General features: G+C 39.6%; 48 protein-coding genes and 1 other annotated feature (1 of these 49 only partly in view). Of the genes, 16 read left to right on the forward strand and 32 right to left on the reverse strand.

Going from position 1 to position 57,671, the window contains the following annotated elements:
• Positions 1 to 691, reverse strand: partial view of a DNA (cytosine-5-)-methyltransferase gene (dcm, locus tag IGI73_RS13445; RefSeq protein WP_438759249.1) — the 5' portion only. The gene continues 494 nt to the left of window position 1, outside the view; only the first 691 of its 1,185 coding nucleotides appear in the window; its start codon is at positions 689 to 691; its stop codon lies off the left edge, out of view.
• 108 nt (positions 692 to 799) lie between these two features.
• Here dcm and IGI73_RS13450 point away from each other — a divergent pair, with 108 nt between their 5' ends.
• The gene (locus IGI73_RS13450; protein ID WP_218213329.1) at positions 800 to 1,711 is read left to right on the forward strand and encodes a type II restriction endonuclease; all 912 of its coding nucleotides are present in this window, start codon (positions 800 to 802) and stop codon (positions 1,709 to 1,711) included.
• A gap of 151 nt (positions 1,712 to 1,862) precedes the next feature.
• Here IGI73_RS13450 and IGI73_RS13455 read toward each other — a convergent pair whose 3' ends face one another.
• The 3 genes from IGI73_RS13455 to IGI73_RS13465 form a co-directional block, all read right to left on the reverse strand.
• Positions 1,863 to 2,288: a hypothetical protein gene (locus tag IGI73_RS13455; protein WP_438759250.1), complete on the reverse strand. Its 426-nt coding sequence runs from the start codon at positions 2,286 to 2,288 to the stop codon at positions 1,863 to 1,865.
• On the reverse strand, positions 2,288 to 3,427 hold the full coding sequence (locus tag IGI73_RS13460; RefSeq protein ID WP_438759287.1) for a recombinase family protein: 1,140 nt from the start codon (positions 3,425 to 3,427) through the stop codon (positions 2,288 to 2,290). Before IGI73_RS13460 ends, IGI73_RS13455 begins: the two co-directional genes overlap by 1 nt.
• 360 nt (positions 3,428 to 3,787) lie before the next feature.
• Positions 3,788 to 4,105 (reverse strand): DUF2500 domain-containing protein, encoded by a 318-nt coding sequence (locus IGI73_RS13465; RefSeq protein ID WP_438759251.1) that lies wholly within the window; start codon positions 4,103 to 4,105, stop codon positions 3,788 to 3,790.
• Between the two features lie 1,099 nt (positions 4,106 to 5,204).
• Here IGI73_RS13465 and IGI73_RS13470 point away from each other — a divergent pair.
• Positions 5,205 to 5,501, forward strand: coding sequence for a hypothetical protein (locus IGI73_RS13470; protein ID WP_155853311.1), 297 nt, complete (start codon positions 5,205 to 5,207; stop codon positions 5,499 to 5,501).
• A 1,570-nt stretch (positions 5,502 to 7,071) separates the two neighbouring features.
• Here IGI73_RS13470 and IGI73_RS13475 read toward each other — a convergent pair.
• The 4 genes from IGI73_RS13475 to IGI73_RS13490 form a co-directional block, all read right to left on the reverse strand.
• Positions 7,072 to 8,004 (reverse strand): hypothetical protein, encoded by a 933-nt coding sequence (locus IGI73_RS13475; protein ID WP_438759252.1) that lies wholly within the window; start codon positions 8,002 to 8,004, stop codon positions 7,072 to 7,074.
• Entirely contained in the window at positions 8,001 to 8,264 is a 264-nt protein-coding gene (locus tag IGI73_RS13480) for a hypothetical protein (protein ID WP_231436098.1), read from the reverse strand. Before IGI73_RS13480 ends, IGI73_RS13475 begins: the two co-directional genes overlap by 4 nt.
• Positions 8,265 to 8,483, reverse strand: coding sequence for a hypothetical protein (locus IGI73_RS13485; protein WP_060791508.1), 219 nt, complete (start codon positions 8,481 to 8,483; stop codon positions 8,265 to 8,267).
• A gap of 218 nt (positions 8,484 to 8,701) precedes the next feature.
• Complete coding sequence (locus tag IGI73_RS13490; protein ID WP_438759253.1) at positions 8,702 to 9,268, reverse strand: recombinase family protein; 567 nt, start codon at positions 9,266 to 9,268, stop codon at positions 8,702 to 8,704.
• A gap of 1,109 nt (positions 9,269 to 10,377) precedes the next feature.
• Here IGI73_RS13490 and IGI73_RS13495 point away from each other — a divergent pair.
• Entirely contained in the window at positions 10,378 to 11,292 is a 915-nt protein-coding gene (locus IGI73_RS13495) for a hypothetical protein (protein ID WP_438759254.1), read from the forward strand.
• A 13-nt stretch (positions 11,293 to 11,305) separates the two neighbouring features.
• Here the strand turns inward: IGI73_RS13495 and IGI73_RS13500 are convergent, their stop codons facing one another.
• Entirely contained in the window at positions 11,306 to 11,917 is a 612-nt protein-coding gene (locus IGI73_RS13500) for a PBECR4 domain-containing protein (protein ID WP_438759255.1), read from the reverse strand.
• A gap of 238 nt (positions 11,918 to 12,155) precedes the next feature.
• Positions 12,156 to 12,731 carry a tyrosine-type recombinase/integrase gene (locus IGI73_RS13505; RefSeq protein WP_438759256.1) on the reverse strand — a complete coding sequence of 192 codons (576 nt, stop codon included), beginning with the start codon at positions 12,729 to 12,731 and terminating at the stop codon, positions 12,156 to 12,158.
• A gap of 313 nt (positions 12,732 to 13,044) precedes the next feature.
• Here IGI73_RS13505 and IGI73_RS13510 point away from each other — a divergent pair, with 313 nt between their 5' ends.
• Complete coding sequence (locus IGI73_RS13510) at positions 13,045 to 13,806, forward strand: hypothetical protein (RefSeq protein ID WP_438759257.1); 762 nt, start codon at positions 13,045 to 13,047, stop codon at positions 13,804 to 13,806.
• 32 nt (positions 13,807 to 13,838) lie between these two features.
• On the opposite strand, the gene IGI73_RS13515 is transcribed toward IGI73_RS13510, so the two are convergent.
• Entirely contained in the window at positions 13,839 to 14,993 is a 1,155-nt protein-coding gene (locus tag IGI73_RS13515; protein ID WP_306690276.1) for an AbiH family protein, read from the reverse strand.
• 207 nt (positions 14,994 to 15,200) lie between these two features.
• On the opposite strand from IGI73_RS13515, the gene IGI73_RS13520 reads away from it, so the two are divergent.
• Complete coding sequence (locus IGI73_RS13520; protein ID WP_438759258.1) at positions 15,201 to 16,367, forward strand: tyrosine-type recombinase/integrase; 1,167 nt, start codon at positions 15,201 to 15,203, stop codon at positions 16,365 to 16,367.
• A 61-nt stretch (positions 16,368 to 16,428) separates the two neighbouring features.
• On the opposite strand, the gene rplT is transcribed toward IGI73_RS13520, so the two are convergent.
• The 4 genes from rplT to nox all read right to left on the reverse strand — a co-directional run bounded on the left by rplT (position 16,429) and on the right by nox (position 19,242).
• A complete protein-coding gene (gene rplT / locus IGI73_RS13525; RefSeq protein ID WP_121260741.1) occupies positions 16,429 to 16,791 on the reverse strand; it encodes a 50S ribosomal protein L20 in 363 nt (120 codons plus the stop codon).
• Between the two features lie 63 nt (positions 16,792 to 16,854).
• Positions 16,855 to 17,055, reverse strand: coding sequence for a 50S ribosomal protein L35 (gene rpmI / locus IGI73_RS13530; protein WP_003128650.1), 201 nt, complete (start codon positions 17,053 to 17,055; stop codon positions 16,855 to 16,857).
• 60 nt (positions 17,056 to 17,115) lie between these two features.
• Entirely contained in the window at positions 17,116 to 17,637 is a 522-nt protein-coding gene (gene infC / locus IGI73_RS13535) for a translation initiation factor IF-3 (RefSeq protein ID WP_005228103.1), read from the reverse strand.
• Between the two features lie 47 nt (positions 17,638 to 17,684).
• Positions 17,685 to 17,808: a sequence feature (ribosomal protein L20 leader region), on the reverse strand.
• Positions 17,809 to 17,907: 99 nt separating this feature from the next.
• Positions 17,908 to 19,242, reverse strand: coding sequence for a H2O-forming NADH oxidase (nox, locus tag IGI73_RS13540; RefSeq protein ID WP_428206748.1), 1,335 nt, complete (start codon positions 19,240 to 19,242; stop codon positions 17,908 to 17,910).
• 333 nt (positions 19,243 to 19,575) lie between these two features.
• Between nox and IGI73_RS13545 the strand changes: the two genes are divergently transcribed.
• Entirely contained in the window at positions 19,576 to 20,211 is a 636-nt protein-coding gene (locus tag IGI73_RS13545; RefSeq protein WP_010749132.1) for a pentapeptide repeat-containing protein, read from the forward strand.
• On the opposite strand, the gene IGI73_RS13550 is transcribed toward IGI73_RS13545, so the two are convergent.
• Together IGI73_RS13550 and IGI73_RS13555 are read right to left on the reverse strand one after the other, a co-directional pair.
• Positions 20,208 to 21,113 (reverse strand): magnesium transporter CorA family protein, encoded by a 906-nt coding sequence (locus tag IGI73_RS13550; protein WP_428206749.1) that lies wholly within the window; start codon positions 21,111 to 21,113, stop codon positions 20,208 to 20,210. The genes IGI73_RS13545 and IGI73_RS13550 overlap by 4 nt on opposite strands.
• A gap of 89 nt (positions 21,114 to 21,202) precedes the next feature.
• Complete coding sequence (locus tag IGI73_RS13555; RefSeq protein WP_010749130.1) at positions 21,203 to 21,847, reverse strand: deoxynucleoside kinase; 645 nt, start codon at positions 21,845 to 21,847, stop codon at positions 21,203 to 21,205.
• A 305-nt stretch (positions 21,848 to 22,152) separates the two neighbouring features.
• On the opposite strand from IGI73_RS13555, the gene mvk reads away from it, so the two are divergent.
• From mvk to IGI73_RS13580, 5 genes are all read left to right on the forward strand, one after another.
• On the forward strand, positions 22,153 to 23,085 hold the full coding sequence (gene mvk / locus IGI73_RS13560; RefSeq protein ID WP_194195201.1) for a mevalonate kinase: 933 nt from the start codon (positions 22,153 to 22,155) through the stop codon (positions 23,083 to 23,085).
• Complete coding sequence (gene mvaD, locus IGI73_RS13565; RefSeq protein WP_060791519.1) at positions 23,078 to 24,076, forward strand: diphosphomevalonate decarboxylase; 999 nt, start codon at positions 23,078 to 23,080, stop codon at positions 24,074 to 24,076. The genes mvk and mvaD overlap by 8 nt, the downstream gene beginning before the upstream one ends.
• 36 nt (positions 24,077 to 24,112) lie before the next feature.
• Positions 24,113 to 25,195: a phosphomevalonate kinase gene (locus IGI73_RS13570; protein WP_016609860.1), complete on the forward strand. Its 1,083-nt coding sequence runs from the start codon at positions 24,113 to 24,115 to the stop codon at positions 25,193 to 25,195.
• Complete coding sequence (gene fni / locus IGI73_RS13575) at positions 25,192 to 26,232, forward strand: type 2 isopentenyl-diphosphate Delta-isomerase (protein ID WP_142967430.1); 1,041 nt, start codon at positions 25,192 to 25,194, stop codon at positions 26,230 to 26,232. Before IGI73_RS13570 ends, fni begins: the two co-directional genes overlap by 4 nt.
• 293 nt (positions 26,233 to 26,525) lie before the next feature.
• Positions 26,526 to 28,448 carry a heavy metal translocating P-type ATPase gene (locus IGI73_RS13580; protein WP_010749126.1) on the forward strand — a complete coding sequence of 641 codons (1,923 nt, stop codon included), beginning with the start codon at positions 26,526 to 26,528 and terminating at the stop codon, positions 28,446 to 28,448.
• 81 nt (positions 28,449 to 28,529) lie between these two features.
• On the opposite strand, the gene celB is transcribed toward IGI73_RS13580, so the two are convergent.
• From celB to rpsO, 4 genes are all read right to left on the reverse strand, one after another.
• Positions 28,530 to 29,870 carry a PTS cellobiose transporter subunit IIC gene (gene celB, locus IGI73_RS13585; protein ID WP_005228080.1) on the reverse strand — a complete coding sequence of 447 codons (1,341 nt, stop codon included), beginning with the start codon at positions 29,868 to 29,870 and terminating at the stop codon, positions 28,530 to 28,532.
• 2 nt (positions 29,871 to 29,872) lie between these two features.
• Positions 29,873 to 31,273 (reverse strand): glycoside hydrolase family 1 protein, encoded by a 1,401-nt coding sequence (locus tag IGI73_RS13590; RefSeq protein ID WP_428206751.1) that lies wholly within the window; start codon positions 31,271 to 31,273, stop codon positions 29,873 to 29,875.
• Positions 31,274 to 31,484: 211 nt separating this feature from the next.
• The gene (gene pnp / locus IGI73_RS13595; protein WP_005231801.1) at positions 31,485 to 33,602 is read right to left on the reverse strand and encodes a polyribonucleotide nucleotidyltransferase; all 2,118 of its coding nucleotides are present in this window, start codon (positions 33,600 to 33,602) and stop codon (positions 31,485 to 31,487) included.
• A gap of 470 nt (positions 33,603 to 34,072) precedes the next feature.
• Complete coding sequence (rpsO, locus tag IGI73_RS13600; protein WP_005228072.1) at positions 34,073 to 34,342, reverse strand: 30S ribosomal protein S15; 270 nt, start codon at positions 34,340 to 34,342, stop codon at positions 34,073 to 34,075.
• 216 nt (positions 34,343 to 34,558) lie between these two features.
• Here rpsO and IGI73_RS13605 point away from each other — a divergent pair, with 216 nt between their 5' ends.
• On the forward strand, positions 34,559 to 35,419 hold the full coding sequence (locus IGI73_RS13605; protein WP_005228070.1) for a MurR/RpiR family transcriptional regulator: 861 nt from the start codon (positions 34,559 to 34,561) through the stop codon (positions 35,417 to 35,419).
• A 72-nt stretch (positions 35,420 to 35,491) separates the two neighbouring features.
• Here IGI73_RS13605 and IGI73_RS13610 read toward each other — a convergent pair whose 3' ends face one another.
• The 7 genes from IGI73_RS13610 to IGI73_RS13640 all read right to left on the reverse strand — a co-directional run bounded on the left by IGI73_RS13610 (position 35,492) and on the right by IGI73_RS13640 (position 47,239).
• Positions 35,492 to 36,877 carry a glycoside hydrolase family 1 protein gene (locus IGI73_RS13610; protein ID WP_428206752.1) on the reverse strand — a complete coding sequence of 462 codons (1,386 nt, stop codon included), beginning with the start codon at positions 36,875 to 36,877 and terminating at the stop codon, positions 35,492 to 35,494.
• Positions 36,874 to 39,117: a glycoside hydrolase family 3 N-terminal domain-containing protein gene (locus IGI73_RS13615; RefSeq protein ID WP_428206753.1), complete on the reverse strand. Its 2,244-nt coding sequence runs from the start codon at positions 39,115 to 39,117 to the stop codon at positions 36,874 to 36,876. The genes IGI73_RS13610 and IGI73_RS13615 overlap by 4 nt, the downstream gene beginning before the upstream one ends.
• 18 nt (positions 39,118 to 39,135) lie before the next feature.
• Entirely contained in the window at positions 39,136 to 42,183 is a 3,048-nt protein-coding gene (locus IGI73_RS13620) for an alpha-mannosidase (RefSeq protein WP_428206754.1), read from the reverse strand.
• 84 nt (positions 42,184 to 42,267) lie between these two features.
• A complete protein-coding gene (locus tag IGI73_RS13625) occupies positions 42,268 to 43,920 on the reverse strand; it encodes an extracellular solute-binding protein (protein WP_015510400.1) in 1,653 nt (550 codons plus the stop codon).
• Between the two features lie 21 nt (positions 43,921 to 43,941).
• Positions 43,942 to 44,856, reverse strand: a complete 915-nt coding sequence (locus IGI73_RS13630) for a carbohydrate ABC transporter permease (RefSeq protein WP_015510401.1) — start codon at positions 44,854 to 44,856, stop codon at positions 43,942 to 43,944.
• Positions 44,857 to 44,871: 15 nt separating this feature from the next.
• Positions 44,872 to 45,825: an ABC transporter permease gene (locus IGI73_RS13635; protein ID WP_438759259.1), complete on the reverse strand. Its 954-nt coding sequence runs from the start codon at positions 45,823 to 45,825 to the stop codon at positions 44,872 to 44,874.
• Between the two features lie 55 nt (positions 45,826 to 45,880).
• Complete coding sequence (locus tag IGI73_RS13640) at positions 45,881 to 47,239, reverse strand: alpha-L-fucosidase (RefSeq protein ID WP_428206757.1); 1,359 nt, start codon at positions 47,237 to 47,239, stop codon at positions 45,881 to 45,883.
• A 300-nt stretch (positions 47,240 to 47,539) separates the two neighbouring features.
• On the opposite strand from IGI73_RS13640, the gene IGI73_RS13645 reads away from it, so the two are divergent.
• From IGI73_RS13645 to IGI73_RS13660, 4 genes are read left to right on the forward strand one after another with little or no spacing between them, the layout of a single operon-like run.
• Positions 47,540 to 48,172: a DUF624 domain-containing protein gene (locus IGI73_RS13645; RefSeq protein WP_015510403.1), complete on the forward strand. Its 633-nt coding sequence runs from the start codon at positions 47,540 to 47,542 to the stop codon at positions 48,170 to 48,172.
• Positions 48,172 to 50,043, forward strand: a complete 1,872-nt coding sequence (locus IGI73_RS13650) for a beta-N-acetylhexosaminidase (protein WP_438759260.1) — start codon at positions 48,172 to 48,174, stop codon at positions 50,041 to 50,043. The genes IGI73_RS13645 and IGI73_RS13650 overlap by 1 nt, the downstream gene beginning before the upstream one ends.
• An 18-nt stretch (positions 50,044 to 50,061) precedes the next feature.
• Complete coding sequence (locus tag IGI73_RS13655; RefSeq protein WP_015510405.1) at positions 50,062 to 50,559, forward strand: hypothetical protein; 498 nt, start codon at positions 50,062 to 50,064, stop codon at positions 50,557 to 50,559.
• A 25-nt stretch (positions 50,560 to 50,584) separates the two neighbouring features.
• Entirely contained in the window at positions 50,585 to 51,889 is a 1,305-nt protein-coding gene (locus IGI73_RS13660) for an alpha-L-fucosidase (RefSeq protein ID WP_074536702.1), read from the forward strand.
• 239 nt (positions 51,890 to 52,128) lie between these two features.
• Here the strand turns inward: IGI73_RS13660 and IGI73_RS13665 are convergent, their stop codons facing one another.
• The 4 genes from IGI73_RS13665 to IGI73_RS13680 form a co-directional block, all read right to left on the reverse strand.
• Positions 52,129 to 52,629 carry a GNAT family N-acetyltransferase gene (locus tag IGI73_RS13665; RefSeq protein ID WP_195961323.1) on the reverse strand — a complete coding sequence of 167 codons (501 nt, stop codon included), beginning with the start codon at positions 52,627 to 52,629 and terminating at the stop codon, positions 52,129 to 52,131.
• 151 nt (positions 52,630 to 52,780) lie between these two features.
• The gene (locus IGI73_RS13670; protein ID WP_015510408.1) at positions 52,781 to 54,082 is read right to left on the reverse strand and encodes a family 20 glycosylhydrolase; all 1,302 of its coding nucleotides are present in this window, start codon (positions 54,080 to 54,082) and stop codon (positions 52,781 to 52,783) included.
• A 33-nt stretch (positions 54,083 to 54,115) separates the two neighbouring features.
• Entirely contained in the window at positions 54,116 to 56,383 is a 2,268-nt protein-coding gene (locus tag IGI73_RS13675; protein ID WP_438759261.1) for a helix-turn-helix domain-containing protein, read from the reverse strand.
• Between the two features lie 129 nt (positions 56,384 to 56,512).
• A complete protein-coding gene (locus tag IGI73_RS13680) occupies positions 56,513 to 57,439 on the reverse strand; it encodes an ROK family protein (RefSeq protein WP_060791536.1) in 927 nt (308 codons plus the stop codon).
• Positions 57,440 to 57,671: the final 232 nt, after the last annotated feature.

Here is a 57,671-nt window from a genome sequence, read left to right on the forward strand (position 1 = left end):
CTTTAGCTTTATAAAGCAAAGGATACACCACATAGTCCAAATCTTTTAATGTTTTTTCTATAGTGGCAAAAGTTCGTCCTTTATCATGAGTCTTTAAATTTTTAACGTTTTCTAAGAGAAATGCCTTGGGTCTCTTTTCTTTTAGTATTCTTGCAATATCAAAGAATAAAGTGCCTCTAGTATCTTCGAAACCTCTTTTCAAACCAGCTTGAGAAAATGCTTGACATGGAAAACCACCTACTAATATATCATGGTCTGGAATATCTTTTTCATTTATTTGGGTAATATCACCAAACGGAGTCTCTCCAAAATTAGCTTTATATGTTTTTTGAGAAAACTTATCCCATTCACTTGAAAAAACAGATTTCACATCTCCACATAGTTGAAATCCCAAACGAGTACCACCAATTCCAGCAAATAAATCAATCATCTTATATTTAGCTTTTTGAGGATTTGAAAAAGGTACTTCCTCTGGAAACGATAAAATTGTATTTAATTCAGCGTTGGATGGCTTTGTTTCATTATTCTCCCATCTACGTATAGTTCTATCACCATTTTTTGAAAGTCCGATTGCGTCCGCTAATTCTTTTTGTGTCATATTAAGACGTAATCTCTTTTCTTTTATTAAAATAGAATAATCATAATTTTCTCTAGTATTATTTATTCTATTTGATACAATTAAATTAGACATATAACTACACCTACTCCTCGTGTTAATTAAAGGACACTATGTCCTGTAAATGACACTTTACCATCTAGTTTTACTTAAGTCAACTATTAATAAACGGAGGTATCCTAATTGGATATAGAAAAATTTAAAATGTTAATAAAAGAAGAACGAATAGCTAGAATGCCTAGTCCATATGGACTAACATTAGAAAATTTTGAAAAATTGGATTTTAATAAGCAAAATGAAGAGTTTTTTCTGTCAAATGCTAGTTACATTATGCAGAGTTTAAGAAATTCCAATTGGGAAAGCTTTCTAAAAATCGAAGAAAAGTTTTCGAGTTTTATGTATGAATCTCTTATTGATAAAAATGCTATTTCTAATTTAAGTAACGAAGATTCTATTAAATGGTTTGTTAACAAATTTCCAGAACACATCTATGCACTATCTCTATCTAATACACAAAGTAGAAGAAGTCGTGCAGGTAAAGAATTCGAAACAATAATTGAATTAATTCTAATGGGTGCTAATATTCCTTTCGATACTCAAGGTTCAATTGGCAGTGGTGTTTTTGAAACTGCAGAATTAGCTAAACTCGTTGACTGTGTTTCACCAGGTGCTTTGGAATATAAAATGGATAAACGTAATACATCTTTAATAAGTGCAAAGACTACTTTAAGGGAACGTTGGCAAGAGGTGGGCGATGAGATGTCAAGGACTAAAGCCAGAGAAATGTACTTAGTAACGCTAGATACCAGTATTTCTAAAAATACAATTAACTTAATCAATGCTAATAATATAGTAATTGTAACTACTGAATCTGTAAAAGAAACGAATTACCCAAATGAAAACTACATTATGTCTATAGAAGATATGCTCCAAGAACTCAAAACAAAATCTATTGTTTGGAATCACTCTAAGTATACATTAGAAGCTAAAAAGGAAAAAATTAATTTTCTAGAACAACAACGAGATAATAACACGATACCATTCATAAAACAGTATTATCAAAACCAATTAGAATTATTTATCTCAGATAATTAACACCTCCAACAGAAATTATTCACTATATAATTTAAAGTTGCCTATATAATGTTAAAAAGAGAACAGATTATTTCCACTGCTCTCTTTTTAACACTATATTAAAGAAATACAAAAATTTTCAATAGTAAAATTGATAGTATGTTACATTTAACTAAACATTTTTGATAGCTTTAAAAGGTAACAATTCTTCAAATTTTTCTAATTCAAAAATCATTGCTTTTTTGTCAGGTATTAAATCTCCTTTAAATTGATACCTCATTTCTTCTTTCCATTGGTCACCCATGAGCGACCTAAGAATATTTCTAATAGCACCATATTGAATCTTGATACTTCCTTTTTGTTGGCTTGCAGGCTTTGAAAACGAAACTGATTTTAAAGAATTCGCTTTACAAGCCTGAATAGCAAACACTTTATTTTCTCTATCTAAAAGTGGTTTTACGTGACTTGTATAACCTAGTGCTTCTGCGATTGATTTATCAAACGTCAACGAATTTTTATTGAGAGTCAACAAATAACTACCAGTCGTTTCTACACTAATTACTTCAAAATTATAATCGTCAAAATTTATTTTACTCATTATTGGTGTTCTCCTTTCGACAATACTTCAGCGACTTCCTCTTTTGTCCATTTCGTATCAATCACAATAAATCCTTTAAATACACCTGACTTAATAGTAGAAACAAAATTCCTAGGTTTTTCAATATTTTTGACAGTTTTCTTTTTGAATCCTTTTCTTGGATTTATCAATAATTCTTGAACCAAGTTCCAATCTTCTTCGGACACAATAGCAGGCAAACCATTTTCCATTTTGTATCTAGGTTTTTCACCACGATTAATTCTTGTTTTATGCGAAAAACAATCAACAGTATATGTTTTTTGCATAATGACTAGACCATAGTATTTTTCATTTCTCAATATTCTATAGACAGCAGACGTCTTCCATTTATTTCCTGACACCGTAAGAATATTGGACTCATTTAAAAGACTTGCTATATCAATGGCTCGAACGCCATTAATGAAGTTCTTATAAATGAATCGAACAACTTCAGCTTCTGATTCCTCAATGATAATCTTACCGAATTTGTCTTTCGTATATCCTAATAGATTATGAGTTGGTATAATCGCTAGACCTTTTTTAAAGCGTTCAGCAATAGACCACAATATAGCTTCACTTTTCTGTTCACTTTCTGCCTGTGCCCATACCGCTAATGTAATTACATATGATTCAGTTCTTGCATCCAAAGTATTCATATTAAAGTCTTCTATAAAAATCCCTACAGGATTAGGTAGCGCTTTCAATTCTCTGAAAATTGATATAAAATCGAGAACATTTCTGGAAATTCTTTGAGTACTTTTCACCAAAATCATATCTATTTTATTCAATCGACAATCATCTAGCATTCTGAGAAGCTCATGTCTATTTTTCATAGATGTGGCAGACACGCCTTCATCCGCATAAATATCTACAAAATCCCAACTAGGATTACTCTTTATTCTTTCTTTATACGTCTGTATCTGTAATTCAAAGCTTCCTAATTGAGATTCTTCTTTAGTACTAACTCGACAATATGCAGCTACTCGTTTGTTCTTTATACAGGAATCAGATATTTTTGCAGGAATAACTTCTACTTCACGTTTATTATTAAACGCATCTTGTATTTTCTTTTGTTGCTTAGTTAATTTCTGCTCCTCTCTAAAATCATTTTTTTTCACAATTTTCACTCCTAAGTTGAAAAACCTTCACCTTAATTATACAAATATCCTTATCAACTTTCCATTTAAATCACGAATAAGTAAAATCATTTTTAATTGAAATACCAGCTTATTCTATTTACAAACAATTCAATTATTGATATTTACAAGTTTTGTTCTAAAAACTCTTTAAACTTTAACACGTTTTACTCAATTTCCGGGTTTTGATACTAACGTTCATTTCAGAAACGTCTTTGATGAATATTTGTTTTTTATACACTCTTCATATTAAGCATTGACTTATGGAATAAACTTTCTGCCTTAAAACAAGAAATTGTAATCTTTACTTCAATATTAATTAGAAAGAATAAAATATTAAAACTTCTACCTGTCTAAAGAATTAAATCTTTTCCGTTGATACTTCAAAATTCCAGTATCTCCAATTACATATAATTTATATTTACCGTGCCCTACCATAAATTCTAATCTTTCTCCATTCTCAAGTTCAAATAAAAGATAGTAAGTAATTGATTGATTAGAAATCCCATTTGCATCTACACTACTGCTACTTCTCATGCTTTTATCCACCAATGTGGCAGGAACAGAAATTTTTGGTGCTGATTCATTCTTTAAGAACTCCATAATTTGATATAAGATTATTGCTATAAAAATTAAGGCAAACAAAGTAAATAGAAAATCCATATAGTCACGCTCCTTTTCATTTATTCGAAATTAAGAAAACACAAAATTTATATAATAGCAGGATAATAAATTGATTATACAATAAATCAATTCATTAGACATCAATACATAAAAATAAATTTTCTAACTCAAAAAATATGAAAATTCACACTAAAAAAATGACCTATAAAAAAGACAATAAAATCAAAGGTTTTCTACTTATTGACAATAATACACGATTATTGTAATACCGACGATATTACAATTAATTATTGAAAAAACCTCTCTCAAATGAAACGAAGAAATAATTGTGGGGAATTAACCACTAACTTTCATTTGAGAGATGTTTTTTGCATTTACAATTTACATAAATACTGATTGAACACTGATATATCAATGTTTATGTATAAATTCTCAAAGTCTAAATCTAGCACAACCAAAATATATTAATTTCCCATTTGACCATGAATAACAATAATTTTAGTATTTAAAAGCTCCGAAGTATTTGCTCTATAATTAGAACCAATTTTATGGTGCCTAAAATGCGTTCTACGAGTTTCTAATCTTTTGTGTATAATTTATCGAAAAGGGTGCCCAAGGCTCCAAGGAACAATATCAGACCTTTTTAAAATAAATTTCGAGTTATTTTAATACAATACTAATAGTTTAGAAAAATTATATACTTTATGATATATTCTTATTTTGATGATGTTTATGGTTGATTTCCTCAAAATATATTCAAACTAGAATCCATGATTAATTATCACTATTTTGTTATATTTAAAACTATAAATAGCAAACTTTAGTTACATCACTAAACATAAGGATAGCTATAAGTAAGTATGATTTCATCTTGCTGGAACTGAAAAGTACAAATACTGATGTATCAACGTTTGATAATAGTATTTTTGCCACACTATTATCAAACGTAAATAAACTTTTACGAAAAGATATGTGTGAAAACAGATAGTTTCCCCTTAGTTTTATTGACTTTTATTATCCTACCATTTTTATCAGTGTTTCTAGAGATAAACTATAAATATTTTCTTATCTCGCACTTTTTCTCTTTTTAAGTTACTATTATATTTACAAAAAAACAAATAGAGAGTTGGAACATATAATGAATACTAACAAGATGCAATTTGGATGGATTATCGAAGCTCCTAAGTATTTGTCGATACTAACAAATAAAGATGGCTTAGTTGCTATTGTTTCTGAATATGCTACTTTTGGAGACAATCAATCATTATTAATTACGTTATCAGAAACATCTGCTGAAGTGGCAGTAACTCCTCACTATATTTCATCTTTAACGATTTCAACAGATAAAAAGATTAAAATAGCTATCTCGCCGTTTTATGAACAACAAATGGTTGAAATTGAAAAAATGAATTCTGATGGTCAAATCACAGATTAATACTTCTCAAATCTTATTGACTATTAAAATCATTAGTAATTTCTTTGCTAAAAATTCAAAATCAATTTTATGCTGCTTAAATTGCGTTCTAGGCGATTATAAATTTTTAAGTATAATTCATCGAAAATCATTTTCAAGACACTAAGGGATGAAGGTAGACTGCTCAAAATGCATTGAACGTTATTTAAGCGATTGGACATTTAATAAAAAATAAAATATATCATTAAAGATATATTATTGGTATGATGATGTTTATGGTTGATTCCCTCAAAAGATATTCAAACTAGAACCCATGATAAATTATCACTATTTTGTTATATTTAAAACTATAAAGAGCAAACTTTAGTTACATCACTAAACATGAGGATACCTATAAGTAAGCATGATTTCATCTTGCTGGAACTTGAAAGTACAAATACTGACGTATCAATATTTTATAGCTGTTTTATCACACAATTATTTAGTGTAAATAGGTTTTTGCGTAAATAATAGTGTGAAAACAGGCAGATTGCCCTAGAATTTATTGGTTTTTTTCAACTAATTTGTTTTACACTAATAGAATTAGTATGTAAAAATGGAACAAATCCTTTGAAAATACCTATGAAAAACCCTTGATTTTATTGACTTTTTTAAATCAAATCGTTTTACACTAATAGAGTTAGTATATATTAATTATATTAGTGTAAAATGAATTAGCTGAAAAAAGACAGTATTTATGGGAACTTTCTATACATATTCACACTATTATTTACACTATAACCTATTTACAATAAAGATATGTCTGATAATAGCTATACAAAACATAGAAAAAACAGGTATATAATTCTACCTGTTTAATAGCTTACTTTTTATAAAGAACAACTTTAGATGAATATTTCTCTTTTATACCCAATTCATAATATAATTACTTCGTCAATCGTTCTCTTTTAATTCCATAATTATTATAAATATCAGCTCTAATTTTCTGAAAGTTATTTTTAATAATCCAGTTCTTTGGTTTTCTCGTTCAAGAAAACTTTTATATAAAATTCTAGGCAGCAAACTTTCGCTATTTGACTAAACCTATAATTCTCTGTTTAATACGGTGGTAAAACCACCGATTTATCAATGCTTAATAGTAAAAATTCAAAAAATGAAAATAAAGTTGCTCAAAAGTCGCTTTCTTCTAGGTAAAAATTGCAGTTCATTTTAGCGGTATATAATATTATAGAAAAAAATAGAATTTTTTAAAAAAAGACCTTTAAAAACATCCCCTTTTTCTAGGAGAAAATCGAGATTCATTTTAGGGGTATAAAATAGAATATACTAATATATACCCCTAAAATGAATTGATAAAAACCTATTGATTTTATTGACTTTTATTAACCTCTTTTTCCCAAAAATGAAAAAAATTAGATGAAATTCAAGAGAATATTATTCCTAATTCTCTTAAAAATCATCCAAAAATTAATTCATTTAGATTCTAAAATACCTTAATAATAATTAGAGCATTTAGAAATCTATCCTTACTGATGATAAATAATTACTTTAGAACTAAATTTACCTTTTATTTCTAGAAGGTTATTAGTTTCTATATTGTTCCTATAGAATCTCCAGTTACATAAACATCTTCACTTGCAGGTGATACTAACTCATATCCTTCAACTGTATCAGCAGTTAGTGTATGCATAGTATCTGAATCTAATTCTTGAACAGTAGACCATAGCATTTCTCCACTATCTCTATCCATACCCATTACAGTTACTGCAGTTTTAGCAGTTACAGGCATAAATGTAGCCCAAGTTTTATCTGATTCTACTTGTGTATCAGGGTTAATAGATACAACATAAATTTGTTCACCTTTAGTTAGTGGACGAACTAGGTCTAATTGAGCTTGACCTTCTGTTTGCATATACATTGAACCATCATCAAGTTTATTTCCATTTGCATCATAGACAGAAGTTGAAGTATTTGCTCCTACCCAAGCAGTAACAAAATCACCTGCATCGTTAAATGTGATATTACTTGGTGCTTGTGGTTTATCTGGTGTTGGTGTAGGGTCTTCTCCATCTGAAAAAGTAACTGCAACGGTTACTGTGCCTGATAAGATATCTCCTGAACCAGTATCAGATAAATCGATTGTTGCGTATTGTGTAGTTCCTGCAACAACAGGAATATTTGCCATTGGAGCTGCCATATAGTCGTTTCCATACTGTGCTTCTCCTGCTGCAACTGTTAAAACACCATCTTGTTGGGAATAGATGCCAATTTTAGCATTACCAATAATCACAGTTTTAGCATCCATTAAATTACCATGAGTCCATTTATCAGTTTTATCATTCCATGTGAAATTAGCTGATTCATTGGCATATTGAACGATTTTATCTCCATCCAATTCATTTAAACCATTTGTAGCGGCTAAAACGGTTGGTGCAATCAAAACAGTTGCCAACGTAGCTACAACCGCCGATTTTCTGAACACCTTGCTTTGTATCTTTTTCTTTCTTTTCTGTATTCGATTCATTCTTCTTCTCCTTCAAAATTAATTATCTGAAATTCTCGCTCCATCCTCTCCACATGCTTCTGGGTTAAAACGAGCAATAATTCATCACTAAATAAAAGATTATTTTGTTCATCCTCTGATAGTTCTTGAAATTCTTTGTATAACGCATTAGCCATTCCATTAATCACTTTTTTAGGAATTGTTACATGTGCTTTTACGTAGGTTCTTTTCGCTTTGTTGATTACATATTTCTTTATTGCCAACTGATTCGTTTTTATCATTTACTTTCCAAATTTTGTCACAACAAAAACAAATCCCACTACCAAAATAAAGAATAATAATAAGTGATTCATAATAAATTTAAAAAGCAAAATCAATAACCCAATGATTACAACCATTGCAATAATAAAACTTCCTATTTTTGTTAAACACCCTTCTTTTTCTGGCTCAGGTTCTACTACATCTTGAATAATTATTTTTATCCCATCTTTTAAAGCCACAGAATCAGTCCTTTTAATAAATTTGTATAAGGTAATAAATCAACGTTTTTGACACAACAAAATAAGACCACTGAATCAACTTCTAAAATGTTGATACAATCGTCTTTTTCATGTTAAATATTTTATTATTTAATATCGGTAAAAAACGTTGATTTCTTACCGGTCATAATCTTGCTTCCCTCTTATATGTTACCTTCAGTTTAATAATTAATCAAGGATTATTTTCTCGATAAACCTTCATTTTTCGCTACATTATAAACAGTTTTCACGCTAACATTACATTTCATAGCAATTTCATTTAGTGATAGTTCTTTTTTATCATACAATTTGATAATTTTCCTCTTAACGTTATTTTTTATTGATGGTCTACCTAGTCGTTTCTCAGAATTGGCTAGAGCTTCTTTTGTCCGTATACTTATGTTCTCCGCCTCAAATTCTGCTATTGCTGCTAAAACAGTGTAAAATAGTCTGCCAGTCGCTGTTCTAGTATCAATTGATTCTTGAATGCTTTTCAGATAAATTTCTTTCTCATTCAGTTCAGACATCAAGTTCACTAATTGTCGAGATGACCTGCTTAGCCTTGCCAAATTGTAAATAAGTAAAGTATCTCCTTTTTCTAAACGTTTTAATGCTTTATCGAGTTCTGTTCGATTCTCTTTCCTACCACTAATCTGTTCAGAAAATAATTCATCTGGTTCATAGTTTTCTAGAGCCTTCCTTTGCACTTCTAATCCTAAATCTTGTGTGTTTTTACTTGTTCGTATATAGCCAATAGTTCTTGTCATACAAAGCTCCTCCTTCCCTTCATATTAGTGTAACGATTTGTTTGTAGTATTAAAAATACCCTGACTTCTAAGAGAAGTCAGGGTAAATAAACAATACACAGAGATGATTTAAAATACTTCTCTTTAAGGTAATTTAATTATCACATCAAATATAACGATTGTCCAGTAAATAACTTATTCCTTCACTTTTCTATTATTTACCTTTAAAGTCAGTATAAAACACTATTATAATAATGTTTTATAACCAATAAGAGACGCTAGGATTTGTAAAACAGTTTGAAATAGGTATAATTTTGGAAAACAATAAAATAACTAATAAAGGAGACTGTTTTATGACAAACGGAACAAGTCTTGGATTTTCAGTAGTCGTTGTAATCGTAACTAATCGGTTGTAATACCTCAATTGCTGTAAATCTTTTATTAAGTGTATCCCTAAGGACCATTTCTTTCATACTTTCACCTAGATTCTTTTTGATACCAATATTATACTATTTCTATTTCCAAATAAAATATTTTTGTGTATGTAAATAATAAGTGTAACAGAATCAGAACACACTAAAATTCTAAATAGCACTAATTTATTAATCACACATCACTTTTATAGACAAGTAGACTTACACACAACACTCAAATTTCCAGTACTAAGAAACGGATGGTATAATGAAGGGGTAATGTAGGGGTGGGATAATTTTTAAAGGGATACTTATGAGATGGATATTTTTGTGAATCAGAGATACTTTATTAAATTATGAACCCCTACCTAATCCTTACATCTATTGATTTTCATACCCTACCTAATCCCTACATCAACCCTAAAAAAGAGGTTTTTTCAAAAAATCAAATGATAACAAAATGATAACTTTTGTGATAACTTTTTGAAAACTATGTCATTTATGAGGTGAATTCGGAGAAATTACAATGGAAACCTCCGTGAATTTTCCAAAACAGCTGTATAAGCAAAAAATGGAAAAATTTTCTATCTAAATACCATCACCAAATGATAGATAGAAATGAGAATGGATAATTATGAGTGTAGAGTTACTTATGGATAATTACGAGAATGGATACTTTTAAAAATAAAACAGATAAAACTATAGGAGGGAGTGTATATGACCACACTTTTTGTAAACAATCGGGCAATTGATTCTGAGGAATTAATAGACATCATAACCCAATCAAACGGAATATATGAGAACACACTAATTAAGTTGTTACAATGCAATCGTATCAGCCTAGAGGCACGGCTGAAGACCTTAAAAAAGAATAAAATAATATCTAGAGGAAAAGTAAATAAGCATTTCTATTATGTTGAGAAATATGACTTCAAACATATGAAGGATTTAGACTTGCAGTCAATGGTCGTTCAATATTTGGTTTCAATTGGCTTATATACCAATAAAATTCAAGTGATTGATTCCCTAAATAAGAACAAACAGCTCTATCTTTCAGTATTTGCTTCAGGTAAATATAACTATAAAAATGATAAATCTATAAAAAGACTTGCAAATAAACGGTACAATCAATTAACTTCTGAAGAAAATAGAAAGTATTTTAGTCAGTTTATCATCAACGAATTGACTAACTTCCCAATTAAAGTAGCTTCTTTTTCAGATATGCTACAAGAAAAATATTATACAACCTCTTTAGAAACTGTTGATATATTAGCTATTCCAACTAAAGAATTTATCCCTGCCATACAATCTAACTTAGCAGATGTATCATTTAGAAATTTGGAAAATAATACCACGCTTATTAGGAATGATATTTTAGTCTATCTGAATGATTCTAATGAACTTTGTTACTTTACGAAAGAAAAGAATCAATATAAATTACAAGTAATCTATTCTGTAGTTGACTTCTTCTATTATTTAACCTTGCACCAAAACTCTAAAGATGCCATTTATCTCTCTAATGACAAAACAGAGTATGATAATGCAGATGACTTGTATTTTCAAAGCTATTTAAATAAGGAAAAGTATAATACTGTTCAATTAAAACAAGGCAAGAAAAAACCACAACCTTAATGGATTGTGGTTTTTATAATAAAATCACTTTCTTTTTTTCAAGAAGATGAATAGATTCTTGATTATTAATAAGTCCTTTGTCATTTACAGACGTAATCAAAAACGTGGAAGGAACATAAATATTTTTTTCTTCGTTATAATCAATGCCTAGATGTAGGTTTTTATTTGTAATTGAATCATGATAAAGTAAAATCTCGCAATCTGCATTTGTAGATAAAGTAGAATTATCAAACAAAACTGCTTTAGGTGAACTTAATAAACTAGGTATGAAATTAAAATAAACATACTTGAATTTATTAGAGTTAAACCCTCTCCTATTATTTTGTTGTAGGTTTCGAACTGTAATGTTTCTATTTATTACATTTTGCCATCCTGGCATTCCTTTATAGGTACTACTAGTCCTAGGACTATAGCCTCTTACAATTTTTTCAAGACTAATCAAATGACAAAAATTCTCAGGATTAAAAAAAAGTGAAATATCTTTATAATTGGGATTAGATGTAGTAAATCTGTAATTAAACGGAATTAAGTAATATTGATAAAACTCCGCTAAAATATCTAAATCAATATTATTCACGTTAGGCTTTTGATTTAATTGTGCTAGTTCATGGCAAGAATATTTCATATTTTCTCCAAAAAAAAACTAGCTTTGAGCTAGTATAATGAATGAGCATTAAAAGGAATCGTCATTTCTTTTAGAGTCCCCGACGTAGGGAATGCAACTTGCTCTGTCACATAGCTATTTAAGTAGCTCGAATGATTTTTTATAGGTTCATATATATATTACCATGAACCTATGATTACTGCAAGTAGTTGGACTGTAAAAATAGTTGCCTACTTACACATTCACATTAGCCAGACACTTAATTAAATGGGTCAAAGTCTTCAAGCTTAGCTTTTATATCCTCTTCTTCAATTCCTGCATATCTAAGCGTAACTGCTTGGCTACTATGATTTAAAATCTTCATCAGAGTAACAATATCTCCTTTGTTTTGCTTTAAAAAGAAGTAGGAAAATGTTTTTCTAAGTGTATGTGTGCCAATATAATCTAAACCTAAATTATCTGCAATTTTCTGTAGGATTTTATAATATTGCTGACTGGCTAGATGTCTACTACTATCTGTCGGGCTTGGAAATAGCCACTCAGATTCACCATCATGCTCTGTAGTAAGATAGTCAATAATGTTTGATGTTAGAGATTTTAGATGCACGGTTCTTTTTTTACCAGTCTTTATTTCATTAATTTCTGTTTGCGTCTTATTTTTCACGTCAGATACCTTTAAGTTCAATATATCTGAAATCCGTAACCCTGTCTTTATTCCAATTGCCATAATCAAAAAATCTCTTTTTCCGTGTTTGCCCTTTTTTAATTCTTTTCCAAATTGAATTAACGTTTCTTTATTTTTTATCGGTTTGACATTAATCATTTTTTGTCCCATAAATTACCTCCCTAAGATGCATTATTTATGGATACTTTTCTATTGAAACAGACTATAAGTATCCATCTCCCTATAAATCAAAAATAAAACATTGATAAAATAGGATTCATGATGGATACTAATTACAAAAGTATCCCTTGCAAGGACCTTTATAGCATCATATTTTGGAGGTTGCAAATTTTTAGAACACTCTTTATCTTTAAATTTTTATCAGTTACAATTTTACTATAAAATCTGATTAAAGATACCAACTTATAGTGTCTCTTCTAAACATTTGTTATAGTATTTATAAAATTTAAGGAGTAATAAACCATTGAGCAAATTATATTCCAATCACTCTTATCTATCTAAGGTTTATAAACATAATACTTTACCCATACTGATAACTGAAGAATTCGACTTTTTTAGATGTGTTGAATTTAATTCAAGTTTTTACGGAAAAACTGTCAGTGAACTATTTCATGGTAATTTAAGAAGTAGTAATATTTCAAATAGATATTCTCAATTATTTCCAAACCAAAAATTGTCTTATTGGTCAGACTGTTCAGATACTTCTCGCAAAGAAATCAAGAAACATGGTTCTAGTAAAAATATTTTTACATTCTGGGCATACGATGATTTAACAAGTACTTTTCCAACTCTCGACAATAAAGAACCTTTAATTATTGTTGATGGGGTACGATTCGGTTTTGAAGAAATTTTAGAAAAATGTGATAATAATATTCCATTATCTAATGAAGACAATATCCTAATAAATCAAATAAATCATGAAAAACCTGATTGTATAGCATATAAATCTATGGTAACTGGAACAACTAATTTCTTATTTTTTGAAAAAGGATTTAAAAAACTAGCCCTCAGAGAAGTCACACTTAGAATGGGTGAATTAAAAAGCAACAACACAAATAGCATAATCTGTGCAGGTACATCTGACTATATGCCTTATCTAAAAAATTATGGACAATATTTTTCACCTATAGCTAAAATTGAAATGAATGAAAAATATCTTGATTCCTCAGAATATAGGTCTCGTTCAGAAATAAAAGAATATTCTTTTGTTTTATTCAAAACCTAATCTACCAAACTTATAAAAACCACCTAGTTTTTCTAGGTGGCTGTTTCAGATATTTTGTTATCTTTTGTTTCAAAATCAACGATATTGTCTTTTTTACTCTCGACTTGATTCAAGTATTTTCTTAAATTCGCATTAATAATGTATTGACTATTAGTAACAATATAGATTTGCTTTCTTAATTGAGATTTTTTTTCATCTGATAAGTCTAAATTATCTAAATGAGATAAGAACTCATCTTCTTTTTTCTTTCTTCTTAATCTTACTTTTCTACTAGATAAATAACTAGGTTCTTTTTCATATAGATGAATAATTAGTTTTTTATTTTTAGCTTTTAACAAAACCTCAGCAATCTTTTCCCACCAGTGTTTATCTGTTGAACCAATGGACATTCCAAAAATTACAATAATATCACTATTCTCAATAACGTTTTCAGCGTTCCTACGTCTATACTCTCTAGAATTTGCGAGTGAGTCAGGTTTTAACAAATCATTTAAATCATCTCTTTCAAAAAAATCGGTTGCTAATTGGCTCTCATCATTCAATCCTAATGTTAAAAATCGGTCAATTACTCCATGCACATTGATAATTGCTTTGTTGAACTTTTGATTAAGGCTTGAATTATTGAAACTATTGTTCTTTGTACTCTTACTAGAATTTTGAAGTACTATTTGTAAACTGTTTGTGTAGTTGAAAGATATGAACCGATAATTAAAATGACTATTGGTGTTTTCACTTAGCATAAATTTGATTTCATCATGTTCTTGTTCTAACACACCATAAAAAAATTTATCCATAGTAGTAAATAGTATTTCTGAAAAATCCTCATTAATTTGAACATTATCTTGTATTTGAATACCTTTAAGATATTCATTTAAGTCTTCTCGCAATGTTTCAAAATCGTCTAAAAATCTTTCGGCTATACCCGTTTCCTGATTTTCTTCTTTTAAACGTTTCGTAAATGTCCCCAACTGAAATTCCAAATCAGCCCAAGTTTCGATACTATCTTTACATTTATAAATTTCAGAATAAATTATATTATCAATCTTTGAAACAAACTTTTCATCCATTTCTTGGAACAATTCTAAAGAATACTTTTTCTTTAAAATATATTCATAAAAATTAATATATGAAGTTTGTAACCCACATTGAATATCAAAGCCATTCCCCAGCAAAAAAGTTATATTCATTCAATCACCCTCAATAAGTTATCTATTCTAGTATACAATTAAATTAATAATAAAAAAAGAAGGATAGTACCATTAAATAATCTGCAATAGCAAAAATCCCCCAACTTTACTAACTTTTCTCTTAAAATATAATCTTAATAGAGTTTTCTTTACTGATATCATATAATAGTCTCAACTTTATCCTATGCCATAAAAAGGAGAATTTTTATGGCACAAATTAAACCATACAAAAAACAAGATGGCACTATCAATTATATGTTTGATTTTTATGTAGGCATCAATCCTAAAAGCGGGAAGAAACAGAAAACAACTAGAAGGGGGTTTAAAACAGAGGAAGAAGCTAGTTTAGCATTAGCGGAATTAAGTCTTTTGGTTGCAACTGAACAGTATGTACCTAAGAAACACCGTACCTTTAATGAAATTTTCACACTATGGTATAAGCAATATCGTAACCTAGTCAAGGAAAGCACTGCAGTTACAGCTAAAAGCGAATTCAAATACGCCATATTGCCAAAATTTCAAGAAATGAGAATCCAAGACATCACTCCAATCTATTGTCAGCAAGTAGTAAATGAATGGTATAAAGATAAACCAAAGCGAGCTAGTAGATTTATTTACTATTTTAATAGAGTAATGGAACATGCCTTATTCTTAGAATTAATCTATCAAAACCCAATGGCTAACGTTAAAAAGCCAGTAACCAATCCTAATTTAAATCAGTATGAAGAATTTTCAAATTTTTTTACTAAAGAAGAATTAATCGAATTTCTGAGATTCACTAAAGAAAATTTTGATTCTGAAAGATATGCCTTTTTTAGAACATTGGCATTTACTGGATTACGCAAAGGAGAAGCATTTGCGTTAACTTGGGAGGATATTAATTTTGACGAGAAGTATTTGGAAGTAACTAAAACTGTTGCCAAAGGCGAAAGGAATAAAACCCTAATTCACCCACCAAAAACAAAGGCTGGTTTTAGAAGAATAAGCTTGGACAATACCACATTAGTAGCTCTAAAAATATGGCAGGAAAAACAAGCAATAAAATTTGATTTACCCAAGCTAAACCCTAATCAGATTATTTTTTCTAATTACAAAAATACTTATCTCGAATCAGGTATAACTAAAGAGTGGTTTTCAACAATTCAGAGACTGTATAGGAAAAAGACTGGTAAAGAAATCAAAACAATCACAATACACGGTTTCAGGCATACACATGCAAGTCTATTATACAAAGCAAATATCCCAATTAAAGAAGCTCAAGAAAGACTTGGACATTCTAATGTTAAAACGACACTAAACATCTACACTCACTTATCCAAAGACCAAAGAGACAAAACAGCTAGTCGTTTTGCTGAGTTTATGAATGAAATATAACAAAATGCAAAATAAAAAACCCACTGATTATAGTGGGTTTGGGGTATTCAAAAGTCGCCTATTACTTGTTTTCCAGGGCTTTTGAGGCTTGGTCAGCTAATGCAGTAAATGCTGTTGCATCGTTTACAGCCAAGTCAGCTAACATTTTGCGGTTGATGTCGATTTCAGCTAATTTCAAGCCGTGCATCAATTTTGAGTAGCTTAAGCCATTCATACGAGCCGCTGCGTTGATACGAGCGATCCACAATTTGCGGAAGTCGCGTTTCTTTTGACGACGATCGCGGTATGCGTAGTTGTATGAATTCATTACTTGTTCTTTTGCTGTTTTAAATAGAGTGTGTTTAGAACCGTAGTAACCTTTTGCTAATTTAAGCACTTTTTTACGACGTTTACGAGTTACTGTTCCACCTTTAACACGTGCCATGTATAATTCCTCCTAATATGAAAATCGATAATTGTTTGTATACGTGAAGCTTGGGTTACGCAATTATTTCATGCGTGCTAGTTGTTGACGGATACGTTTGTAATCGCCAGCTGAAACCATTGAAGCTTTACGCAATTGACGACGTTGTTTTTTTGTTTTGCCGTGGAAACGGTGACTGGTAAAGGCACGGAAGCGTTTCAATCCGCCGCCGCCAGTGCGTTTTACGCGTTTTGCTAATCCGCGGTGTGTTTTTTGTTTTGGCATAACTAATTTCCTCCTCAAAATCTTTCGTTATCTGACTTTAAACTGAAACTCAGTGAGTCATTATTTATCGTTTTTTGGTGCTAATACTAAGAACATACTGCGGCCATCCATTTTTGGCTTTTGCTCAACAGTTGCCAAATCAGCAGTTTCTTCCGCCAAACGATCTAACACTTTCTGACCAATTTCTTTATGGGTAATGGCACGGCCTTTGAAACGGATCGAAGCTTTCACTTTGTCCCCTTTTTCAAGGAATTTACGTGCATTACGCAATTTTGTGTTGAAATCATTGACGTCGATCGTTGGACTTAAACGAACCTCTTTAATGTTGATTACTTTTTGTTTCTTACGAGCTTCACGGTCTTTTTTCTGTTGCTCAAAGCGGAATTTCCCGTAATCCATAATTCTTGCTACTGGCGGCTTAGCATTTGGTGCCACCAATACCACATCAAGGTTTGCTCGTTCTGCAATTTGCAATGCTTCAGCTTTACTCTTTACACCAAGTTGTTCGCCGTTTTGATCAATCAAACGCAATTCACGTGCACGAATGCCGTCGTTTACCATCATATCCTTTGCTATGGTCATTCACCTCCGAGTTTTTTGAGAGAAAGAAAAGCTTGTCGATTCGAAATCAGACAATAAAAAAACGAGTTCTTCACGAACCCGCACGTACTCCACACAAATAAATGGTAGGAATCCTATTCTGCCCAGCGATATCTTCACTCAGGCGAGAAGCGGGTGCTTCTGCTTTTATTTCTCAACTTTTATAGTATACTGCTTTTTTCTCTTATTGTCAACAGTTTTCATGATTGTTTCAAAAAAAAGCCGGAGCATACGCTCCGACTTTCGTGTTGCTTATTCTGCTTTCAATGCAGCCATCGTGATGTAGTTGTATGGTTGGTTGAAGTGAGGCAAGAAGAAGATATCTAATAGCTTCATCTTGTCGATCGTTACGCCTTCTTCGATCGCTAGTGAGAACATGTGGATGCCCATTGCGATTTCAGATGTACGTGACGCCATTTGTGCACCAACGATGCGGCGTGTTTCTTCTTCGTAGACGATGCGGATCTTAACTGTCGCATTTTCTTTCATGAAGCCTGGTTTTTGGGTATCTTCGTAATCAGAGTATTTCACTTTCATGCCATTACGTTCGGCAGCTTCGACTGACAAGCCAGTTGAAACCATGTTGTAGCCGAAGATCGAAATCCCGTTTGATCCTTGAACACCTGTTGATTCTAGAGACGTTCCGCCGATATTATGGGCAGCGACGATCCCTGAACGTACGGCATTCGTTGCTAATGCGATATACGTTGTTTGTTGCAAAGCATTTGAGTACACCGTTGCACAGTCACCGACTGCGTAAACATCTGCATCGCTTGTCCGTTGATGGCGGTCCACTAAGTACGCGCCGTTAGCAAACAATTCCAAATGATCTTTGCCTAGCTCGTTGTTTGGTAAGAAACCGATCGCGTTGATCACTAGATCAACTGGGTATTCGCCGTTGTCTGTTACAACTGCTTCTACTTTCTCTGTTCCTTTGTATTCACGTGCTAATTCATCGAAATGCAATTCAATGCCATTGTCAGCTAAGTTTTTGTCCATATCTTCTGTAAACCATTTGTCATAGTAGTTTGGCAATGCCCGTGTCGCTGCATCAAAAAGCAACACATTTTTGCCACGGCGTTTTGCTGCTTCAGCAATTTCAACACCGATGTAACCAGCACCGATAACGGCAACGTTTTTCACGTCTTCTGATGCTAACTCTTTATCAACCGTTTGTCCGTCTTGGAATTTTTTCAAGAAATGGATGTTTTTCAAGTCACGTCCAGGTACTTTTGGTGAAATTGGCACAGAACCAGTTGCGATGACAACTTTATCATAAGATTCAACGATCGTTTCACCGTCATTGGTTACAGCGTGCACTTCTTTTTTCTCAAAATCGATATGGTCAACCACTGTTTCCATATGGATTTTTGCACCTTTTGCTTCAAAATCTTCACGTTTTGTATAGAACAAGCCTTCGTATGAATCGATTTGACGTCCAACCCATAAAGCAGTCCCACAACCTAGGTAGCTTAAGTTTGTATTACGGTCGATCATTACGACCTCTTGGTCTTTGTAGTTATCTAATAGTGTATTGGCAGCAGCAATCCCCGCGTGGTTTGCACCGATAATAACTGTTTTTGTCATGGAAAATTTCCTCCTTTTGTTTACATTGTCATTATAGCTCGCTTGTGAATTTGAAAACTATCAACTTTTTCGCGATTTTAAAAATTTATGACAGTTTTTCGTTGATATACGTCACTTTCAGCGGATCAAGTTTCTATATCAAAATTATTTTCGTCTTGCAAGCAAAAAGATTGTGAAAAATTATGTATTTAAACCTAAGGATTTTCCTTGTTATAAAAGCATTCTGCAAACCAATTGAATAAATTTCACAATATTCTACTGCTTTTTCGTACCTATTGCGGCAGCGATTCGCCGTGTTATACTGAAGAGAAAAACAGATAGGATGGGATCTTGATGAAGAAAAAAATCGTATTGCCACTACCGCCCTTATTGTCGGCATTAGAGCCACAGGATTTTTATTTAGAAGAAGAACTGCTTTTCGAAGGTGCTTTCTTCGAAGGCGGTGACTATAGCTATGATGCTTGCAAAAATCTCATCTTGAAGCAATGTCATTTCAAGAAAGTGACGATGCAAAAAACACGCTTGAGTCAATGGGAATGCCAAAACGTTCTTTTTGAGAATTGCGATTTTTCTAATCTGGAATGTTTTGGCGCCAGCTTCCATCGGGTTCACTTTAAACAATGCAAATTGACTGGCACCAATTTTGCGGAAAGCTATTTCCGTGACTGCACCTTTGAAGATTGCGTGGCGAACTTTGCTTCTTTTAGCAACACCAATTTACGGACGATGCTGTTTCGTCAGTGCCAACTAAACGACAGTGAGTTTTATGAAATGGATTGGAAACACTTGACGCTACAAGAAAACCAGTTGAACAATAGCAACTGGTTTCACACAAAATTAGCAACTTTAGATTTTCGGACCAATCAATTTCAAAAGATCGCGTTGTCCTTTGAACAATTGCGGGGGCTAACGGTCGATCAAGAACAAGCCTTGGTCATCGCCGCCGGTCTAGGTTTGGTGATCGATTAACGAATTCTGCGCCATAAAGCAATCAACATCCAGATGGATAACACTAAACTGATCAATAAGGCAATCCCCCAACCGAAAATACTATTGGTAAAAGGCAGTGGAACATTCATGCCAAAGAAACTGGTGACGATGGAAGGCACAGTCAATAAGAGGGACCAAACGGTCAAAAACTTCATGGTATCATTCAAGTTATTGTTTAACAGATTATTGTAGGTTCCAGATAGTTGCTCTAAAATTTGAAAAGCCAGCAACGTCATTTCCACTGCCTGTTTGGCTTCGATCAGGGCATCATCCAGCTGTTCCCGCTCGTCATCATCCATCAAGCGATAAATGGATAACGCTTTGATCTGCTCCAAGAGGACCGCATTTTGTTTCGTGGCAGACACTAAAAAGACTAAACCGACTTCCAAATCGGACATTTGCAGCAGGTTTTTATTGGTGGTTTTTTCCCGTAGTCGCTGATTCAAGCGAATCCGTTCACTATTGACTTCTTCGACTAGCGGAAAAAACGTGCCTGAAATCAAGAATAAGCTTTGAAACAAAAAGTGCAGCGGTGTTTGCTGCGGCTTTTGCAGGATCAAGCGCTCCATCATCGGAATCACATAACGGGTATTATGGGAGGCAAAAGTAAAGATCTGCTTCTTTTTTAAAATAAACGTCATTGGGCTGGTCTCAAAATGATTGTCCCGCTTTTCTTGCTGAGGTACGTTGAAAACCAGCAGCAATGCTTCTTCTTCGGCATCGTATTCGACTCGTGCGCGTTCGTTTTTATCTAGAGAATACGTAAGCATCTCATCCGACAGATGATATTGTTTTTGTAGTGCCATCACGCTTTTTGCGTCTTGCTGGTCGACTTGAATCCATTCATAGTTTCCATCATAAAAGACATGTTTGTTTTTCACAGTCCATCCTCCACTCTTGCTTTCTTCTATTATAAAAGAAAACAGCCAGAAGCCCAATCAAAGGACTTTTCTGGCTGTATCGGCTATTGCTATTTACGGGCGTCTTTCAAAGCATCTTCCACCATTGTTAAAACGGCCTGTGCCGCTTGCGGGTCTTCGACAAAATTGAATTGATCGCCATCAATCTGGATCTTTGGACTCTCATTGTATTCTTCGTACCATTGATCGTAGCGTTTGTTCAACTCTTTGTAGTAGTCGTATAACGAAGGATCAAAGGTCAATTGTTCGTATTCCCGCCCACGTTTTTCAATACGCTCCAGCATCGTTTCAAAAGAAACGCGAATATGCACCAAAAGATCTGGATGCTTTTTGTGGGCTGCATACGGCAGCTCTTCCAACATATTGGCTAACAATTCATCATAGACTTTGACCTCGGTATCGGTTGCTCGCCCGAGGTCCGCATTTAAATGGAACAACAGTGAATCCTCATAAATGGAACGGTCCAAGACGTTATTGTCGTCTTTCATAGCTTGCTTGATACTTTCAAATCGTTTATTTAAGAAATAGATTTGCAGTAAAAACGCATATTTATTTGGATCTGCATAAAATAATGGTAACACTTCATTGTCATCGATCGATTCATAAAAGGCTTGACTGCCAAAATGATTGGCGATCAATGCGGTCAAACTTGATTTACCGGCACCAATCGTTCCTGCTAATACGATCACGCTCATATCCCCCAACTCACTCATCACTAAATATTGTATGTTGCACTTGCGATATCAACTATACAATACTATATCTTGTGCCGTCAACTGAAACTTTTGAAGCACAGATCAAGAAGTTTTTCAATAAAAGTTTAAAGATTTTTGCTTTTTTTTGAAATCTCATACGGAATGCTTAACGAAAGAGCCTTCTTCTAGTAAAATAGGAAAGGATCTTTAATTAAATTGTGTTTTTGTCAGGAGATAGTTACAATTGACTGACAAACGATAAATGAATCATGTGGGGTAAGCTCCCTAGAGAAATGAGGAAAATAATGTCAATTGGTACTGGCATAGCTACAGGAAAAATCATCTTAATGGGTGAACATTCAGTTGTTTACGGTGAACCAGCAATTGCTTTCCCTTTTGCGGGAGCAAAAGTACAAGTCGAGATCACAGCAAATGAAACAAACACCTTGATTTCAAGTTACTATCACGGTCTGCTTGAAGAAGTCCCCAGCCACTTAAAAAATGTCAAAGACTTGCTGCATCGTCTGCAACAAGATTTCCACACGGGTCCTTTTGCAACCTCCATCGTCAGCACCATCCCTTCTGAACGGGGAATGGGTTCTAGCGCGGCGGTCGCTGTTGCACTGACTCGCGCTTTTTTTGATTGGATCAAAAAAGATTTTACAAAAGAAGAATTGATGACCTATGTCAACTTTTCTGAAAAAATCGCTCACGGCAATCCTAGCGGGATCGATGCTGCAGCAGCTAGCGGGACGGATGCCATTTACTTTATCAAAGGGCATCCCATCACTTCGTTTCCCCTCACGATCGACGGTTATTTGCTCGTCGCTGATACTGGCATCAAAGGGCAAACGAGAGAAGCTGTCAAAAGTGTCGCCCATCTTTTTGAAACCAGCAAGCAGCTGGCCAGTCAAGCGATCCAGCGTTTAGGGATCGAAACCAAAAGAGCCAAAGAGGCAATTATAGCCAATCAATTAGAAATATTAGGCGAAAGCATGAACAATGCCCATCAGGCACTGCAGCAGTTAGGGGTCAGCAATCAGCAACTGGATCAGTTGGTTTCCTCAGCATTGGCACACGGGGCTTATGGGGCGAAGCTGACCGGCGGGGGCCGAGGCGGCTGTATGATCGCACTAACCAAAACGAAGGAACAGGCTGAGAACATCAGCCGTATTTTATTGTCCGATGGCGCTCATGCGGCATGGATACAAGGATTAGGAGTTTATGAACATGTATAAGGGAAAGGCTCGTGCCTACACGAATATCGCATTGATCAAGTATTGGGGAAAACAAGACGAAACCTTCATTTTACCGATGAACAATAGTTTGTCCCTGACCCTCGATGCTTTTTACACAGAAACAACGGTGGCTTTTTCACCCGATTTTACACAGGATCGCTTTACGCTGGATGGCGTGGTGCAAACAGACGCTGCCACCAAAAAAGTTGCGGACTTTTTGGATCTGGTACGAAAAAAAGCGGACTGCCCGTGGTATGCCACGGTGGAAAGTCAAAACTTCGTCCCAACCGCTGCTGGACTTGCCTCTTCTGCCAGCGGATTAGCGGCCTTGGCGGGTGCCTGTAGTGAAGCACTGGACTTAAACTTGTCGGAGCAAGAGCTATCCCGTTTGGCCCGTCGCGGTTCTGGTTCGGCTTGTCGGAGTATCTACGGTGGCTTTGCTGAATGGCATCAAGGCACCGATGAGACTTCTTTTGCCACCCAAGTGCCGTCGAATGGATGGGAAGAAGAATTAAGTATGATCTTTATTTTGATCAACGCACAAGCCAAAGAAGTCTCCAGTCGTGAGGGGATGCGCCGAACCGTTGAAACCTCGAGCTTTTATCCAGGCTGGCTTTCTGCCACTGCGAGCGATCTCGTGAAAATGAAACAAGCGATTGCCGAAAAAGACTTTACTGCTTTAGGTGAAACGACCGAGGCCAACGCCTTGAAAATGCATGGAACGACCTTAGCCGCCGAACCACCTTTTACTTATTGGTCTTCTGAATCTTTACGAGCTATGGAATGTGTCCGAATGCTGCGAAAAAAAGGATTGGCTTGCTATTTCACGATGGATGCTGGTCCCAATGTCAAAGTTTTATGCCAAAAACAAGAAGAACAAACGATTTTACGTGAATTAAGTGCTCACTTTGCCTCAGAACAATTAGTAACTGCTCATGCGGGCAAAGGATTAGCCTTTTTACCGGTGGAAGAATCTTCCCCCATCAACTAAGAAGCCATTAAGAAGCCATCGATTAGGAGTGTCGAAATGATTGAACTATCCGTTCCTGGAAAACTATTTATTGCTGGTGAATACGCCGTTGTCGAACCAGGTCATCCTGCAATCATCGTTGCCGTTGACCAATTTATCACGGTCACTGTTGAAGAGGCCCGTAAAAATGGCAGCATCCAGTCTGCCCAATACAGCGACCTGCCGATTCGCTGGACGCGTCGCAAAGGCGAATTAGTCTTAGACCACCGGGATAACCCGTTCCACTATATTTTGGCAGCCATTCGTCTGACGGAAAAATATGCCCAAGAAAAAGGCATCCCCCTTTCCTTTTACGATTTAAAAGTGACCAGTGAACTGGATAACTCGAATGGTCGCAAATATGGCCTCGGTTCTAGCGGTGCCGTGACTGTTGCCACGGTCAAAGCATTGAATCTGTACTATCAAATGGAAATGGATCGGTTGACCCAATTCAAAATTGCGGCTCTTGCTCATCTTGCTGTTCAAGGTAATGGGTCGTGCGGTGATATTGCGGCCTCTTGCTATGGCGGCTGGATCGCTTTTTCAACCTTCGATCACGACTGGGTCTTAGCCAAACAAAAAGACCATACCTTAACAGAATTGATCGCTTTCGATTGGCCAGGATTATCGATCCGTCCCTTGACGGTTCCGAAATCTCTTCGACTGCTGATTGGCTGGACAGGCTCTCCTGCCTCCACCTCCGATTTAGTGGATCAAGTCTATCAATCCAAAGAAGAAAAAGAAAACGCCTATGCTGCCTTTTTAGCAGCCAGCAAAGACTGCGTCAATCGATTGATCGACGGCTTCTTAAATGAAGACAGTCGCACGATCAAAAAAATGATCACGGAAAATCGAAAGCTCCTGCGGGAGTTGTCCGCACTGACTGGTGTGCCGATTGAAACTCCAGCACTTAAAAAGCTTTGTGATCTAGCAGAAAATTATTGTGGTGCAGCTAAATCTTCCGGTGCCGGCGGCGGCGATTGCGGTATCGTGATCGTTGACCAGAAAACCGGTATTTTACCATTGATGAGTGCGTGGGAAAAAGCCGAGATCACCCCCTTGCCGCTGCACGTTTACCATTACCGGGAGGACCTATCATGAATCGAAAAGATGAACATGTTTCCTTAGCAAAAGCGTTCCATAAAGAACACAGCAACGATTTTGATGCAGTTCGCTTGGTCCACCAGTCCTTTCCGCAAATTGACGTGGCTGATGTGTCAATTGCGACGACTGTCTTTGACCGCTCATTTTCCAGCCCTTTTTTCATCAATGCCATGACCGGCGGCAGTGAAAAAACCTTAAAAATCAATCAAGAGTTAGCAGAGATCGCACAAGCCTGTGAGTTGATGATGGCAACCGGCTCTGTTTCGGCTGCCTTAAAAGATCCAAGTGTCGCCGATTCTTTCCGTATCGTCCGCAAAGCCAATCCTAACGGCTTCTTATTAGCCAATATTGGCGCGGGCAGTCCCGTTGAAAATGCACAGCGGGCAGTGGAACTCTTTGGTGCCGATGCCTTGCAGATCCATCTGAATGCACCGCAAGAATTAGTGATGCCAGAAGGCGATCGTCAATTCAGCCAATGGCTGTCCTTATTGGAAAAAACGATGGCTTCTGTTGCCGTTCCGGTTGTCGTAAAAGAGGTCGGCTTTGGGATGTCCCGTGAAACGATCCAGCAGTTACTGGCGATCGGCGTACAAACGATTGATGTTGCTGGCAGCGGCGGCACAAGTTTTACGCAAATCGAAAATGCTCGTCGAAAAAAACGTGAATTGGCGTATTTAGACACCTTTGGTCAATCCACCGTGATTTCCTTGCTGGAAGCAAATGAGATCCAACAGCCCTTTACCCGCATCGCTTCAGGCGGAGTTCGGGATGCTTACGATATCTTCAAAGCACTTTGCCTTGGTGCCGATAGCGTAGGACTATCCGCCACGATCCTCGTGCTGCTTTTGTCAAAAGGCAAAGAAGAAACTATCGCCACCTTACAATCATGGAAGGAACAGCTGCAGCTGCTCTACACAATGGCAGGACAGACAAGCACCAAAGACCTTACCAAGGTCCAGCTGATTTTTTCTGGTGCTGTCAAAGAGTGGTGTGAAGCACGTCAGATTCCCTTAGCAAAGTATAGTTTGCGTTAAGCAATCCAATCGCTGACTACCACATCAAATAAGTAAAAGCAGTACAATTCGTTTTTTATTGTACTGCTTTTTTTGTGTTCTTTTTTCTATAATAGTAAATTTCCATTTATCATTTGGATAGTAATGTTATTTAATCGCTACTTGATAATCACTTTCATTATCAGGTACGTTGTTTTTTTACCATCTTGTTTTCGAATGTGCTATGCTCAAGTTGAGGGAGGAACAATCGATTATTTCTTGAGAAAAGGATCGGTTTTTCATTCCTAGACTACATTCAAAAGGAGGCGTTTCTTATGAGTAAATCAGAATCGTCGGCTGTTTTTTCAACGATCGCTTGTTTGCTATTGATGGCAACTGGCTTTCTTATGGCATCTTTTTCCATTCCTTATAGCTTTGTCCCTTATCTGTTAGCGATTCTTGCTGGTGGTTGGAAACAAACCTGGGAAGGCACGCAAGAATTGGTGCACGACAAACGGTTGAACGTCGATCTATTGATGGCATTAGCCGCCATTGGTGCCTGTATCATTGGTCATTGGTTTGAAGGGGCGATGTTGACCTTTATCTTTTGTTTGAGCGGTGCCCTTGAGGAATATACGACCAACAAAAGTACGCGAGAAATTAGTTCATTAATGGCACTGCAACCAACGACTGCCTTAAAAATGATTGAAAGTGGCGAGCTCGTCGAAGTACCAGTGGAAGCCCTTCAGTTAAAAGATACGATTATGGTGGCAAAAGGCAGTGCGATCCCGATCGACGGTATCGTGATCCAAGGAAACAGCAGCGTTGATGAGGCGGCCATCAGTGGCGAATCCATTCCTGTCGAGAAACGTTTAGGCAGTGAAGTCTTTGGCGGAACCATCAACCTCGGTCAGCCATTGTACATTGAAGTTACCCAAACGAGTGAAAACACCCGCTTTGCAAAAATCATTCAATTGGTGGAAGAAGCACAGCAAATGCCAAGTCAAACGGCGACCCTGATTGAAAAAATCGAACGGATCTATGTGCCGATCGTCTTGATCGCCGTCCCGCTAATGATCGTTTTGTGTACGTTTTTCACGAATTGGGGGTTCCAAGAAAGCTTTTATCGCGGCATGGTCTTACTGGTGGTGGCATCTCCTTGTGCCTTAGTCGCCTCTGCTACTCCTGCGACCTTAGCAGCCATTTCTCACGCTGCTCGTTTGGGCGTTTTATGCAAAGGCGGACAAGCCTTGGATGCCTTTGCCAATGTCAAAGCGATCGCTTTTGACAAAACCGGAACGCTGACTCGTGGCAAACCTGCTGTCACTGATGTCCATCTGTTGCTGGATGAACCCTTTATTCCCCAACTGATCGTCGGGATGGAAAAACAATCAAATCACCCATTGGCTGAAGCGATCTTGGCGTATTTTCATGATGAAAAGCCGTTGGAACTGGCCGTGGAAGAACAAGCGGGGGTCGGTCTAGCCGCCACTTACCAAGCTGCCCATTGGACGATTGGAAAAGAAGTCGATCTAACCTCTGTTGCTGCCAGTGAGCAAACCCGCATCCACGAATTGAAAGCAGCTGGAAAAACCTTGATTTATATCAATCGTGACCGTGTGTTAGCAGGGTATTTAGCGCTATTGGATCAGCCCCGTCCTGAAGCTCGTGAGAGTCTTGCCTACTTCAATGAGCAGGGGATTCACACGACGATGCTGACGGGTGATCATTTAGGTACTGCTAAAGTGATCGCAGCAGAAATCGGCTTGTCTGACTACGAAAGTGATTGCCTGCCTGATGAGAAAACCACTCGGATCAAAGAAATGAAAGAAACCTACAAAATCAATGCAATGGTCGGTGATGGGATCAATGATGCCCCCGCCTTAGCGACCGCAAGTGTAGGAATCGCGATGGGCGAAGGAACTGACGTCGCAATGGATGTGGCGGACATCGTCTTGATGAAAAATGATTTGCTGCGCTTGGTCGACAGTCACCGTTTGGCTAAAAAATTACAGCGGATCATCAAACAAAACATCGTCTTTTCTATCAGTGTCATCTTGTTGCTGATTGCTTCAAACTTCCTTGAATTTCTCACGCTGCCTCTAGGGGTCGTGGGTCATGAAGGAAGCACGATTTTAGTTATCTTAAACGGGTTGCGTATGCTTTTGCCATTACACAAAGAAACACCCCAGCAAGCCAAACCAACTCGCAAAGATTGTGATGATTGCGTCTTGTATCAACAGTCTTTGCATACGTGATCACTAGTTGCATTAGAAAAACGCCCGTTGTTGGCACTTCACTAGAAGTCCATCAACGGGCGTTTTGCTGTTTTTTCCTATTTATGCGTGATTGGCAAGTTGTTCCGTGTAGAGTTTGCCATCGTACATCTTAAAGAATGGATAATAGCAGAGAATGGAAACCCCTAAGTTGATCAAAGCGATCAGGATGGCTCGGAAATCACCGCCGGTTCCTAAAAACGCCCCAATTCCGACTGGCGAGATCCAGGGAATGCCAGTAATGACTTTATCGACAAAGCCAAATGAGCTAGCAAAGTAAGCAATCGTGACGTTGATCAAAGGGGTTATGATAAAGGGGATGATCAAATACGGATTGTAGACGATCGGTGCCCCGAAGATCACTGGTTCATTGATATTAAAAAGTCCTGGTAAGATCGCTGCTTTTCCTAAGACTTTGAGCTGTTGTGATTTTGCCACAAACAGCATCAATAAAACCAATCCAAGCGTACTTCCTGCGCCGCCCATAAAAATATACATGTTCACGAAATCCCCAGCAAAAATATTATTGGCACCATCGATATTTTCCGTTAGAGCCACCAAAAGGATGGGATTGATGAAACTATTTTTAATAACAGCCGTCCCATGAACCCCCACTGCCCATAAGAGATGGATAAGGAGCATAATCACGATGATTCCTAACCAAGAACCCGTCAACTCTTTCACGAATTCAAATGGTTTGGACAGCAATCCGTGAAGATCCGTGTGGAAAACCGCCAGTACCCCGTTGATCGCCACCATCAAAAAGGCGATCAAAATCGCTGGGATCAATGACGCAAATGCTTTGCTGACTCCATCAGGAACTCCTTCAGGCATCTGGATGGTAATCTTTCTTCTTACACAAAAACGATAGACCGACGTAGCAAGCACTGCGGTGATGATCCCAATAAAGATGCCTACCCCGCTAAAGCGTGTGATCCAACCGCCTATGGCGATCCCATTGTAAACAATGGCAGTTTCGCTTTCTGACTGCAGCAATTGAGCTGCCCCATCGGTAATGTCGACTTGAATGATCGTCATTAAAAAGGCAAACAAACTTAATAACGCCCCTACAAAACTGCTCATAGTCAAATGATCTTCTTTATGATAAATCTCAGTTAAATAATACCCTGTTGCTAAACAATAAAAAACAGCAATCGAGCCGACAGACATCGTGGTCACGACACTATAGAGCGGGGAAAATCGTAAAATCGTTTGTTCGAAAAAGCCAGCCAGTGGTGGAATGATCTGCGGTAAATTATTGATGATCAAAAAGATCGATCCGACGATCGTAAAAGGGACCGTAATGATCCCTGCTTGCATGATTGCGCGAATAAAGCGTAAATTCGCCAACTTATTCAAAGGCGGCATCAAACGCGTTTCTAAAAAGGTAAAAACACTTGTCATCGTTACTCCTCCAACGAAGGGATCGCCCCTTCTTCAATCAGCTTTTGATACCAATAAAAGCTGTCTTTTCTCACTCGTTTTTGTTCTTTTTCCTGTGCATCATTGCGATCCACGTAAATGAAGCCATACCGTTTTCGAATCCCCTCGTGTACACTGATCAAATCAATGGCAGACCACGGACTGTATCCGATCAGATCCACCCCAGCATTGATCGCGGCTAAGCATTGGCTGATATGCTGCGACAAATAATCGATACGGTACAGATCATGAACCGTGCCATCTGCTTCTAGATGATCTTCTGCCCCTAAGCCGTTTTCGGTAATGGTGATCGGCAAGTGATAACGATCATAAAGAGTCTGCAACGTCGTTTTCAGCCCCAAGGGATCGATGGTCCAATTGAAGGCATTTTTCTTCAAGAACGTATTGGTGAACCCTTTGTAAAAACCACGCTCCATAATGTCTTCACTTTGCTGATCGCTGATACCGTTTTTCATATCCCCAGCTTCCGTTGGCTGCTCCACTGTCACTGTGGTGTAGAAGTTCATCGCGACAAAGTCAGGCAGAGCCCGTTTCATCAACGCCTCATCCTCAGGCCCAAAGTCAATCGTGAGCCCGTTTTGGTTCAAATAATCTTGAAAGACCGTGTTGTAACGACCGAAGCAGGCAAAATCAAGGTAAGCCCAGTTCCGGACACTGTTGAAGTACAACGCTGCTTGGTTGTCTTCTGGTCGACTAGTCGCCGCATAGACCAACGAAATATTCGGCACCGGTCCGATTTTGCCATTTGGAACGATTTCATGACACGCTTCGAAGGCATATTTTTCAGCGATCATCAGGTGATGAAATTGCTGGTATTTTTCTGATAATGGAATCTTTTTCCCTAATATTTTTTGATCCACCAGCAGCATGATATTTGGTTCATTGATCGTCAGCCAGTGCGTCACTCGATCCCCATAGGCCGTAAACAGCGTTTTGGCATATGCGGCAAATGCCTCAACGGTGCTGCGTTTTGTCCAGCCGCCTTCGTCTTCCAATGCTTGCGGCAAGTCAAAATGGTTCAACGTCACAAAGGGCTGAATCCCGTGTTTTAGCAATTCATCAATGACATCGCTGTAATGATCCAATCCTTTTTGATTGACGGTACCGCGCCCTTCTGGAAAAATTCGCGACCAAGCGATCGAAAAGCGGAAAATTTTGATCCCCATTTCTGCTAACAAGGCGATATCCGCTTTGTACTGGTGGTAATGGTCGACAGCCACTGTAAAATCAGCAATCTCATGGTTGTCTCTTGGACGAGTATCTTGGACACTCAGCCCCTTGCCGTCGGTTTGATATGCCCCTTCGGTTTGGTGCGCGGAAATCGATGCTCCCCATAAAAAATCGGTTGGAAATGTCTGTTTCATATCGTACTCCTTATCCTAAATAAGATGCGTTTGACATCTTAGAATTATTGCTTGCATGGCAAAGACAATATTCTGAATTATCTCTTATTTTTCGCGGTAACGCAAAAAAAAACTCCTGTCAAGTAAGACCCTCTTGAAGAGCTGCTACTTAGACACAAAAAAAAGCAAAGTCCAGTTTCCTAGACTTTGCTTATGATTTAGAAGTAGCAGCTTATTTTTTCTCTGCTTTGTCTTCGTTCAATAGTGCTTTTCTTGAAAGGTTCACACGACCTTGTTTGTCGATTTCTGTAACCTTCACTAAGATTTCGTCGCCTTCTTTGACAACGTCTTCCACTTTGTTGACCCGTTCGTTCGCAAGTTGTGAAATATGAACTAAGCCGTCTTTGCCTTTGATCAAGTTGACAAACGCACCGAATTTTTCAATACGGACAACTTTCCCAAGGTACACTTCGCCAACTTTTACTTCTTTCGTCAATTCTTCAATGATCTTGATGGCTTTTTGGATCATTTCTGCATCAGCAGAAGCAATCGAAACTTTTCCGTCTTGATCGATATCGATTTTCACGCCAGTTTCATCAATGATGCCATTGATGGTGTCGCCGCCTTTACCGATTACATCTTTGATCTTCGCAGGATCGATTTGGATCATTTCGATCTTCGGTGCGTATTGGCTTAACTCTTCACGAGGAGCAGCCAATGTTGATGTCAATTCATTTAAGATTTCCATCCGCGCTTTTTTCGCTTGATCTAATGCTTCTGTCAAGATTTGTTCAGTGATTCCTTGGATCTTGATATCCATTTGTAACGCAGTGATCCCATCTTTGGTTCCAGCAACTTTAAAGTCCATATCGCCAAGGTGATCTTCTAAGCCTTGGATATCCGTTAAGATCGTGTAGTTTTCACCATCAGATACAAGTCCCATTGCGATACCTGCAACTGGTGCTTTGATTGGCACCCCTGCATCCATCAACGCTAAGGTTCCTGCACAAATACTTGCTTGAGAAGAAGAACCATTTGATTCTAATACTTCTGCAACTAGACGGATTGTGTAAGGGAAGTCTGTTTCATCAGGAATCACTTGTGCTAAAGCACGTTCGCCTAATGCACCATGACCGATTTCACGACGTCCTGGTGAGCCAGCACGACCAGTCGAACCAACAGAAAATTGAGGGAAGTTGTAATGGTGGATGAATCGTTTTGATTCTTCAACCCCTAATCCATCAATGATTTGGTGTTCACCTAAAGGTGCTAACGTACAAGCAGACAAGGCTTGGGTTTGTCCCCGAGTAAATAGACCAGAACCATGAACACGTGGCAATAAGCCAACTTCTGATGCCAATGGACGGATTTCGTCTAATTGACGGCCATCCGGACGAATCTTGTCGATGGTGATCAATTCGCGAACCACATCTTTTTCAAGATCTTCTGCGATTTGTTTCACTTCTTTCAAGAATTGTGCTTCCTCTTCATGTCCAGCAAATTTTTCTGCATACACTTCTTTCACTGTGTCTTTGACTTTATCGATCTCGTCTTCACGAGCCAATTTTTCTTCCGTCATAACAGCAGTTTTCATTGTTTGGTAGTAGCCGTCGAAAATTTCTTTTTTCAAGTCAGCATCTACTTGTAACAATTTGACTTCCATTTTTGGTTTGCCCACAGCTGCGACAACTTCTTCTTGGAAGGCAACCAATTCTTTGATAGCATCAAAACCAAATAATAACGCACCTAACATGTCTTCTTCAGAAACTTCTTTCGCTCCTGATTCAACCATGTTGATGGCTTTTTTCGTTCCAGCTACTGTCAATTCGATATCGGTTTGTTCTGCTTGTTCTACTGTTGGATTCAAGACGTATTCGCCATTGACCCGACCGACATCGACACCAGCGATCGGTCCGTCAAACGGGATATCTGAAATAGATAACGCTAAAGAAGAACCTAACATTGCCGCCATTGCTGGCGTACAATCTTGTTCAACACTCATTACGATGTTTGTAACTTGTACTTCGTTACGGAAGCCTTCCGCAAACATTGGACGGATCGGACGGTCGATCAAACGGGCAGTCAAGGTTGCTTCCGTACTTGGACGTCCTTCACGTTTGATAAAGCCACCAGGTACTTTCCCTACGGCATACATTTTTTCTTCGTAATTGATCGTTAATGGGAAAAAGTCGGTATCTTTTGCTTCCTTAGATGCAACCGCTGCACTTAGGACAACCGTGTCGCCATAACGAACCAATACAGCTCCGTTTGCTTGCTTGGCTAATTGGCCAACTTCTACTTCTAATGGGCGGCCGCCCCAAGTTGTTTTGAATACTTGTTTTTCTGTCATGTTCTGCTCCTTTTCATCGGATCCCAGCAAGTCACTACTAAACAAATGAAAAAATCGGAATGTCGTTCCGCTGCTTTCATTTGGTTAGTAGGATGCTGCTTACAAGGACCCAAAATTCTTTTTGGCTGCGCTTTTTGATTCACCAGTCAAAAGGCCGCTATTTCGGTGTTTCACTTTTTAGATGGCTCAAGCTTACCTGTCAGACTGCATCAGCTGTTTTAGCCGACAATGCAGTCGCAGTGATTCCGCTGCTTGGTCACTACGCTCGTTGCTCTCGCCTAGTACTATTCATCATCTGCTCTGTGCGGCTTGCGCCGCTCAGTCGCAGTGATTCCACTGCTTGGTCACTACGCTCGCTGCTCTCGCCTAGTACTATTCATCATCTGCTCTGTGCGGCTTGCGCCGCCCAGTCGCAGTGATTCATAGCAAAAAAGTGAGATTCGGGTTGAACCTCACTTTTCTTTGTTTGATTAACGACGTAATCCTAAAGCTTGGATTAATTCGCGGTAACGTTGTACGTCTTTTTGACGTAGGTAAGCTAATAAGTTACGACGATGTCCAACTTTTTTCATCAACCCACGGTATGAATGGTGGTCTTTTTTGTGCATACGTGCATGTTCGTTCAAATGGTTGATTTCTTCTGTTAAAACAGCGATTTGAACTTCTGGAGAACCAGTATCTCCTTCATGACGTGCAAATTTGTTGATGATTTCGTTTTTGCGTTCTTTTGAAATTGCCATGTTTTTCACCTCTTTTTCTTTTTCCCCTGCGACTGAGTAAAACGTTGGTGATTCGTTAAACCAAGTAACAGGTACTGTGCTTTTCACACGTAATTACTTTACTTGATTCTAAGTAAAAAAGCAAGTTTATCTACCTATTCTTTTCGTTTCTTTTGAAAGCTCCTCCAAAACTTATGTTATACTTAGGATACTACTCTATCTAAAGGAAGTGTAAGGATGAGCGTTCTTTCCCGAATCGAGAGCATGAAAAATGAATTATCGCTTTCTGAGAAGAAACTCTTCGCATTCATGGAGGCCAATCCTGAAAAAGTGCCGTCGATGACTGCGAGTCAATTAGCAGAAGCCACTGGGATCAGTGCACCAACCGTTGTACGTTTTGCGAAAAAAACCGGCTTTGCTAGTTTGACAGATTTAAAAATACAATTATCTGCCGAATCCGGCTTGCGCCACAATGCCAATGAGCATTTAGGCTATGCCGATGTTGAATTAAACGAGCCCTTTCATGCCATCACCTCAAAATTGAGCCACAATGCCCAGGTGACCATGAATGAGACGGCCCAATTATTAGAAGAACAGCTGATGTTGGCTGCCGCTGAACTGATCGCGACTCGTGAACGCATTTTTGTCTGCGGAATCGGTGCTTCCTCATTGATCGCACAAGATATCCAGCAAAAATGGACTCGTTTAGGCAAGATCGTCGTGTTTGAAAATGACTACAATCTCTTGTTGCCGCAACTTGTCAAAAACGAGAAAAAAAGTCTGGTCTGGGTCATTTCCAACAGTGGACACACGCCTGAGATGGTTCACTTAGCCGAAATCGCTAAAAATCTTGGCGTTCCGATCCTGTCGCTCACCCGCTTTGGTAGCAATCCGTTGACGAAGTTGGCGGATGTTCCCCTGCAAGTGTCCCGTTCCAAAGAAGCCAACCAGCGGAGTGCCGCTACCAATTCAATCATCGCCCACCTATTAGCGGTCGATGTCCTTTTCTATGTCTTTTTAAGTAAAAATGAAAAGCTGGCACGCAATATCTACGCGTCACGCCAAGCCATCGCTGATTTTCGTGAGAAGTATTTGTAAAATGTTCATACCCAAAAGAAATCCGCAGGAATATGTTCCTGCGGTATTTTTGCTTCTAATCGGACACTTTGATCAATCAATGGCATTTCTAGCAGCTACTTCTACCAACCAAAAACTGGACGCTTTAGGATAACGCTCGAAGTTATTCTTCAAATCTACTCGATAAAAACCATAGCGGTTTTTATAAGCGTTCAACCAGCTCCAGCAATCCATAAAGGTCCACATATGGTAGCCGAAACAAGGTGACCCATCTTCGATCGCGCGATGCAGCTGACGCAAATGGTCTTCAACAAAGGTAATCCGATACGTATCATTGACTTGCCCCGTGGCATCCATGAACCGTTCTTCCTCTGACACCCCCATGCCATTTTCGGAAATAAACCATGGCATGTTTTGATAGTCATTCTTCAGACGCATCGCAATATCGTAGATTCCTTCTGGATAGATTTCCCAGCCACGATGAGGATTGATTTTTTTCTCTGGCCAATCGTACCCACGAAACAACTGACGCGGCTCAAAGGGATTGGATGCTCCATTCTGCGGAAGGGGCGCTTGGATCCGCAACGGTTGATAATAATTGCAACCGATAAAATCTACGGTATTTTCACGAAAAATTTCCGCATCTGCTGCCTCATATTCAGGGGTCAATTGATGCTCCTTGAACAAGCTCGTTAGTTTTTCAGGAAATTGTCCATAAACGACACAGTCCAAAAAACTGCGAATATACAAGAGGTCCGCCCATTCAGCGGCTTCTCGATCAGCCGCTTCTTGGCTTTTTGGATAAACAGGTGACAAATTCAAGATGATACAGATTTCTCCATCAGGAAGTGCGAGTTTACGAAACTCAGCAACCGCCTTCGCATGAGCTAGCAAAGTATGATAACCCACTTGGATCGCCCGCTTGAAATCACGCACTTGCGGCCAATGAGCATCTCCGTAATACCCACATTCAATATGCACCAATGGTTCATTAAAGGTCGCCCATTTTTTCACTAAATCGCCGAATTGTTCAAAAGCAGTTTTTGCATAAAATGCAAAATGGTCAACGGATTCCCTGGCTTCCCAGCCTCCTTTCTCCATCAGCCACCAAGGCATGTCAAAATGAAACAAATTAATGATCGGTTCGATGCCTTGATCCAGCATTTCCTGAAAATATGCCCGATAAAACTTTACTGCCGTCTGATTCAATGTTTTTCCGTCTGGTAATAAGCGGGTCCATGCAATCGATGTCCGATAGGAATTTAAGTTCATGGCCTTCATGTTTGCCACGTCTTCACGGTATTGATAGTAGGTATTTGAAGTGTCGCTTGGTCCGACACCATCGTAAAAGCGTGACGGCTCTAACTCAAACCATTTGTCCCATGTAGAGGGACTTTTGCCGTCAACAGCCGCAGCCCCCTCGGTTTGCGGTGCTGACGCGGCCGCTCCCCATAAAAAGTTTTTTGGAAAGTGAATCATTCTTTTGCTCCTTTCTGAGTTACCTGCCACGTACGGTCAGGGTTGGATCGTTGAAATACAAATCGATACTGCTGACCTGTTTTTTCGACTTCCAGACAAAACGATGCAGTATCTTTCAAAGAAATTGCCAGCTGCTGCACTGATGCTTCATCGATCACGAGTTGAAAAGCTACTTGCCCTTGATTAGGCACCCATACTTTTTGAAAGCCACACAGGACTTTTTTCCTCGGCACATATGCTTTTGTGTACTCTTTTAGATAACATTGAATGACTTCTTTGCCAGAAACTGCAGAATGATTTTCGAGTGTGCCGCTAACGATAATGCCTTCACCTGCATATTCAGCCGAAACCGCGCTGCAAGTAAAAGAGGCATAACTAAGACCATAACCAAAAGAATATACTGGTGCGCCGTTTTGATCGAGGTAGTCTTTTTGAAACGCTGTGTTGCGATAATTATAACAGACTGGCAGCTGTCCAACCGTATCAGGAATAGAAACTGCTAATTTCCCACTAGGAACCGTTTCGCCAAAAAGAATCCGAGCAATCGCTTCCCCTCCATATTGGCCGGGATAGCCAGCGTAAAGCAGTCCATCGAATACTTCTTTCAACGGAGCTAAGCAATGCGGTCGTCCAGAAATCACGATCCCAATCAGCGGCTTTTTCCTCTTCTTCAACGCAAACAGTAAATCCAACTGGCATTGCGGCAAATCGAGGGTAGCTAAGTCGATGTTTTCTCCGCTGGTCATTTCCTGAGATCCCCTTAAGGCGGCGCCGTTCTTGTCAAAATCCGTTGTGAAATCACGGGCACTGGAGCCACCAATCGTCACTAAGATGACATCAGCGTCTTCTGCGATCTGACAAGCCCGCCGTCGTTGCGCCGTTGTTCCATTGGCGATTTCGCAGCCTTTTTCGTAGGCGAAATCCACTTGATGCGTATTTAATTTGGTCAACCCTTCCCAAAGAGTCATACACATTGCTTCCTCCATAAATGGGGTATAATCCCCCAGCTGATGATACAGCTGTTTAACGTGAGGACCAATGACAGCAATTTTTTGTCGCGTTTTCTTCAAAGGCAAAATGCCATTGTTTTCTAGTAAGACGACGGATTCTTCTGCTAATTTTAAGGAAGCGTGTCGGGCCTTTTCTTTGTCTGGCAATGAAACGTGGGGCGTTGCTTCTTTAAACAAGCCAAGTTTTTCTTTCAAAAGAAGCACACGCCGGACCGCCTCGTCGATAACCGTTTCCGCAATCAATCCGTCAAGGACAGCTTCTTCCAATACAGGGAAAACTTCGTCCCATAAACTAACATCTACACCGCTGGTCAAGGATTTGGCGGCTGCTTGCGAGCGACTTCCCAGCCAGTCAGCAATCCGATCCAACCCACACCCATCAGCCATAACGATTCCCGCAAAGCCACTTTCTTCTCTTAAAACCTCTTGCAGCAAATACGTATTGGCATGGCAAGGAACGCCATCTAGATCATTGTATGCAGCCATACACCCCAAAGCCCCAGCAGCAATCCCCGCTTTCATTGGTGGCAGATGAATTTCACGGAATTCCCGATCACCGATCGCCACTGGTCCTGCATTGTGCCCCCCCATTCCTGCACCTTGGGCAGCAAAATGCTTCAACACCGCTAAAACGTTCTGTTTTTCTATCGTTGTTTTTGATCCTTGCAATCCTCTGACGGCCGCTTTGGTAAAGCTGCTGGTTAAAAATGGATCTTCACTGAAACATTCTTCAGTTCGTCCCCAACGCGGATCTCTAGCAATGTCCAATGCGGAAACTAAGCCGACATGGGCCCCTTTTGCTCGAATCTCTTGAGCAGTGATAGTTTGGGCCGCTTGATACAGGTCGGGATTCCAACTAGAACCGACACTAAAATTGACCGGAAATGTCGTGGCTTCCAAACCTTGGTGCCCGTGGGGACACTCTTCACTGAGAAAGGCTGGAATCCCCAACCGAGTGTGCTCCTGCAAATAAGTTTGAATCATAAGGGATAGCTCATAGGACTCCGCGGTCGTCAGGCCAGTTTGCTGATTTCTACCTGACCAAGGATCAGCCCGAAACACGCCGTAGATCCAGCCAAGACTGCCAAAACGAGCTACTTCTTTTTTAAAGGTTTCAGTCAACATAATTTTTCCGTTAGTTTTTTCATAGACTTCCCAACCATACAGACGCTGATTCAGCTGGCCGATTTTTTCTTTCAACGTCATTTGCCGTAAAAGTGTCTCAATCATATGCTTCTCCATTTCTATTTAGTCTTCTAAATAAAGCATGATGGTCTGGATTTCAAATGGCTGGAAATGGATTGTGATGCTTTGGGCATCCAGCGGCTCGGTCGGCAGTTCAGCGACGGTTTCTTCCAAAAGATTCGTTAAAACCGCTTTTTTGATTCTTTTTTGGCAACGCAATTGACAGGCGGTGGTTTGATTATGATATTCATACAACCGCACGATCAGTGCCTCTTCATCTTCGGCTTTTTTCACCGTATCCAGCAAGACATTCTTTTGATCGACTGCTAGAAAAGCTTCTGCTGATAGTTGTGGCACACCTGGAACGGTTAGAATGGGAACATTCAATGCCAAAGCTTCTTCCATCGTTTGCGCGTCTTGCCAAGTTCCTTCGTGGGCGTACAAGGAGTAGGTAAACTCATGAAAGCCTTGATCCGCTTCTGGATACGGATCGATCGGCGATTTGATCAAAGAAAGCCCGATCTTTTGATAATCCGTATTGAACCCATATTTCGAATCTGTCAAAATACTAACCCCATAATTTCCTTCTGAGAGATCAACCCATTTTTGACCACAGCTCTCAAAACGCGCTTGGTCCCATGTCGTGTTTTGATGCACAGGTCGTTTTACCTGCCCAAACTGAATATCAAATGTCGCTTCCAATGTGTTGACATCAATCGGCAGCAATGCCTTCAGCAGCAATTGATGTTGCTGCCAATCAACCGCTGTTTCAAAATCGATTCTTCCGGTGCCATGATAAAAATGTAGCCACTGGGTAATAAAAGAATCTTCAAACTGACGTTTGATTTTCAAGGTATCACGAATCTCACCTTGCTCAACGACCTCAGCTGAGAGAACTTGCTTCACAGGATAAGGCTTCTTCTGGTAATAAATATCAATATCCCACGCATCATAATCCATCGGCAGATCTTCATAAGCCACTAACTGATTCAACCGCTCGCCTTTTGGTACGATCTCTCGTTGATGCCGTTTGTCAATTAAAGAGATGATGTCAAAGTGTTCGTCAAAAATCACTTTAAAATCCGCCGTTTCAAACGATTCCTCCAGCCGCATTGCCACTTGCTTTGATTGAGGCACAGCTGAGACAGGGGTCAATGTTTTGCAGCTCAAGCCAGCCATGGCAGGAATTTTGACTAAGAGCCGGTCATCATGGGTCCGCTGAGTCGAGTAAGCTTCTTTGACCCCTGTCTGATCGTCTAAATAGACCAGACCCGTCCGCTCTTGCCCTAGCGGATTAAAGACATGGCAAGTAGTAGCTTTGGGTGCTTGTGTTTCTGGAAGCAAAGCGTGGATCAGTTCGCAGCCTTTATCAAAGAGCTGCCGATACTCTTGATCCGTCTGATCATAGACTTCTTTGATCGAGCTTCCCGGCAGAATATCGTGGAATTGATTAAACAGCAGCTGTTTCCAAAGTTGTTCTAATTCAGCTTGTGGATAGCGATTCATCCCACAGATACTATAAAGTTTTTCGATCGTCTGTAAGAAGAATTCTCCTTGACGATTGGCCTTTTTGTTTTTTCCGATGGAAGTCAGGGTCCCACGATGGTATTCAAAGTACAATTCGCCGTACCAGACCGGTCCTGGTTTTTCAGCAAAAGAATTTGCCAGTCGATCAAAAAAGCCCCTCACATGATTGCCAGTGATCGTCGGCATATCTGGCAATGTCTTTTGCAGCCGTTTTTGAACTTCCAACATCTCTTTCGTCGGGCCTCCGCCACCGTCACCATACCCATAGGCAATCAAAATTTCGTCGTGCTGATCTTTTTGCTGATAACGTTCAAAACTCCCCTTGATCGTATAAGGATCTAGCAATCCATTATACGTCGTATAATAATCTCTTGGACTGTATCCTTCACTGATGGTTGTAATAAAATGCGTCAAAACGCGACTTCCATCAATTCCTTGCCAATAGAAGGAATCATATGGAATTTGATTAAATTGGTTCCATGACAGCTTCGTCGTCATAAAGTATGGCGTGTTTGTTTTGCGTAAAATTTGCGGCAAGGCGGCTGAATAACCGAAGACATCCGGTAGCCATAAGATGCGGCTATCGACTTGAAATTCCTCTTTCATAAACCGTTTGCCATAAAGGATCTGACGAACCAGTGATTCTCCTGAAGTCAAATTGCAATCGGCTTCCACCCACATCGCCCCGTCAACTTCCCATCTTCCTTCTCGAACTTTTTCTTTGATTGCAGCGTAAAGTTCAGGATAATGGGTTTTCATGGAGAGATACAGTTGTGGTTGGCTTTGAAAAAACGTGTAATCTGAATACTCCTCCATCAATTTCAAGACCGTCTGGAAACTGCGCTCGCCTTTTTCAATTGCTTGCTGCGCCGTCCAAAGCCACGCCAGATCGATGTGGGTATGGCCGACAGCCGTCACCTTTTGTTTTGGTGTATGCGCTGGTAGGTAACACGATGAAAGCAGCTGCTTTGCTTTTGTGAGACTTTCATAGAATGCCGTTGAGTAGGGGGTACGAAAATCCAAGACATTGGCGACTTGACCAAGGACTTGTTGATAAAATGCTTCGTCACCGCCAAACGCACGAATGGCACGCCAACTATCAAACAGCGTATAAAAATCATACCAGATATCATTAACTGCAGGATCCAACGCCAATAAATTGACCTGCAGCGGGAATGGTTTGTCGGATCGGCCTGAGAACAGATCGATCTTCAGATTGACTTCTTTTTGTAGAAATTGTTTTGTCAATGTAATTTCTCGATGATTGACATCGATGGCTTGGACATAGGTATCGTCCAAATAGATTTTTATTTGGGGATTGGTGGTATTGTCCCACTCTGAAAGGCTTGAGTACACTTGCAGGACACAAAGATTTTCCAACCAGTCAGCGGGAACTTGAAGGCTACCTTGCAATTGGTAATAGGCATTTTTTTCTCCAAAATAAGTCCCTTGCTCATACGGTACCCAAGTCTCTCGTTTTAAATAAAGTGGGGCTACCGGTTGCTGATGGCGTACGCGGTATTGTTTTAATTTGTATAAAATTTTTCGAATGCGTTCAAACTCATAAGGCTGCATAACTCTCATTTTTCTTTGGACTCCTCTAGCAGATTTTTGAAAAAAACGGGTTGAGATTGATCGTCTCGGCCCGTTTTCCACTTATCACTTTATTTAGTTTGCTTTCCAACGGTCATAAGCCGCTTGGTAGACTTCGACGTATTCGTCAATGCCCATTGCTTCGATCGTTTTCACATAGTCGTCCCAATTATCTAACGGTTCGACACCTGTGATAAACTTGGCTTCCATTTGTTCTACATAAGTTGTCAAATCAGTGGCAGTTGCTGCTACCTTATCGTTTTCTTCAATCGTTAAATACAGTAGCGGAAATGGTACTTCAGCGATGTCTTCCATCTTCTCAGCTGTTTCTTTGGCAACCCAATCGTTGAAACGAGTATCCGGTTCTTCATTCGCCGTTTTACGGATATGGTATTCGCCGGTTGTATCGATAACAAGGTTTGGCGTTGTCAATCCGTATGCTGGTGTGATCTTGCCACGTTCGTCTTCGGTATTGTTAGTATCGATACCGTCTGCATAGACACGAACTTTTTCACCGTCCGCATTTTCTTGGTACTCCCATAAAAACCCTTCTGGTCCTTGTTCGATATATTTTGAGCCTTCTTCTGAATAGAAGTAATCCACCCAGCGCATAGAAGCTTCTGGAGAAGGATTGACATTGGTCAAAGCAAAGGTCCCTCGTGAAATTCTTGGACTACCGGGAATCTTAGCTTCTGGAGCCCATTCAGAAGTCACTGGTTGGAACATTGGATCATTCATAGCCTCTTCCTCACTGCGACCAGTAGTAAAGAAGCTGAAATAGTCGGCAAAAAGCCCAAGTTGATTGTTTTCACCCTTCGCTTTTTTCTGTTCATCTGACTGTCCATAAACTTCTTTATCCAGCAAGCCTTCATCGTACAATGTATTCATATATTCCAAGAATGCTTTGTAGTTTTCTGAAGTCGGTGTGTAGGAGACCACATCATCATCCACTTGGATGCCGCGGGTCCGTAAGCCAAAGGCAGCCATCAACCAAACTCTTGTCGAGTTCATATCAACATCCGTCAATGGGATCTCGTCTGCTTGACCATTGCCGTTAGGGTCTTCGTTTTTAAAACGTGTCAAAAGCTCTTGCAATTCGTCTGTGGTTTTTGGCAGTTCAGATACACCTAAATTATCGAGCCACGTGCCGTTGTACCACATCGGACCTTGCCACCAAATCGATGTCGCATTCCGTGAGATCATCGGCAGAGAGTAGATGTGCCCATCCGGCGTTGTGATCGACTTCAAGATTGAGGGATCTTCTTGCGTCAGTGCATACAGGTTTGGCATGATTTCCGGCGTGATATACTCCTCTAAGGGAAGCAAGATCCCTTGTGAACCGTAATCGATCTCCATCGAAGCAGTCAATGCTTGCGAACCAGCACCGTAAACGATATCCGGTAAATCTCCAGAAGCAAAGGCTAAGTTCAGTTTCGTACTAAAGTCAGCGGATGGCGGTGTCGTATAGGTCAGTTTGATGCCAGTTTTTTCCTGATAATCCTGTAATGTCGGCATGTCTTCCCATTCCGCCAACCCTACACCAGGTGCCATGATATTCAGTGTCAGTTCTTCCCCTTCTTTGATGATCGGAAACTGACTGTCATGATTGATGGCCACTTCTTTCTTTTCCCCAGTACCTTCATCTGAAGAATTACCGCACGCACCTAAGACGAGCATACTGCACAAAGCAACACCTGCTATTCCTAAAAGTTTCTTTTTTACTCTCATTTTCTTCCTCCTTTAAGTTTTTTATCCTTTAATTGAACCAACCATCATGCCCTTGACAAAATACTTTTGTAAGAACGGATAGACGATAATTACCGGTAATGAAGAAACGATCATGACGCCGTACTTGATGACTTGAGCAAGTTGTTGTTTGCTATATAGCATATTCGCCATTTCTGAAGTCACATTATTGACGGTATTTGATGACATATCTTGAAGAATCAATATTTCTCTTAAAATCATTTGTAACGGATACATTGATCGATCAGAAAGATAGATCAATGCGCTAAAAAAGCTGTTCCAATGTCCGACGCCATAGAACAAAGCCATTACCGCAATGATCGGCGTTGATAGTGGTAAAACGATCTGCATGAATAGCCGAAAATCAGAACAACCATCCACAATTGCTGCTTCTTCCATCTCCCGTGGAATCGTGGATTGAAAAAATGTTCGCGTGACAACAACATTGTAAACCGAGACGGCTCCTGGAATCACTAGTGCCCAGACAGTATTCAGCATGCCTAAGCTGCGAATCAACAAGTAGCTGGGAATCAAGCCACCGGACAAGAACATGGTGACCAGCATAAAATTAGTGAAGGCGCGTCGCCCATAAAAATCCTCTCGTGATAAGGCGTAGGCGCAAGGTAAGGTCACTAAGAGATTGATCGATGTCCCTAAAACCGTATAATAAATCGTGTTCAAATAGCCACGCCAGATACTGCTATTGCCTAGTAGTGTTCGATAGCCTTCAAAGGTGATCCCTTTTGGCAAAAGCCACATTTCACCAGAGTTTACCAGATGCGGATTTGAGATTGAAGCACTGATGATATAAATCAGTGGATACAAAACGATCAGCAAAGAAATTGCTAAAAACACATAAACAAAGATCAAAAAGATTTTATCAGCACGGGTATCTTTTATTAAAGACGTTGTTTTCACTTTTGGTCCTCCCTTCTACAATAAACTAGAGTTGCTTAAACGTTTGGCGATATGATTGACTACGATCAACAAGACTGAATTGATCAATGAGTTAAATAAGCCGACTGTCGCAGCAAAACTGTACTGCGCATCTAACAGCCCTTGCTGGTAAACAAAGGTCGCAATCACATTCGAGGATTGCATATTCAAAGGATTCTGCATCAAGATGATTTTTTCAAACCCAACTGACATCAAGCTGCCGAAGCTCATGATCAATAAGATCACCATCGTGGGCATGATCGTTGGAATATTGATATACCAAACGCGTTGCAGACGAGAAGCGCCATCGATCGTTGCCGCTTCGTGCAGTTGCGTATCAACTCCAGATAGGGCTGCCAGATAAATCACAGACCCCCATCCCGTTCCTTGCCAAACGCCCGACAGTACATAAATCGTTTTAAACCAGCGGGGATTGGTCATAAAGCTGATCCGCTCGAAACCCAAAAATTCTAATAGGTGATTGATGATCCCTGTTGAGGGAGATAAAAAAGCAATGACCATACCAACCATGACCACCACAGCAATAAAGTTTGGAGCATACGTGACTGTTTGGGTAATTTTTTTAAACGGGCCGTCTTTGATCTCATTCAAAGCCAATGCCAGGATGATCGGCAGCGGAAAACCGACAACCAATGAATAGATACTGATTCCTATAGTATTTTTGATGAGTTCCCAAAAATAATAGGAATCGAAGAAACGTTGAAAATGTTTAAACCCAACCCAAGGACTGCCCATAATCCCTAATGAAGGCATATAATCCTTGAATGCAATAATGATTCCATACATCGGTCCATACGAGAAAATCAAAATAATCAAAAACGCTGGCAACACAAACAAGTACAATTGCCGATTTTTCTTGATCTTCATTTTTATATCTTGTTTCTTTGTTTTAGGTACTGAAACGGTTTGTCTGATTGTCGCTGTTTCCATTCTTCCTCCTCCTTGCTTGGTGTTAGCCTTATCATGAATTGTATTCGCTTTCAAATCAATGTGTATTTTTTTCCCTATGTGTCGAAATGCGAATCCCAACTGCCCCAACGTTCGGGTGACTGATATCCGACCATAAGAGATACGGCTCATCCGCATTTTTATAGACTGGTAACGGTTTTTTAGTGGCTAGATCAATTAGCTCGTCTTCTTCAGTTGCTCCGATCTCTGTTAAAGGAATCTGTTCGCAAGCGACTGCAGCGATACTGCGAAATGCAAAATGAGCCTTGCCGTCTTTTTGATAGGTCAAATACCATTCATTTTTCCAAGCTGTTGGTCTTGCCCGCGTTTCATAGATGCCTTCACCATATAGCGCCAACCAATGGCCGATTTCTTCTAAGCGTTGGGTCTCTTCGAATGTAAATTCGCCATCAGGTGTTGGTCCGACGCCTAAAATCAAATTCCCCCCTTTACTGACTACATCAATCAAGGTTTCCAGCAGTTCTTGGCTGCTCTTAAAAGTATCATTCGGCACATAGCCCCAATCATTTCCAATCGGGATATTGCTTTCCCAAACTTTTTTAGGAATTTCCGCTAATGCAGGAATTTTGCGTTCTGGTGTCACATAATTTTCATGACGGCCCCCCATCATCCGATCAACGATGATCAATTCCGGCTGTTTCTCACGCGCAATCTCAGCTAAACGATCCATTTGTAGGTCTTCTTTGCCTTGTCCGCACCAACCGGCATCTAACCAAAGAAAATCGACTTTTCCGTAATTGGAGGTAATCTCCGCAATCTGGCGATGCACAAACGACACATAGCGTGCCCAAATTTCTGGATGAAGATGGGTATCGTAACTGGCATGACGGCCTTTGACGGTATCATCATCCAACCAGTAAAAAGGAGAATACCAGTCAGCTTTAGAATAATAGGCTCCTGTGGCGATCCCTGCTTCTCGAAATGCCGTAAACACTTCTTGCAATATGTCGCGTTTAAAGGGACTTAATTTCCCGCCGATTTTAAACTCTGATTCCATTGTATTGAACATCGAAAACCCATCATGATGCTTTGTTGTGAATAAACAGTACTTAAACCCTGCATCCTTACAGATTTTTGCCCATTTGCGGGTATCCAGCTTCTTCGGTTCAAACTGATTGATCAACTGCCAATAATCCAAACGCAGTGCTTCGATGGTTTCTCGATAAGGGTGGTTTTCTCTAGCCCATTCATCTTTTTCAGATAATTGCCAAGACTCAACGATCCCCGCTTCGGCATACAGCCCATAATGGAAGATCACTCCGAATTTCAAGTCTTGAAACCATTCCAGACGTTGCTTGAGCATTTCTGTTTCTGGGACTAGTTCTTCTTGAACGTTCCCTTTGGCTTCTTCAATATCACCGCGAATCTTTGTCATTCATTTGCACTCCTTTCTTTGTTCTAAATGTAAGCGAAAAAAATGTCCTATAACAATATGTAAGTTTTTTCGCTATGTTAAAACGAACAACTTCGTCTATAAAAGGTGCAAGGAATAAAGCTTGATTTCGATGAACGTTTTTGGAGAAATGTAGCGTTTCAAATACATTTGCTGTGTTTTTCTTGTTTTCGATGTGTGATTTTTCCATTTACTCCCACTGGCTATATATCAATGATACGATTAGAACAACAAATAAAGCGGATACAACAAAACTTGTATCCGTAAGAAAGTGAGGGGCTTATGAAACAAACGAATGGTATTTATCATGTTTCCTATCAAGTCGGCGATTGGTTACTTCATTGCCTGAAGTTGCAGTTACTCTGGTTTTATTGGGTATTTCGATACGGGATATTTTTAGGTATTTTTCCTGCCACCGCTACGATTATCCAAGCTTTTTTCGATAGCTTCCAAAAAAAGGAACGACCAGCGTCTTTGAAGACTTGGTTCAAAACTATCGTGAAAAAAAATTTCCGTCGTGCCAATCAATTAGGCGCCATGCAAGCGGGTTTGTTGTTGTTCTTATGGTTGGAATTACGTATCTCTAGTACTTTTATCCAAAATAGCTTGATTCACTTTTTTTTGCTGCTGCTATTTATCAGTGCCCTTTTGATCAGCTTGTACCTTCTGCCGGTCTATTTGCGTTATGATTTGACGCTTCTTCACTATTTTAAACAAGCAATATTACTAATGGTTATCAGTGTTCCCCAAACAATTGCGATGATTTTGGGAATCTTAGTGACTACTATCATTTTGACTTTTTTGCCAATCTTATTAGTCATCGGCTTTGTTCCCTTTTTCCTATTCCCCAGTAGCTGGTTCTCTTTTCAAGCGATTCAGCGCTCGGAATCACTGATGAAAGAAGGACGCTCGTGATGAAGGACATTTTTATCCAAAGTAATGAAAACCTCGATGAATTTTTTAGTCACGCACTGCAAGAACTAGAATTGAGGGAAACGCCGAATGGCCATCCCTTGCGCTTGATTCATCGACCCGGTTCCCTAAAAATTTGCCACGGCCCACTAGAAACGATCATTTACTATCAAGAAAAAGCGCATTTGTTTCGGGCATTAACTTTATGGGTGCATGAAGATCGCCCAGTCTATGTCTTAGAAGAACAGCCGCATTTTGAAGCAATTGGACCAATGATCGATCTGTCCCGCAATGCGGTGATGACCGTCAAAAAGCTGGAACGGTTCATTTTATTAACAAGTAAGATGGGCATCAATCGCCTCATGCTCTATATGGAAGATACTTATGAAATTCCTGAGTACCCTTATTTCGGACATTTGCGCGGTCGTTATACCCAAGTAGAATTAAAGGCTCTAGATACCTATGCCCAAGCCGTAGGAGTAACTTTGATTCCAGCGATTCAAACATTGGCACATTTGACGAATCCTTTAAAGTGGCAGTTCGCTGGAAATATTCGGGACACAGAAGATATTCTACTGGTGGGAGAAGAAGAAACGTATACTTTTTTGGAAGCAGCGATCCGTTCGATCCGTTCGTGTTTTGCAACTGATCAACTGCACATCGGTATGGATGAAGCACACCAATTGGGGAAAGGAAAGTATTTAGAAATACACGGGTTACAAGACCGGTTCACGATTATGGCCGCACACCTAAAGCAGGTAGCTGCGCTTTGTCAAAACATAGGTTTTGAGCCGATGATGTGGAGCGATATGTTTTTTAGAATCGGTGCGCCTACGGGTGATTACTACGATTCAGACGTGTGTTTTCCGACAGAATTATTTGCTGACCTTCCTGCGGTCAAAATGGTTTACTGGGATTATTATCATCATGATCATGCCTCTTATCAGCGAATGTTTGCGAAACACCGGGAATTAAAACAGCCGATCGTCTTTGCTGGAGGTATCTGGACGTGGAACGGTTTGGCGCCGAACTACGGCAAAAGTTTCGCCACTATGCGTCACGCCTTGCAAGCCGCCAAAGAAAACGATGTCCAAGAAGTCTATGCCACACTTTGGGGCGACGACGGAGCTGAAACACCAGTGATTGCTGCGCTACTAGGTTTGCAATATTTCAGTGAAGCGCAGTTTGGAAACGACCTTTCGTTAGAGAATTTAACTAAAAAATTTCAGCTTTTTCACCAGTCAATAGCCAACGACTTTTTACTGCTTGATCGCTTTGATCAAACTGCAGGTGTGCAAAAAAACAATCCTCACGGAGAAAACCCCAGCAAGCTGTTGCTCTACCAAGACTTGCTGTATGGCTTGTATCAAGAAAATTTAACTGATCTTTCTTTAGCATCCCACTATCAAACATTGGCTCAAGAGTTGGCTGCTGTGAAAGCAACACGGGACACACAAACGATGTTTGCCTTTTATCAGCAGCTGGCTGATGTTTTGGCACAAAAAGCCTGTATTACCAACCAGATCACCAGTGCCTATAAAAGCAAGGATCGCACCGGACTGCACCAAGCAGTAGATGCGATCAGTGTCTATAAATCCGCCTTGCAATCCCTTTATGAAGCCCATCGTCAAGTCTGGTTTGACTGGAATCGACCTTTCGGTTTTGAAATTATCGATCTGCGATACGGCGCCTTGCTGATGCGCTGCGACACGACACTTTGGCGGCTTACTGCCTTCTTGGACGGGGAGCTCGATACGTTGGAAGAATTGACTCAACCGTCCTTACCAATGGTGACCCCTTTCAGCGGCAGTACTTCTGTGGGTCGCAATTTATTTCATGGAATCTATAGTGCGGGGAAAATTTCTGATGTTTAAAAGAAGGAGTGAGAACTTATGAAAACATCCTTGCTGCGCCGAACCGTCATCGTGAGTCTGCTGGCTATTGTTAGCCTATTCTTTCTCTATTTTCTAACAACCGGTTCTTCTGCTCCAGTTCATGCCCAACCTTCAGAAAAACTGGAGATGACAGGCAATATTACAAATCAAGCAGCGGCGGAGGCGTGTTTGGCAGTGCTGAAAGAAAATTTACAAGCAGCCTCTGACCAAGACGCGACAGCCTATGCCGCAACGCTAGTGGCAGCGGCACGAGCAGAGACGACCCAAGAATTAGCTGATTTTTTTGCAGAAGAACAGCTGCAGCACACGCTGCTTTCTTTTGAAGTTGTTAAACAAGAGACAGGATCCATGCTGGTCGCGGCTCAACAGAAAACGATCAGCCCAAAAGACTCTTCTTACCGTGACCACATCACAGAGGCTTACCATACCTTTGTCAAGGAAGCAGATGGCTGGAAAATTCAAGAAACAGTCATGACGAATACAGAATTTCTTTAAGTGATTGAAAAAGGAGTTATTTTTAATGAGAACGTATAAAAATTGGCCTGCCGACTACCCTGATCCAAACTGGTTCCTCCATGATCGGTTTGGCTTATTCATCCATTTCGGCCTATTCAGTATTGGCGCTCGACACGAATGGTTTATGACGACAGAAAAAATTGAACCCACCACCTATCGCGAGAACTATTTTTCTCAGTTTGATCCTGATCTTTTCAATGCAGAGGAATGGGCTCAAACCGCAAAGAAGGCCGGTTTTCAATACATGGTCTTCACGACGAAACATCATGAAGGCTTTGCCCTTTGGGATACCGCTCTCAGCGAATACAAAGTGACCAATACCCCCTTCAAGCGTGACCTCTTAGCAGAACTGCTGCCGGCATTTCGTAAGGTCGGCATTAAGATTGGGCTGTATCATTCGCTGATCGATTGGTATCATCCAGATTTCACGCTCGACGGCCTGCATCCGCAACGAGAGACTATTCAAGCCCGTCAGACGAATAACCAGCGTGACATGCGCCGCTATCAAGATTTTTTAGCTGGTCAAGTCACTGAACTACTGACTAACTATGGAACCATCGATTATATGTGGTTTGATTTTCCATATAGTCATCGAGATTGGGGATGGTCTAAAGGCAAAGGTGCCGCCGATTGGGATAGTAAGCGGATCGAAGAAATTTGTCGAAACCTGCAGCCGAACATGCTGCTGAATGACCGTCTGGATTTGGGCCGAGGGATTACCACCCCTGAGCAATTCCAACCAGACAAACCATTAGAAGCGGATGGATTGCCTTTGATATGGGAAGCGTGCCAAACGATGTACGAAACGTGGGGCTATGATCGTGATGCTCAGCACTGGAAATCCAGTGAAATGATGACCAAAATGCTGATTGACACAGTGGCAAAAGATGGGAACTTTCTTTTAAATATCGGCCCAAATGCTCGTGGAGAAATCAGCTTACCAACTCGCAGCCATTTAGAAGCCATCGGTTCATGGATGCATTATCATCAACAAGCGATTATCGGCTGTGGTGCCAGCTCTTTTCAACCGCCTATTGACAGTCGTTACACCCAAAACGGGAATAAACTTTACTTGCACCTCTTTTCTTATCCATACAAATCCTTGCATCTTCCAGGGCTTGCAGGACGCGTAAAGCATATCCGTTTCTTACATGATGGCTCCGAATTGTTTTACCGAGGATTTGATCCCGAGGAAGTTCTCACTTCAACGGAAGCCATCATCAACAAAGAGGACCTTGTTCTCAGCTTACCCGTCTGCCCACCAGATGTGTTGGTACCAGTGGTCGAGATCACTTTAAGAGAAATGTAAGCACCCGTTGCACTGTCCTAAATGAAGAATTTATTTATATGAAGACGTTGCCCTTACTTTCTTTACAAAAAAATGACTAGAAGCGGATCGCTTTTAGTCATTTTTTATGGCTATTTGTTCAAGAACTCCCGCAAATTTGCCTATACGAAAGTAGCCAACCAGCTTGTTGAACAGGTGATGAGAACATGCAGACGAGTTGCGTGCTTAATCCATCCTTAACGGTACTTACCACAGGAGGTTCAAAGTTCCTTAGACAAATAAAGAACAAGATCGTCATTGTTGCAGCAAGGCGCATTCATCGCACAATTCTGATTATTGAACCAAACACCAGATCCATCTGGAATATAGCCTTGTTTTACATACAGTCTCTGGGCCGATCCATAACCATTATGCAGGCCTACCCCCAATGTCACCACGGCAGCTATTTCTCGTGCCTTTTCTTCGGCTGCTTTTAAAAGCTGACTGCCTACCCCTTGATTTTGATAGGATTCAAAAATATTAAAATCCACAATTTCTGGATACAAGCCTTTAAATGGTCCGTGCTTTGCTAGAGGGACCAAGGTCAAATACCCGGCAGTTTTGTTGTTTATTTTGGCAAGCAAAACGCATCTCTCCCCCGCTTCTTGCTCGTTTAAATAATCAATCAAGAGCTGCTGGCGAGAAGGCCACCCTTGCTTTAAAAACATTTGATCCATTTCAAGGATATCTTTTCTCTTCAACGGTTGAATGTCTAAGACCACTTATTTGCTCCCTTTCTCCCCCTCACTCGGGGCTATGTTCATTCTATACAGTGTGCCGCTGGCATTGATTTGCCTTATCGTTAAACTTATTCATCATAAAAAAATAATAGGGATTATCAGGGATTGCTGCTTCACCCAATTCCTCTAGCAATCAGCTGAATGTCGCTTCCCACCCATCATAGAGCTTTTGAACTGTCTCTTTTGGCCGATTGGGTTCATTATAAACTTTTTGGCTAATGGCCGCTTGGAGCCAAAAAATCGCTTGGATCACTTCACGACTGGTCTGGGCCTCAGGTACATCCGCCCAGACGGATAAAGCGATCGCCTGTGTTTGGGCAAGCTGTTCCTGTGCAACTTGTTGTCCATTGGCAAACGTCGTCAACTGGAATTCATTGCTGATTTTTTCGTAGGTTGGATAAGTATAGCCTGCCGCTTCTCCTAAGACATAATAGAAAAAATTATCATTGTGATTGATCATGGTATAGCCTTTTTCAAAAAAGACATCTGCCGGCGCCATATTCTGGTTCCACCGGGTCCAATAGGAGATTTGGCAATTCTCCGTCAACGTTGTCTGCTCTTGGCGATTCAAGCGGTAAAACCCATCATTCCAGACCCGCACAACAAAGCCGAGACTTTCAACAAAGGCCGCCAGCTCATTGACATAATCAATAAAAACTTCGATTCCGCTAGCTTTTTCCCCATAGCGCTCGCGGGCTGCTTCGATCATTTGCGGAAAGTTTTCTAAATGATCAAAATCAATAAACTCATCGGCACCAATATGAAAATAGGTGCTGTCTTCAAACAGTTGCGCATATTCCCGATAAACTTCCTGAATAAAAGCTACCGCTTCTGAATCCAAAATGTTCAGTGCTCGTTCATCACGCGTGCCATCGGCTGTCGGTAATTGCCACTCGGGCTTTTGAGCCAATACTTGCCGCAAATGACCAGGAGAATCAAAATCAGGGATAATGGCAATTGAATGGTTTTGAGCATACGCAATCAATTCACGAATTTCCTGCTTGGTCAAATATTCTTCCGAAACGATTTCTGGAAATTGCTGGGATTCAATCCGAAAGCCTTCGTTTTCCGAAAAATGAAGCTGCAGATGCGTAAATTGGAAGCAAGCCATACTGCGGACGATTGCTTTCAAATCAGTTAGAGAATAAAATTTACGCCCGATATCGATCATCAGACAGCGTTCTTTAAGCGCTGCTAGATAGCTTTTCTGTGCTAATTGACCTGTCGCTTGATCTCGGCCATATTTGGTTAACGCGTAAAAGACGTGTTCTGGCGAGGACACACTGATTGTTTGGGTTTCAAATCGAAAATCAGCATCCAGCTGCGGATCGACCACTATTTGCGGGAGCGGTTCCTTCGCCGACTGCCAACCTATCTCCTCAAAAAAGACGGCAGCTCGTTGCTGAGCTTCTTTCAAATCAACTGGTTTATTCATCTCATTCTTCCTCTTACTTTCAATAATTTACGTTCAATAATTTCTCATTTTTTGGTTCATTTCACGGTATTGCCCTGGGGTCACACCCACTATTTTTCGGAACTTTCTCGTATAGTTGGAAACATCATAATACCCATTGTTACGAATAATTTCTTTGATTGGCAAATCTGTTTCAATCAGTTCTTCTTTGATTTTTTTCAGCCGTAATTCTTGAATATATTTGGAGAAGGTTTTGCCACTTTCTTTTTTTACAAAACGGCTGACATAAGAGACAGATACACCTACTTCCTCTGCCACCGATTCTAGCGATAGCTGAGAGGAATGATAATTTTCTTGAATAAAACTGAAGATTTTCTCATTCATTTCCGACTCGTCATCCAGCGGCTGTTTCTGCACCTTTGTACAAATCTGCTGGGCAATCGTTAACAAGGCCGTCTGCAATTGGTTCAAGCTGTTGAAATCGGCACTTTCAGAAGCAGTATGCAGTACCTCTGCCCCCACCAATTCACCGCCGACTTGCGCGATCGTATTCAACAAGTAGTAGCCGTACATTTTTTGGACACGAGGAGAAGTCTGTTTGCTCTCGCCTTCTTCAATCAAACGTTGGATCGTTTCACTGGCAATTTCAATATTTCCTTGATTCAAGGCTTGGATCAATTTTAATTTTTGATTGTCTGGATAATTGATCGGTAAATGTTTGGTCTCTTGGGAAAGCTCCGCATAGTAGCTGATTTGCTTCCCTTGACTTCCTTGATTTTCCAGTGCCGCCAATCCTTCGATATACGATTCATTAATAGCCGTTAGTTGATCCACCGTCATCCCGACACCCATTGCGGGTGTTAGGGAGATCGCTTGGGTAATTTTTTCCGCGATAGCATCTACAATTTCTTTTTGTTCTTTGCCATCAACAAAGCCAACGGTCAATGCCAGCATTTCTGTGGACAAAATTTCAGTGGCATATGCCGTATAATCAGCTTCTTTGATTTCTTCGATATAATCAATTAAAAATTTCTTATCCCCTTGCTTGGCTTTGGTATCAACAGTTTTCGTATCAATGGCGATCACAAAATAATTCGACTTAGGAAAACAAACATGGACAGCTTCCAAAAGCAGAGCCAATTCTTGTTCTGAACGGAAACGTCCACTCATTAATTTGCGCAATACTTGTTCTCTCGCATGGGGTGTTTGTAAACGAACTTCCTGATGCAGTTCTTGGTGCTCTACCAAAAATGCCGCTAGCGTATTATGGACATCATCCATCGAATGAAGAGTCATTTTTGGATGACGATGAAACTCCTGAACCAGATTTTCTATTTTGCGAATCGGCCGATAACTGCGTAAACCAAGCATCACGACTGCGGTGATACCCGTAAACAATATGGCGATAAATACTAGGACGAACTGTTCTTGCACACGGTTGACTGAAGCCAATGCTTGATTCGGATTGGCGACAGCTACGACCGAAATATTCAATTCTTTGTTGGCAATTGCTTGAACAAAATACGTCGATTGTTCAAACCGCATTCGTCCTGTTTGAATGCCTTTTTTCATTCGCTCAGGATGATTTAAAAAGCGTGCTAACTCATCATTGGTGGTACTGGCTAATAACTGATACTCATCATTGATGATATAGGTATTGCTGAGCCCATCACTATTGCTTAAATCAAGGATTCTCTTCAAATTGTTTTCTTTGATTTCGTAGATTGCTGCGCCGTAAACGGTCATTTCTTCACTTTGAATTGGAACGATATAAAAGAAACGCGAATATCGCTGTTCTCCACCAGCACCTTCCAATGTCAGTAACGTCGGCGCTGGAGAGTCCAATTGTGCGACCAATTGAACTTGGTCCATATCGTTTTTTGGCAGTACCTTATTCAAGAATGTGTCGACTGACAGTGAGCCAACGGTTGAATAAAGGGTCGCCGGAGCTTCTTTATAATATAAATAGACTTCTTCGACTAGATCGTTAGTGATTTTATATGTCTGCATCGCTTCTTTTGCTTCTTTAGTCAAGTAAGGATGCTGTAGGTATTTCAATGAAACAACATGATCATTGGTCATTTTTTGGGTCAGATAATTCAATTGAATAAATGTATTTTCTAATGAATATTTCAATTGGATCAATTGATTTCTGGCCGTCAGCAGTACTTGTTCATTGATACTTTTGACAGAGGTATCATACCAAATCCATGACACGGCTAAAAAAGGCACTAAAAACACGATTAAATAAGAGCTGATGGCACGAATGATTCCCCTAAATAGTTTTTGACGATTCTGTTCCGTGTACTTTCTCACTTGCATCACCTATTCTCTGTTATTTCAAAAGCTCAAAAACGCTTTCATTTATCGGTACTTATTTAGGAGAAAAGAATGTATGATACTCTAATAAAATACGCTTTATTTTAATAAAAAACAATGCTTTTTTACAAGTTAGCTATCAGGCTTGTATTTTCTTAACCAGTTATAACAAGCGCCTAATAAATTTGATTCATTGCCAAAACGACAGGCACAAATGTTTGGCACGATAACAGTACTTGGAATCTGTTCAGCAATCACAGCCAATCGTGCGTTTACTTGAGGGATCAAGAAACGGCTAGCACTGATTCCACCACCAATCAAGATAATTTCCGGATCAATCATGTACTGTAGGCTATAGCAAGCTGCCGCCAGCTTATCGACAAAATCAGCGACCATTGGCAGACATCGCGGATCTTGTTCTTGAACCAGTGTATCAATGCGCTGCCCATTGATTGTGGGATCTCCGATACGCTCTGCTGTTTCTTCCACAAGAGTTCTGGTTGACCCTGCGATGCTCCAAAGTTCCCAATCCTTCGTTTCGGTCGGAAAAAGCATATAGCCAAACTCTCCTGCTAGTAAGTGTTTGCCGCGAACCAATTGATGGTTAATCATTAAGCCACCGCCAACGGATGTACCTAGGACAATTGTCGCAAAGGACGCACAATTTTGAGCGTGACCTAACCACTTTTCTGCCAATAACGCACAGTTGCCATCATTTTCGGCAGCCACTGGACATTGGTATGTGCTTCGCAAATGCCTAACCAGTCTTTTGCCAAATCCTTCATACAAAGGTGATGTCATCCCGATTTCTTGGCTTCGTGGATCAACCAGTCCCGTTGAGCTAATAGCAATACCATCAAATGTTGCAGCATAGAATGCATCGATGTGTCGACATATGCGTTGCGTGACTGTGGCATATTCCTTGTTCATAGGAAATTGAGTCAATTGTCTGCGTTCCCCTTGACTATTCACTAACCCACATTTAATAGCAGTACCGCCAATATCAATTGCTAAAATCCACATTTTCTTGACCTCACAAGGCTTTCTTTTATCTTGCATTTAGTATACGCAACCAACGTTTTCGGCGACCATATGTATTTCTTGCAACAGTGTGTCAAATCCGCCCAAGCCATAAAAAACCCCGCAACGAAAGATATCTTGCATTTAGAAAGAATATACGTTGTACAGAAAGTGATAGCTTATCTGCTTATTTTTAAAACACTAAAAAGATCAGGTTTAACGCTCAGCTTCACAAAACTGTTCATCCTGCAAAGCAAAAAAGAAATCCATT

This window comes from Enterococcus sp. DIV0755f, from assembly GCF_051713725.1.
GTDB classification, from domain to species: domain Bacteria; phylum Bacillota; class Bacilli; order Lactobacillales; family Enterococcaceae; genus Enterococcus_D; species Enterococcus_D casseliflavus.

Bases quoted from the DNA above. Each gene is read 5' to 3' on its own strand.
- IGI73_RS13455 (WP_438759250.1), bottom strand. From the start codon at position 2,288: ATGAGTAAAATAAATTTTGACGATTATAATTTTGAAGTAATTAGTGTA.
- IGI73_RS13465 (WP_438759251.1), bottom strand. From the start codon at position 4,105: ATGGATTTTCTATTTACTTTGTTTGCCTTAATTTTTATAGCAATAATC.
- IGI73_RS13470 (WP_155853311.1), top strand. From the start codon at position 5,205: ATGAATACTAACAAGATGCAATTTGGATGGATTATCGAAGCTCCTAAG.
- IGI73_RS13475 (WP_438759252.1), bottom strand. From the start codon at position 8,004: ATGAATCGAATACAGAAAAGAAAGAAAAAGATACAAAGCAAGGTGTTC.
- IGI73_RS13480 (WP_231436098.1), bottom strand. From the start codon at position 8,264: ATGATAAAAACGAATCAGTTGGCAATAAAGAAATATGTAATCAACAAA.
- IGI73_RS13490 (WP_438759253.1), bottom strand. From the start codon at position 9,268: ATGACAAGAACTATTGGCTATATACGAACAAGTAAAAACACACAAGAT.
- IGI73_RS13495 (WP_438759254.1), top strand. From the start codon at position 10,378: ATGACCACACTTTTTGTAAACAATCGGGCAATTGATTCTGAGGAATTA.
- IGI73_RS13500 (WP_438759255.1), bottom strand. From the start codon at position 11,917: ATGAAATATTCTTGCCATGAACTAGCACAATTAAATCAAAAGCCTAAC.
- IGI73_RS13505 (WP_438759256.1), bottom strand. From the start codon at position 12,731: ATGGGACAAAAAATGATTAATGTCAAACCGATAAAAAATAAAGAAACG.
- IGI73_RS13515 (WP_306690276.1), bottom strand. From the start codon at position 14,993: ATGAATATAACTTTTTTGCTGGGGAATGGCTTTGATATTCAATGTGGG.
- IGI73_RS13520 (WP_438759258.1), top strand. From the start codon at position 15,201: ATGGCACAAATTAAACCATACAAAAAACAAGATGGCACTATCAATTAT.
- rplT (WP_121260741.1), bottom strand. From the start codon at position 16,791: ATGGCACGTGTTAAAGGTGGAACAGTAACTCGTAAACGTCGTAAAAAA.
- rpmI (WP_003128650.1), bottom strand. From the start codon at position 17,055: ATGCCAAAACAAAAAACACACCGCGGATTAGCAAAACGCGTAAAACGC.
- infC (WP_005228103.1), bottom strand. From the start codon at position 17,637: ATGACCATAGCAAAGGATATGATGGTAAACGACGGCATTCGTGCACGT.
- nox (WP_428206748.1), bottom strand. From the start codon at position 19,242: ATGACAAAAACAGTTATTATCGGTGCAAACCACGCGGGGATTGCTGCT.
- IGI73_RS13545 (WP_010749132.1), top strand. From the start codon at position 19,576: ATGAAGAAAAAAATCGTATTGCCACTACCGCCCTTATTGTCGGCATTA.
- IGI73_RS13555 (WP_010749130.1), bottom strand. From the start codon at position 21,847: ATGAGCGTGATCGTATTAGCAGGAACGATTGGTGCCGGTAAATCAAGT.
- mvk (WP_194195201.1), top strand. From the start codon at position 22,153: ATGTCAATTGGTACTGGCATAGCTACAGGAAAAATCATCTTAATGGGT.
- mvaD (WP_060791519.1), top strand. From the start codon at position 23,078: ATGTATAAGGGAAAGGCTCGTGCCTACACGAATATCGCATTGATCAAG.
- IGI73_RS13570 (WP_016609860.1), top strand. From the start codon at position 24,113: ATGATTGAACTATCCGTTCCTGGAAAACTATTTATTGCTGGTGAATAC.
- fni (WP_142967430.1), top strand. From the start codon at position 25,192: ATGAATCGAAAAGATGAACATGTTTCCTTAGCAAAAGCGTTCCATAAA.
- IGI73_RS13580 (WP_010749126.1), top strand. From the start codon at position 26,526: ATGAGTAAATCAGAATCGTCGGCTGTTTTTTCAACGATCGCTTGTTTG.
- celB (WP_005228080.1), bottom strand. From the start codon at position 29,870: ATGACAAGTGTTTTTACCTTTTTAGAAACGCGTTTGATGCCGCCTTTG.
- IGI73_RS13590 (WP_428206751.1), bottom strand. From the start codon at position 31,273: ATGAAACAGACATTTCCAACCGATTTTTTATGGGGAGCATCGATTTCC.
- pnp (WP_005231801.1), bottom strand. From the start codon at position 33,602: ATGACAGAAAAACAAGTATTCAAAACAACTTGGGGCGGCCGCCCATTA.
- rpsO (WP_005228072.1), bottom strand. From the start codon at position 34,342: ATGGCAATTTCAAAAGAACGCAAAAACGAAATCATCAACAAATTTGCA.
- IGI73_RS13605 (WP_005228070.1), top strand. From the start codon at position 34,559: ATGAGCGTTCTTTCCCGAATCGAGAGCATGAAAAATGAATTATCGCTT.
- IGI73_RS13610 (WP_428206752.1), bottom strand. From the start codon at position 36,877: ATGATTCACTTTCCAAAAAACTTTTTATGGGGAGCGGCCGCGTCAGCA.
- IGI73_RS13615 (WP_428206753.1), bottom strand. From the start codon at position 39,117: ATGATTGAGACACTTTTACGGCAAATGACGTTGAAAGAAAAAATCGGC.
- IGI73_RS13620 (WP_428206754.1), bottom strand. From the start codon at position 42,183: ATGAGAGTTATGCAGCCTTATGAGTTTGAACGCATTCGAAAAATTTTA.
- IGI73_RS13625 (WP_015510400.1), bottom strand. From the start codon at position 43,920: ATGAGAGTAAAAAAGAAACTTTTAGGAATAGCAGGTGTTGCTTTGTGC.
- IGI73_RS13635 (WP_438759259.1), bottom strand. From the start codon at position 45,825: ATGGAAACAGCGACAATCAGACAAACCGTTTCAGTACCTAAAACAAAG.
- IGI73_RS13640 (WP_428206757.1), bottom strand. From the start codon at position 47,239: ATGACAAAGATTCGCGGTGATATTGAAGAAGCCAAAGGGAACGTTCAA.
- IGI73_RS13645 (WP_015510403.1), top strand. From the start codon at position 47,540: ATGAAACAAACGAATGGTATTTATCATGTTTCCTATCAAGTCGGCGAT.
- IGI73_RS13650 (WP_438759260.1), top strand. From the start codon at position 48,172: ATGAAGGACATTTTTATCCAAAGTAATGAAAACCTCGATGAATTTTTT.
- IGI73_RS13655 (WP_015510405.1), top strand. From the start codon at position 50,062: ATGAAAACATCCTTGCTGCGCCGAACCGTCATCGTGAGTCTGCTGGCT.
- IGI73_RS13660 (WP_074536702.1), top strand. From the start codon at position 50,585: ATGAGAACGTATAAAAATTGGCCTGCCGACTACCCTGATCCAAACTGG.
- IGI73_RS13670 (WP_015510408.1), bottom strand. From the start codon at position 54,082: ATGAATAAACCAGTTGATTTGAAAGAAGCTCAGCAACGAGCTGCCGTC.
- IGI73_RS13675 (WP_438759261.1), bottom strand. From the start codon at position 56,383: ATGCAAGTGAGAAAGTACACGGAACAGAATCGTCAAAAACTATTTAGG.
- IGI73_RS13680 (WP_060791536.1), bottom strand. From the start codon at position 57,439: ATGCAAGATAAAAGAAAGCCTTGTGAGGTCAAGAAAATGTGGATTTTA.